The 57,671-nt window shown below is 67.4% G+C and carries 50 protein-coding genes (1 of these 50 running past the window's edge); 27 read left to right on the forward strand and 23 right to left on the reverse strand.

Features of this window, described 5'->3' with window-relative positions:
* Window positions 1-152: 152 nt before the first annotated feature.
* The 4 genes from QOC76_RS11125 to QOC76_RS11140 are packed head-to-tail and all read left to right on the forward strand — an operon-like array spanning window position 153 to window position 3,418.
* Window positions 153-1,460, forward strand: coding sequence for a class-III pyridoxal-phosphate-dependent aminotransferase (locus tag QOC76_RS11125; RefSeq protein WP_526356893.1), 1,308 nt, complete (start codon window positions 153-155; stop codon window positions 1,458-1,460).
* A complete protein-coding gene (locus QOC76_RS11130; RefSeq protein ID WP_526356894.1) occupies window positions 1,447-2,622 on the forward strand; it encodes an amidohydrolase family protein in 1,176 nt (391 codons plus the stop codon). The genes QOC76_RS11125 and QOC76_RS11130 overlap by 14 nt, the downstream gene beginning before the upstream one ends.
* Window positions 2,622-3,152, forward strand: a complete 531-nt coding sequence (locus QOC76_RS11135; protein ID WP_526356895.1) for a hypothetical protein — start codon at window positions 2,622-2,624, stop codon at window positions 3,150-3,152. Before QOC76_RS11130 ends, QOC76_RS11135 begins: the two co-directional genes overlap by 1 nt.
* Window positions 3,149-3,418, forward strand: coding sequence for an Orn/Lys/Arg family decarboxylase (locus QOC76_RS11140; RefSeq protein WP_526356896.1), 270 nt, complete (start codon window positions 3,149-3,151; stop codon window positions 3,416-3,418). The genes QOC76_RS11135 and QOC76_RS11140 overlap by 4 nt, the downstream gene beginning before the upstream one ends.
* An 8-nt stretch (window positions 3,419-3,426) precedes the next feature.
* On the opposite strand, the gene QOC76_RS11145 is transcribed toward QOC76_RS11140, so the two are convergent.
* Window positions 3,427-4,584 (reverse strand): glycoside hydrolase family 3 N-terminal domain-containing protein, encoded by a 1,158-nt coding sequence (locus tag QOC76_RS11145; protein WP_526356897.1) that lies wholly within the window; start codon window positions 4,582-4,584, stop codon window positions 3,427-3,429.
* A 60-nt stretch (window positions 4,585-4,644) separates the two neighbouring features.
* Between QOC76_RS11145 and QOC76_RS11150 the strand changes: the two genes are divergently transcribed.
* The 4 genes from QOC76_RS11150 to QOC76_RS11165 all read left to right on the forward strand — a co-directional run bounded on the left by QOC76_RS11150 (window position 4,645) and on the right by QOC76_RS11165 (window position 11,594).
* Window positions 4,645-4,818 carry a DUF2613 domain-containing protein gene (locus QOC76_RS11150; RefSeq protein ID WP_105348436.1) on the forward strand — a complete coding sequence of 58 codons (174 nt, stop codon included), beginning with the start codon at window positions 4,645-4,647 and terminating at the stop codon, window positions 4,816-4,818.
* Window positions 4,819-4,840: 22 nt separating this feature from the next.
* Window positions 4,841-9,097: an alpha-(1->3)-arabinofuranosyltransferase domain-containing protein gene (locus tag QOC76_RS11155; RefSeq protein ID WP_526356898.1), complete on the forward strand. Its 4,257-nt coding sequence runs from the start codon at window positions 4,841-4,843 to the stop codon at window positions 9,095-9,097.
* A gap of 63 nt (window positions 9,098-9,160) precedes the next feature.
* Entirely contained in the window at window positions 9,161-10,138 is a 978-nt protein-coding gene (locus tag QOC76_RS11160) for a phosphotriesterase family protein (protein ID WP_526356899.1), read from the forward strand.
* A gap of 1 nt (window position 10,139) precedes the next feature.
* Window positions 10,140-11,594: an AMP-binding protein gene (locus QOC76_RS11165; RefSeq protein WP_526356900.1), complete on the forward strand. Its 1,455-nt coding sequence runs from the start codon at window positions 10,140-10,142 to the stop codon at window positions 11,592-11,594.
* A 66-nt stretch (window positions 11,595-11,660) separates the two neighbouring features.
* On the opposite strand, the gene QOC76_RS11170 is transcribed toward QOC76_RS11165, so the two are convergent.
* A complete protein-coding gene (locus QOC76_RS11170) occupies window positions 11,661-12,764 on the reverse strand; it encodes an acyltransferase family protein (RefSeq protein WP_526356939.1) in 1,104 nt (367 codons plus the stop codon).
* A 203-nt stretch (window positions 12,765-12,967) separates the two neighbouring features.
* Here QOC76_RS11170 and pgfA point away from each other — a divergent pair, with 203 nt between their 5' ends.
* The 4 genes from pgfA to QOC76_RS11190 all read left to right on the forward strand — a co-directional run bounded on the left by pgfA (window position 12,968) and on the right by QOC76_RS11190 (window position 18,093).
* Entirely contained in the window at window positions 12,968-14,161 is a 1,194-nt protein-coding gene (pgfA, locus tag QOC76_RS11175; protein WP_526356940.1) for a cell envelope lipid trafficking protein PgfA, read from the forward strand.
* 65 nt (window positions 14,162-14,226) lie between these two features.
* Window positions 14,227-15,804: an MmpA family trehalose lipid delivery protein gene (locus QOC76_RS11180; protein WP_526356901.1), complete on the forward strand. Its 1,578-nt coding sequence runs from the start codon at window positions 14,227-14,229 to the stop codon at window positions 15,802-15,804.
* Window positions 15,805-15,849: 45 nt separating this feature from the next.
* Window positions 15,850-17,064, forward strand: coding sequence for a cytochrome P450 (locus QOC76_RS11185; RefSeq protein ID WP_526356902.1), 1,215 nt, complete (start codon window positions 15,850-15,852; stop codon window positions 17,062-17,064).
* Window positions 17,065-17,178: 114 nt separating this feature from the next.
* Window positions 17,179-18,093, forward strand: a complete 915-nt coding sequence (locus QOC76_RS11190; protein ID WP_526356903.1) for a type IV toxin-antitoxin system AbiEi family antitoxin — start codon at window positions 17,179-17,181, stop codon at window positions 18,091-18,093.
* A 9-nt stretch (window positions 18,094-18,102) separates the two neighbouring features.
* Here QOC76_RS11190 and QOC76_RS11195 read toward each other — a convergent pair whose 3' ends face one another.
* Entirely contained in the window at window positions 18,103-19,272 is a 1,170-nt protein-coding gene (locus QOC76_RS11195; RefSeq protein ID WP_526356904.1) for a glycosyltransferase family 4 protein, read from the reverse strand.
* Between the two features lie 34 nt (window positions 19,273-19,306).
* Here QOC76_RS11195 and QOC76_RS11200 point away from each other — a divergent pair, with 34 nt between their 5' ends.
* Window positions 19,307-20,080 carry a class I SAM-dependent methyltransferase gene (locus QOC76_RS11200; RefSeq protein WP_526356905.1) on the forward strand — a complete coding sequence of 258 codons (774 nt, stop codon included), beginning with the start codon at window positions 19,307-19,309 and terminating at the stop codon, window positions 20,078-20,080.
* Between the two features lie 68 nt (window positions 20,081-20,148).
* Window positions 20,149-21,621, forward strand: coding sequence for an aldehyde dehydrogenase (locus tag QOC76_RS11205; protein ID WP_526356906.1), 1,473 nt, complete (start codon window positions 20,149-20,151; stop codon window positions 21,619-21,621).
* 70 nt (window positions 21,622-21,691) lie between these two features.
* Here QOC76_RS11205 and QOC76_RS11210 read toward each other — a convergent pair whose 3' ends face one another.
* The 3 genes from QOC76_RS11210 to QOC76_RS11220 are packed head-to-tail and all read right to left on the reverse strand — an operon-like array spanning window position 21,692 to window position 24,826.
* Window positions 21,692-22,150: a MaoC family dehydratase gene (locus QOC76_RS11210; protein ID WP_526356907.1), complete on the reverse strand. Its 459-nt coding sequence runs from the start codon at window positions 22,148-22,150 to the stop codon at window positions 21,692-21,694.
* Window positions 22,150-23,985 (reverse strand): acyl-CoA dehydrogenase C-terminal domain-containing protein, encoded by a 1,836-nt coding sequence (locus QOC76_RS11215; protein WP_526356908.1) that lies wholly within the window; start codon window positions 23,983-23,985, stop codon window positions 22,150-22,152. Before QOC76_RS11215 ends, QOC76_RS11210 begins: the two co-directional genes overlap by 1 nt.
* Window positions 23,986-24,025: 40 nt before the next feature.
* Window positions 24,026-24,826, reverse strand: a complete 801-nt coding sequence (locus QOC76_RS11220) for an enoyl-CoA hydratase/isomerase family protein (RefSeq protein WP_526356909.1) — start codon at window positions 24,824-24,826, stop codon at window positions 24,026-24,028.
* 222 nt (window positions 24,827-25,048) lie between these two features.
* On the opposite strand from QOC76_RS11220, the gene QOC76_RS11225 reads away from it, so the two are divergent.
* Together QOC76_RS11225 and QOC76_RS11230 are read left to right on the forward strand one after the other, a co-directional pair.
* A complete protein-coding gene (locus tag QOC76_RS11225) occupies window positions 25,049-25,186 on the forward strand; it encodes a hypothetical protein (protein ID WP_526356910.1) in 138 nt (45 codons plus the stop codon).
* A complete protein-coding gene (locus QOC76_RS11230; protein ID WP_526356911.1) occupies window positions 25,183-25,824 on the forward strand; it encodes a TetR/AcrR family transcriptional regulator in 642 nt (213 codons plus the stop codon). Before QOC76_RS11225 ends, QOC76_RS11230 begins: the two co-directional genes overlap by 4 nt.
* Here QOC76_RS11230 and QOC76_RS11235 read toward each other — a convergent pair.
* The 3 genes from QOC76_RS11235 to QOC76_RS11245 all read right to left on the reverse strand — a co-directional run bounded on the left by QOC76_RS11235 (window position 25,821) and on the right by QOC76_RS11245 (window position 27,573).
* The gene (locus QOC76_RS11235; RefSeq protein WP_526356912.1) at window positions 25,821-26,342 is read right to left on the reverse strand and encodes a dihydrofolate reductase family protein; all 522 of its coding nucleotides are present in this window, start codon (window positions 26,340-26,342) and stop codon (window positions 25,821-25,823) included. The genes QOC76_RS11230 and QOC76_RS11235 overlap by 4 nt on opposite strands.
* Before the next feature lie 78 nt (window positions 26,343-26,420).
* Window positions 26,421-26,756 carry a DUF8129 domain-containing protein gene (locus QOC76_RS11240; RefSeq protein ID WP_526356913.1) on the reverse strand — a complete coding sequence of 112 codons (336 nt, stop codon included), beginning with the start codon at window positions 26,754-26,756 and terminating at the stop codon, window positions 26,421-26,423.
* A 37-nt stretch (window positions 26,757-26,793) separates the two neighbouring features.
* The gene (locus tag QOC76_RS11245) at window positions 26,794-27,573 is read right to left on the reverse strand and encodes an enoyl-CoA hydratase/isomerase family protein (RefSeq protein ID WP_526356914.1); all 780 of its coding nucleotides are present in this window, start codon (window positions 27,571-27,573) and stop codon (window positions 26,794-26,796) included.
* A gap of 90 nt (window positions 27,574-27,663) precedes the next feature.
* On the opposite strand from QOC76_RS11245, the gene QOC76_RS11250 reads away from it, so the two are divergent.
* The 3 genes from QOC76_RS11250 to QOC76_RS11260 are packed head-to-tail and all read left to right on the forward strand — an operon-like array spanning window position 27,664 to window position 31,344.
* Window positions 27,664-28,473, forward strand: a complete 810-nt coding sequence (locus QOC76_RS11250) for a lysophospholipid acyltransferase family protein (RefSeq protein WP_526356915.1) — start codon at window positions 27,664-27,666, stop codon at window positions 28,471-28,473.
* 5 nt (window positions 28,474-28,478) lie between these two features.
* On the forward strand, window positions 28,479-30,113 hold the full coding sequence (gene fadD12, locus QOC76_RS11255) for an acyl-CoA ligase FadD12 (RefSeq protein ID WP_526356916.1): 1,635 nt from the start codon (window positions 28,479-28,481) through the stop codon (window positions 30,111-30,113).
* Window positions 30,106-31,344 carry an alpha/beta hydrolase gene (locus tag QOC76_RS11260; protein WP_526356917.1) on the forward strand — a complete coding sequence of 413 codons (1,239 nt, stop codon included), beginning with the start codon at window positions 30,106-30,108 and terminating at the stop codon, window positions 31,342-31,344. Before fadD12 ends, QOC76_RS11260 begins: the two co-directional genes overlap by 8 nt.
* On the opposite strand, the gene QOC76_RS11265 is transcribed toward QOC76_RS11260, so the two are convergent.
* Together QOC76_RS11265 and QOC76_RS11270 are read right to left on the reverse strand one after the other, a co-directional pair.
* Entirely contained in the window at window positions 31,345-32,760 is a 1,416-nt protein-coding gene (locus tag QOC76_RS11265; protein ID WP_526356918.1) for a WS/DGAT/MGAT family O-acyltransferase, read from the reverse strand.
* A 25-nt stretch (window positions 32,761-32,785) separates the two neighbouring features.
* On the reverse strand, window positions 32,786-34,009 hold the full coding sequence (locus QOC76_RS11270; RefSeq protein WP_526356919.1) for an alpha/beta hydrolase: 1,224 nt from the start codon (window positions 34,007-34,009) through the stop codon (window positions 32,786-32,788).
* A 163-nt stretch (window positions 34,010-34,172) separates the two neighbouring features.
* On the opposite strand from QOC76_RS11270, the gene QOC76_RS11275 reads away from it, so the two are divergent.
* The gene (locus QOC76_RS11275; protein WP_526356920.1) at window positions 34,173-36,341 is read left to right on the forward strand and encodes an acyl-CoA dehydrogenase family protein; all 2,169 of its coding nucleotides are present in this window, start codon (window positions 34,173-34,175) and stop codon (window positions 36,339-36,341) included.
* Between the two features lie 120 nt (window positions 36,342-36,461).
* Here QOC76_RS11275 and QOC76_RS11280 read toward each other — a convergent pair whose 3' ends face one another.
* Together QOC76_RS11280 and QOC76_RS11285 are read right to left on the reverse strand one after the other, a co-directional pair.
* A complete protein-coding gene (locus QOC76_RS11280) occupies window positions 36,462-37,532 on the reverse strand; it encodes an aldo/keto reductase (RefSeq protein ID WP_526356921.1) in 1,071 nt (356 codons plus the stop codon).
* A gap of 13 nt (window positions 37,533-37,545) precedes the next feature.
* Window positions 37,546-37,992 (reverse strand): hypothetical protein, encoded by a 447-nt coding sequence (locus QOC76_RS11285; protein WP_526356941.1) that lies wholly within the window; start codon window positions 37,990-37,992, stop codon window positions 37,546-37,548.
* 183 nt (window positions 37,993-38,175) lie between these two features.
* On the opposite strand from QOC76_RS11285, the gene QOC76_RS11290 reads away from it, so the two are divergent.
* Window positions 38,176-38,982: an IclR family transcriptional regulator gene (locus tag QOC76_RS11290; RefSeq protein ID WP_526356922.1), complete on the forward strand. Its 807-nt coding sequence runs from the start codon at window positions 38,176-38,178 to the stop codon at window positions 38,980-38,982.
* On the opposite strand, the gene QOC76_RS11295 is transcribed toward QOC76_RS11290, so the two are convergent.
* From QOC76_RS11295 to QOC76_RS11330, 8 genes are all read right to left on the reverse strand, one after another.
* Window positions 38,964-40,013 (reverse strand): MFS transporter, encoded by a 1,050-nt coding sequence (locus QOC76_RS11295; RefSeq protein ID WP_526356923.1) that lies wholly within the window; start codon window positions 40,011-40,013, stop codon window positions 38,964-38,966. The two genes, QOC76_RS11290 and QOC76_RS11295, sit on opposite strands and share 19 nt — an antisense overlap.
* A 16-nt stretch (window positions 40,014-40,029) precedes the next feature.
* Window positions 40,030-40,422 carry a VOC family protein gene (locus tag QOC76_RS11300; protein ID WP_526356924.1) on the reverse strand — a complete coding sequence of 131 codons (393 nt, stop codon included), beginning with the start codon at window positions 40,420-40,422 and terminating at the stop codon, window positions 40,030-40,032.
* Window positions 40,423-40,583: 161 nt separating this feature from the next.
* Window positions 40,584-41,201, reverse strand: a complete 618-nt coding sequence (locus QOC76_RS11305; RefSeq protein WP_526356925.1) for an HdeD family acid-resistance protein — start codon at window positions 41,199-41,201, stop codon at window positions 40,584-40,586.
* Window positions 41,202-41,334: 133 nt separating this feature from the next.
* Window positions 41,335-42,255 carry a hotdog family protein gene (locus QOC76_RS11310; RefSeq protein WP_526356942.1) on the reverse strand — a complete coding sequence of 307 codons (921 nt, stop codon included), beginning with the start codon at window positions 42,253-42,255 and terminating at the stop codon, window positions 41,335-41,337.
* A gap of 77 nt (window positions 42,256-42,332) precedes the next feature.
* The gene (fadD4, locus tag QOC76_RS11315; RefSeq protein ID WP_526356926.1) at window positions 42,333-43,895 is read right to left on the reverse strand and encodes a fatty-acid--CoA ligase FadD4; all 1,563 of its coding nucleotides are present in this window, start codon (window positions 43,893-43,895) and stop codon (window positions 42,333-42,335) included.
* A 279-nt stretch (window positions 43,896-44,174) separates the two neighbouring features.
* Window positions 44,175-46,004: a phosphoenolpyruvate carboxykinase (GTP) gene (locus QOC76_RS11320; protein WP_526356927.1), complete on the reverse strand. Its 1,830-nt coding sequence runs from the start codon at window positions 46,002-46,004 to the stop codon at window positions 44,175-44,177.
* Window positions 46,005-46,170: 166 nt separating this feature from the next.
* Entirely contained in the window at window positions 46,171-47,622 is a 1,452-nt protein-coding gene (locus QOC76_RS11325; protein WP_526356928.1) for a hypothetical protein, read from the reverse strand.
* Window positions 47,619-48,647 (reverse strand): hypothetical protein, encoded by a 1,029-nt coding sequence (locus tag QOC76_RS11330; RefSeq protein WP_526356929.1) that lies wholly within the window; start codon window positions 48,645-48,647, stop codon window positions 47,619-47,621. Before QOC76_RS11330 ends, QOC76_RS11325 begins: the two co-directional genes overlap by 4 nt.
* Before the next feature lie 157 nt (window positions 48,648-48,804).
* On the opposite strand from QOC76_RS11330, the gene trmB reads away from it, so the two are divergent.
* Genes trmB through mmpL3 form a run of 3 tightly spaced genes read left to right on the forward strand, consistent with a single transcriptional unit; the run spans window position 48,805 to window position 53,278 of the window.
* Complete coding sequence (trmB, locus tag QOC76_RS11335) at window positions 48,805-49,617, forward strand: tRNA (guanosine(46)-N7)-methyltransferase TrmB (protein ID WP_526356930.1); 813 nt, start codon at window positions 48,805-48,807, stop codon at window positions 49,615-49,617.
* Between the two features lie 2 nt (window positions 49,618-49,619).
* On the forward strand, window positions 49,620-50,288 hold the full coding sequence (locus QOC76_RS11340) for an NYN domain-containing protein (protein WP_526356931.1): 669 nt from the start codon (window positions 49,620-49,622) through the stop codon (window positions 50,286-50,288).
* Window positions 50,289-50,338: 50 nt separating this feature from the next.
* Entirely contained in the window at window positions 50,339-53,278 is a 2,940-nt protein-coding gene (gene mmpL3, locus QOC76_RS11345) for a trehalose monomycolate exporter MmpL3 (protein ID WP_526356932.1), read from the forward strand.
* Here the strand turns inward: mmpL3 and QOC76_RS11350 are convergent.
* Complete coding sequence (locus tag QOC76_RS11350; RefSeq protein ID WP_526356933.1) at window positions 53,275-54,426, reverse strand: AI-2E family transporter; 1,152 nt, start codon at window positions 54,424-54,426, stop codon at window positions 53,275-53,277. The genes mmpL3 and QOC76_RS11350 overlap by 4 nt on opposite strands.
* Before the next feature lie 49 nt (window positions 54,427-54,475).
* Here QOC76_RS11350 and QOC76_RS11355 point away from each other — a divergent pair, with 49 nt between their 5' ends.
* Genes QOC76_RS11355 through QOC76_RS11365 form a run of 3 tightly spaced genes read left to right on the forward strand, consistent with a single transcriptional unit; the run spans window position 54,476 to window position 57,155 of the window.
* A complete protein-coding gene (locus tag QOC76_RS11355) occupies window positions 54,476-55,552 on the forward strand; it encodes a lysylphosphatidylglycerol synthase transmembrane domain-containing protein (protein ID WP_526356934.1) in 1,077 nt (358 codons plus the stop codon).
* 15 nt (window positions 55,553-55,567) lie between these two features.
* Window positions 55,568-56,800, forward strand: a complete 1,233-nt coding sequence (locus tag QOC76_RS11360; protein ID WP_526356943.1) for a M23 family metallopeptidase — start codon at window positions 55,568-55,570, stop codon at window positions 56,798-56,800.
* Window positions 56,787-57,155 (forward strand): DUF3054 family protein, encoded by a 369-nt coding sequence (locus QOC76_RS11365; protein WP_526356935.1) that lies wholly within the window; start codon window positions 56,787-56,789, stop codon window positions 57,153-57,155. Before QOC76_RS11360 ends, QOC76_RS11365 begins: the two co-directional genes overlap by 14 nt.
* Here the strand turns inward: QOC76_RS11365 and QOC76_RS11370 are convergent.
* Window positions 57,146-57,671: the final stretch of a HAMP domain-containing sensor histidine kinase gene (locus QOC76_RS11370; protein WP_526356936.1), read on the reverse strand. 821 nt of this gene lie beyond the right edge of the window; the window shows 526 of its 1,347 coding nt (coding positions 822-1,347); its start codon lies off the right edge, out of view; the stop codon is at window positions 57,146-57,148. The two genes, QOC76_RS11365 and QOC76_RS11370, sit on opposite strands and share 10 nt — an antisense overlap.

Raw genomic sequence — 57,671 nt, forward strand, 5'->3', positions numbered from 1 at the left:
CTGTGGTTCAACGTGAAGGACGCCGAAACATTATCCGCCGCACCGTTGCTCGGGCTCTATTGGTGCCTCGTCGGGTTGATCATCGCTATCGCGGCCTCCGGTATCGCCAAGCGTGTCGGCGAATCGCTATCGACCGAGTTGAACCTGAAGTCGTGAGCACGCTCTACGAACGGGACGAAGCGTCGGTCGCGGGCATCGAGAAGCTGCGCTTCTTCCCGCTCGAGGTGGTGTCCGGACACGGCTCGACGCTTGTCACTCCCGACGGCCGCGAACTGCTCGACCTTTCGGCCACCTGGACGGCCAGCGGACTCGGGCACGGCCATCCCGCGGTCGTCGAAGCGGTCAGCAGGGCAGTGCGCACGGCGCCTGGCGCAGGCGGGCTTTCGGCGGTGCATCCCGATTCCGTCGGCCTTGCCGAGGATCTGCTCGCGCTGGTGCCGGGAGGCGGTGAACGACGGGTCTATCTGGGCCACGCGGGATCTGACGCATGTGATGTCGCCCTGCGGGCCTGCAGGCACGCGACGGGCAAGCGCACGGTGGTCGCGTTCGAGCACAGTTATCACGGCGGTGTCGGCGTCGCGATGGGCGTCTCTGGCGTGCATGTCGACGCCGGGGCGACACCGGATGCCGATGTTGTCTTCCTCCCCTTCCCCAACCCTTTTCGGCCCACGAGCTGCGGCATCGATGCAGACGTCGCCGCGTGCCTTGACCTCGCTGAGAAGCACTTCGCGACCGGCGCCATCGCCTGCCTGATCGTCGAGCCGATCCTTTCCGACGGCGGGTTGGTGGTGCCGCCGGACGGGTTTCTGGCGCAACTGCACGACCGCTGCCGTGCCAACGGCGTGCCGATGATCTGCGACGAGGTCAAGATGGGCCTCGGCAGGCCGGGCACCATGCACGCCTTCGAGCACGACGGCGTGGTACCCGAGATCGTGACGTTCGGCAAGGTGCTCGGCGGCGGTCTGCCGCTGTCCGCGGCGGTCGGCCCCGCGGAGATTCTCGACGAGCCTCCCGCGGCAGCGCTGCTGACCACGGCAGGCAATCCGGTGTGCACGGCGGCGGGGCGGGCGGTGCTCGCCACCATCGTGGCCGAGGGATTGGCCGACAATGCGGCGAAAGTCGGTGCGGCGCTGCGGGACCAGTTGCGGGCGCTGACCGGGTCGCCGGGTGCCGACCGCATCGGCGAGGTGCGCGGCCGCGGCCTCGCGATCGGGCTCGAACTGGTCGATCCGCAGACCGGCGACCGTGATCCGAGGCTGGCCGCACACGTGGTCTACCGTGCATGGGAATTGGGCGCGGTCGTCTTCTACGTCGGCGGCAACGTCCTGGAGATCACCCCGCCGCTCGTGCTGACCGAGGAGGAGGCCGGACGGGCCGCGGCCATCCTGGGCGAGGCCATCGCGGACGCGGCCGCCGGAAAGGTCGACGCCGAGGAGGTCGCCCGTTATGCCGGATGGTGATGTCGCGGACGTCTTCGCAGGCGTCGAGGATCGAGTGCCCGAGGCGCTGGCCGATCACCTGCGCGGCATTGCGCTCATCGACCACCACGTGCACGGTGCGTTCAACAAACCCGTCGACCGGGCAGCCTTCGAGGCGTCGATCAACGAAGGTTCGACGGACCCCGTTCCCGACTTCATGACGATGTTCGACTCGCCGCTCGGTCTCGCGATCCGGCGCTGGTGCGCACCGGTTCTCGGGCTGCCACGACATGCAGCCGCCGACGACTACTGGGCGCGGCGCAGCGAGCTCGGCCCCGACGAGCTGACCGCCACGATGCTGGCCAGGGCGGGCGTCGCGCGCTGGGTCGTCGACACCGGGTTCAAGGGTGACATGCTCACCACCCTCGATCAGCTCACCGAGCTGTCCGGCAGACCTGCCTCGGAGATCCTGCGTCTGGAGCGGCTCACCGAGGATCTGCTCGAGACCGGCACCGATCCCGACGACTTTCCCGCCGCATTCCGTGCGGCGATGCAGGAGGCGGCGAACTCGCAGCACATCGTCGGTACCAAGACCATCGCCGCCTACCGCACCAACTTCGACATCGACTGGTCGCGGCCGACCGATATGACGGTCGTCGAACACGCCCGCTCACTGGCCTCGCAGGGCAACGGATTACGCGTCGACAGCCCGGTGCTGATCGCCTTCGGTGTGCATGAGGCGGCCGAGCACGGCTTGCCGATCCAGGTACACGTCGGGTTCGGCGACCGGGATCTGGACCTGAACCGCACCGATCCGCTGTTGCTGCTGCCGCTGTTGCGCGCCATGACGCCTGTGCCGGTGCTGCTGCTGCACTGCTACCCGTTCCACCGTCAGGCCGGCTATCTGGCGCAGGCGTTCGATCACGTGAATTTCGATGTGGGCCTTGCCATCAACTACCTCGGTAGCCGATCGACCGCACTGGTCGGCGAGGCGCTCGACACCGCCCCCTTCGCCAAGCAGCTGTACTCGTCGGATGCCTTCGGGCCGCCGGAGCTCCATCTGCTCGGCGCCGTGCTGTGGCGGCGCGCCATGGGCCTTGTGCTCGGCGAGTGGGTGCGCACGGGCGAGTGCGGTGAACAGGATGCGATCGCGATCGTCGACATGATCGGCGTGCACAACGCCGCACGCGTGTATTCGCTCTGATGCCCGACGCCGCACCGCTTTTCGATGCGCTGAGGCGGTTCGTCGAACGGGATCAGGCGCCGTTCTACAGTCCCGGTCACAAGGGTGGCCGCACGCTCGACCCATGGTTTCGGGAGAACATCGCGGCGGTCGACCTGAACAATCTGCCCGACACCGACACGCTGCACTGCCCGCAGGGTCCGATCCTGGCTGCCGAACGACTGATCGCCGACGCATGGGGGGTTCCGCAGAGCTTCATCCTGGTGCAGGGCTCGACCGGCGGGAACATCGCCGTCGCACTGGCGTCGCTACGGGCCGATCAGCCGGTGCTCGTCGCCCGCAACGCGCACAAGTCGGTGCTTGCCGGTCTGGTTGCGGTCGGCGGCTCAACCGGGTGCACGGTGTGCAACCCGAATTGGCGGGCGCCGGACACGTGCTGTGCATCACCACGATCGGCAACGTCGACGCCGACATGGACCGGCTGGTCGAGGGTTTCACCGAAGTCGCCGATCATTTCGGACGACGCGACGCAGGCACATCGGGCGGCTTGACCGCCGACCTGCTCGCGGTCCGTCCGGAGACGGTGCTGACGCCGCGCGAGGCGTTCTTCGCCGCCGACCAGGCGGTTCCGCTCCGACAGGCATCGGGACGCGTTGCGGCCGAGGCGATTACGCCCTACCCGCCGGGCATTCCCCTGGTGATGCCGGGCGAACGCCTCGACGACGACGTCATCGCGCTGCTGTCGGCGCTTCGCCATGCGGGCAGTCCGATCAGCGCATCGGATCCGACGCTGGAAGTGGTGCTCGCGGTCCGCTGAGCGCGACCTCAGCAGCGGGGGTTGGGCCCCTTCTGGCCGGCCAGCTTGAGCACCGAATCGTCGACCTTGGCCTGTGACAGTTCACCGGCATTCAGCGCCTTTTCCAGCCGGTCCAGCACCGCGGGCACCTCGTCGGTGGTGACCCACAGCGCGACGTCGGCACCGGCCTGCAGCGCACGCAGCGCCGCATCGGCGACGCCGTAGCGCTGATTGATGGCGCCCATGCTGGACAGGTCGTCGCTGAAGACCAGCCCGCCGAACCCGGGCCCGCCGTAGTCGCCCGAGCGCAGCAGTCCGTACGCAGCGGGGCTCAGGCTGGCGGGGTCGGTGCCTGTCAGGCCGGGCACCTGCATGTGGCCGACCATGACGGCGACCGGCGCCTGCGTGGTCAGGGTCCGGTACGGCACGAGGTCGAGGGTTTGAAGGTCGGCCAGCGGCGGGGTCACCACACCGCCCTCGTGGGAGTCGCCCGACGCGTGGCCGTGGCCGGGGAAGTGCTTCAGCACCGGCAGCACACCGGCGTCGCGCAGGCCTTGGGCATAGGCGCCCGCGAACTCGACGACCTGCGCGGGATCCGAACCGAACGAGCGATCGCCGATCACCTCGTCATCGGATTCCGTGGTGACGTCGACGACCGGCGCGAAGTCGATGGTGACGCCGAGGCCCCGCATCGCCTGGCCGCGCTGGAATGCGATGTCGTGGACCTCGGCAGGTGTTTTGGTCTGTGCGAGCAACCGCGGCGACGGCTGTTCGCCGATCATGTCGGCAAGCCGGGACACCCGGCCGCCTTCCTCGTCGGTGCTCACCGCCAACGGCAGCGGGCCCGCGGACGCGGCGATGTCGGCGAGCGGTGCGCCCATCATCGACAGGTCGGTCCAGCTGCCGATCATGATCCCGCCGACGTGCTGGTTGTCCACGACGGCCCGCGCGTCGTCGGCGCCGGTGACACCGACCATCAGCAGCTGAGCCAGCTTGTCGCGGGTCGACATCGACGCCAGCACGTCACCGCAGGCGGGCGGTACGGGCGCACCGGGCAGCGGCCGGCCCAACGACGTGTTCGACGGGCCACTAGAGGGCGAAGCGGCGGGCTTCTCGGTGGCGGGCGAGCAGGCCAGCAACAAGCCGGTCAGCGCCGCGAGCGCACCGAGTACACGGGGCAGGGCCATGGGGTCATGCTGTCATGGCGCTGCCGGAGCCGGATATCGGCCGCATGTAAGGTTGGCCGCATGGACCGGTTTCTGGTGCCCGCTGCGGCAAGCATCGTTGTCGGCCTATTACTGGGCGCGGCCGCCATCTTCGGGATCACGCTGATGGTGCAGCAGGACACCAAGCCGCCGGTGCAGGCTGGCGATCCGGCGTCGGCCGTGCTGAACCGTGTCGAGTACGGCGACCGCAGCTAGCTCCGTCCTCCGCCCTGCGGGCGTGGGCCCACCGCTCTCCCGCCGTTGGCTGTGGCCGGTCGCCGCGCTCTCGCTGCTCCTCACCTTCGCGCAGTCGCCGGGAAAGATCTCGCCGGACACCAAGCTCGACCTGACCGCCAACCCCCTGCGGTTCCTGACCCGCGCGCTCAACCTGTGGAACAGCGAACTGCCGTTCGGCCAGGCGCAGAACCAGGCCTACGGCTACCTCTTCCCGCACGGCGCCTTCTTCCTGCTCGGCGACGTGCTTGGGCTGCCGGGTTGGGTGACCCAGCGACTGTGGTGGGCGCTGCTGCTAACGGTCGGGTTCTGGGGACTGCTGCGACTGGCGGAGGCGCTCGGCATCGGGACACCGGGTTCGCGGGTCGTCGCCGCCGCGGCCTTCGCGCTGTCGCCGCGCGTGCTCACCACGATCGGGGCCATATCGTCGGAGACGCTGCCGATGATGCTGGCGCCATGGGTGCTGCTGCCGGTCATCGGCGCCCTGCGAGGAACAGGTTTTGCGCACGCGAGGAGCAGTACAGGTAGCGTGCGGGTGCTCGCGGCGCGCTCGGCGCTGGCTCTCGCACTCATGGGTGCGGTCAACGCGGTCGCCACGCTGACGGGCTGTCTGCCCGCGCTCATCTGGTGGGCCTGCCACCGGCCCAACCGGCTGTGGTTGCGGTTCACCGCCTGGTGGGCGGTGTGCGCGGTGCTGGCCGTCACGTGGTGGGTGGTGGCGCTGATCATGCTCGGCCGGGTCAGTCCGCCGTTCCTCGACTTCATCGAATCCTCCGGCGTCACAACGCAATGGACGTCGCTCACCGAGGTGCTGCGCGGCACCGACAGCTGGACTCCGTTCGTCGCGCCGACCGCCACCGCGGGCGCGACGCTTGTTACCGGGACGGTGGCGGTGCTGGCCACCACGATCGTCGCGGCAGCCGGCCTGGCCGGGCTGGCGATGCGCGCGATGCCCGCCCGCGGCAGGCTGGTGACGATACTGCTGACCGGCGTCGCGCTGCTGGCCGCCGGATATGCCGGTGGTCTTGGATCGCCTCTTGCACATGCGGTCCAGACGTTCCTCGATGCGGACGGCACCCCGCTTCGCAACGTGCACAAGCTGGAGCCGCTGATCCGGTTGCCGCTGGTGCTCGGCCTCGCGCATCTGCTCGGCCGCATCCCACTTCCTCTGAGCGTGCCGCGACGCGAATGGGTGCACGCCTTCGCCCACCCCGAGAACAACAAACGGGTCGCGGTCGGCATCGTGGTGCTGTTGGCGTTGGCGGCGGGAACATCGCTGGCGTGGACGGGCCGGCTCACTCCACCGGGTGCATTCGACGCGATCCCGCCGTACTGGCACGAGACGGCGGCCTGGCTCGACGAGCACAACACGGGGTCTCCGCCCGGGCGTGTGCTGGTGGCGCCTGGCGCGCCGTTCGCAACCCAGGTGTGGGGAAGCAGTCACGACGAGCCCCTCCAGGTGCTCGGCCACAGCCCGTGGGGCGTCCGCGACTCGATCCCCCTCACCCCGCCGCAGACGATTCGCGCGCTGGATTCGGTGCAGCGGCTCTTCGCCGCAGGGCGGCCATCCGCCGGGCTTGCGGATACCCTTGCCCGCCAAGGCATTTCCTACGTCGTCGTCCGCAACGACCTGGACCCCGAGACGTCTCGGTCGGCGCGGCCCGTGGTCGTGCACCGCGCGATCGACGGCTCGCCGGGACTATCGAAGGTGGCGGAGTTCGGCGATCAGGTCGGACCCGGCACGCTCGCCGGCTTCATCACCGACAGCGGGCTGCGGCCGAAGTATCCCGCCGTCGAGATCTACCGGGTGGACGCGGACGCGAGGAGCAGGGACGGCACCACGCGTGGCCCACCCGGCGCTCCCTATCTGACCGACACCGACGCGATGGCCCGCGTCGACGGCGGACCCGAGGCGCTGCTGCGGCTCGACGAACGCCGCAGGCTGCTCGGCCAACCGCCGCTCGGGCCGACGCTGCTGACCGCCGACGCGCAGCGCGCCGGGCTGCGCACTCCGGTCGTCACCGTCACCGACACCCCGCTGGCGCGTGAAACCGACTACGGTCGCGTCGACGACCACTCGTCGGCGATCCGCGCCGAGGGGGACGCCCGGCACACGTTCAACCGGGTGCTCGACTATCCCGCGGGCGACACCCGGACGGTGCACGGCGACTGGACCGGTGGCCGGATCACGGTGTCGAGTTCGGCGGCCGACTCCACCGCACTGCCCAGCGTCGCGCCCGCGACCGGACCGACCGCGGCCATCGACAGCGACACCTCGACCAGCTGGGTGTCCAACGCCCTGCAGTCCGCCGTCGGGCAGTGGTTGCAGGTCGACTTCGACCATCCGGTCACCAACGCCACCATCACCGTGACGCCGAGCGCGACGGCGGTGGGCGCGCAGGTCCGCCGCATCGAGATCTCCACCGTCAACGGAACCAGCACACTGCGCTTCGACGAGGCGGGTAAGCCGATCACCGCGGCGTTGCCCTACGGCGAGACGCCGTGGGTGCGCATCACCGCGGCGGGCACCGACGACGGGTCGCCCGGCGTGCAGTTCGGCATCACCGACTTCACCGTGACGCAGTACGACGCCTCCGGTTTCGCGCAGCCGATCGAACTGCGCCACACCGTGTCGGTGCCTGGGCCGCCACCGAATTCCGCTGTTGCACAATGGGACCTGGGTTCGGAGCTGCTCGGGCGCTCCGGCTGCGCGGACGGACCCGACGGTGTGCACTGTGCGGCGACGATGGCGCAGTCGCCCGAGGAGCCGGTGAACCTGAGTCGGACGTTGACGGTTCCCGCGCCGATATCGGTGACGCCGACGGTGTGGGTGCGGCCGCGGCAGGGCCCCAGCCTTGCCGACCTGATCGCCCAGCCGAAAACGGCGAGGGCCATGGGCGACTCCGACCCGATCGACGTGCTCGGCTCGGTCTACGCGGCCGCCGACGGCGATCCGCGCACGGCGTGGACCGCGCCGCAGCGGGTGGCGCAGTACCGCACACCGCCGAACCTGACGCTCAAGTTGCCGTCCGCCAGCGAGGTCAGCGCACTGCGGTTGACGCCGAGTTCGTCGACGCTGCCCGCGCATCCTCGGATGGTGGCGGTCGACATCGGTGACGGCCCGCAGGTGCGCCGGTTGGCAGACGACGGGGCGCAGACGGTGAAGCTGCGGCCGAAGGTCACCGACACGGTCAAGGTGTCGATCCTCGACTGGGATGACGTGATCGACCGCACCGCACTGGGTTTCGATCAGATCAAGCCGCCAGGGCTGGCCGAGGTCACCGCGCTCGACGCGCACGGTCAACCGATCGCCGCCGCCGACGCGGCCCGCAACAGAAAGCGGGCGGTGACGCTGCCGTGTGGCCGCGGGCCGATCATCGCCGTCGCGGGCCAGTTCGTGCAGACCACCATCGACACCACGGTCGGTGCGCTGCTCGACGGCGACCCGATTGCGGCCAAGCCGTGCCGGACCGCCCCCATCGCGCTGCCCGAAGGCCAGCAGGAACTGCTGATCAGCCCGGGCGCGGCGTTCGTCGTCGACGGAGTGCAGCTCGCCGGGCCGCTGGCCCGTGAATTGCCGAGCGCGCCAAGCAGTCCCGTGCAGACAGCGAGATGGAGCAATGACCGCCGCGAGGTGGACGTGCCGGCGGCGCAGGCATCCCGCGTACTGGTGGTTCCCGAGAGCATCAACCCGGGCTGGACCGCCCGCACCGCCGACGGCGCCACGCTCACCCCGGTGACCGTCAACGGTTGGCAGCAGGGCTGGGTGGTTCCCGCGGGTACGTCGGGCACCATCACATTGTCGTTCGGCTCCAATGCCGTCTATCGGGCAGGCATCGCGGGCGGGCTGGCGTTGCTGCCGATTCTTCTGCTGCTGGCGCTGGTGCCTGCGCGTCGCCCACCGCCGGCCGCCGACCCGGCGCGGCCGTGGCAACCCGGTGCGGTCGCGACGGGGTTGGCGATCGTCGCGCTAGGCGCCGTGATCGCAGGCGTCGCCGGTGTCGTGGTGATGGGAGCGGCGATCGGCCTCAACTACGTGCTGCGCAACCGGGCCCGGCTGCGTGACGCGCTCACCGTCGGCACGAGTGCCTGCGGGCTGATCCTGGCGGGCGCGGTGCTGTCGCAGGGCCCATGGCGATCGGTGGACGGCTACGCCGGGCATTCCGCAGGCGTCCAGTTGCTTGCGCTGATTTCCATAGCCGCGCTGGCCGTCTCTACATGGCCAACAGCTGAGGCTCCGCAAGATCAGCCCCGTAGCTGAGGCCGCCGGTGGCGGCGCGTGAAAGCCCTCGAACTGCTGCGGCTGCGGTCTAGCATCGGCGGAGTGCCGCAACTGGATACTGTCCGAGGAACCATCGACACCGCCGACCTCGGGGTGACATTGATGCACGAACACGTCTTCGTGCTGTCCCCCGAGATCAACGACAATCACCCCGACGTCTTGGGCGATGAGGACGCGCGGGAGGCCGACGCGATCAACCGCCTCAACGAACTCAAGTCTCGCGGAGTGGACAGCATCGTCGACCTGACGGTGATCGGGCTCGGCCGCTACATCCCCCGCATCGCGCGCATCGCCGCGGCCACCGACATCAACATCGTCGTCGCCACCGGCATCTACACCTACAGCGACGTCCCGATGTATTTCCACTTCCGCGGGCCCGGCACGCTGCTGGACGGCCCGGAGATCATGACCGACATGTTCGTCCGCGACATCACCGGCGGCATCGCGGACACCGGCATCAAGGCGGCAATCCTCAAGTGCGCCACCGACGAACCGGGCGTCACGCCTGGTGTGGAGCGGGTGCTGCGCGCGGTCGCGCAGGCGCACCGCCAGACCGGTGTGCCGATCTCGACGCACACCCATGCCGCCACCAGGCGCGGGTTGGAGCAGCAGCGCATCTTCGCCGAGGAGGGCGTCGACCTGAGCAGGGTGGTGATCGGGCACTCCGGCGACTCCACCGACATCGGCTATCTGGAAGAGCTGATCGCCAACGGGTCCTACATCGGCATGGACCGCTTCGGACTCGACACGTTCCTCAACACCGAGGAGCGGGTGCAAACCGTCGCAACGATGTGCGAGCGCGGCCACGCCGACAAGATGGTGTTGTCCCACGACGCAGCCTGTTTCAACGACTGGCTGCCGGAGGAACTCCTTCCCCTGGCGACGCCTAACTGGCACTACCTGCACATCTCCGATGACGTGCTGCCCGCGCTGAAGGAACGCGGGGTGACCGATGAGCAGATCACCACGATGCTCGTGGACAACCCGCGCACGATCTTCGCCGCGCAGGGCGGCTACTGACGTGGCAGTCCAGACGCCACCGATCGGCACCCAGGTTTCGCAACTGGCCGCCCAAGACCCCGATGCGCCCGCCGTCACCTGCTCGGGTCAGACGCTGACCCGGCGCCAACTCGACCTGTCGACGAACCGGCTGGCGCGCGCCTTCGCCGAGCGCGGCGTCGGCGTCGGCGACTACGTCACGATCGTGCTGCCCAACTCGATCCAGTGGGCGCAGTCTGTGCTGGCCGCCTGGAAGCTCGGCGCGACGCCCCAGCCGCTGTCGGCGCGGCTGCCCGACACCGAACTCGCGGCCCTGCTGGACCTGCGATCGCAGGCACTCATCGTCGGCCGGGACGATCCGCGCGGCCAGACGCCAAGCGTGCCGGTCGGATTCACACCGGATCCGGCGCTGTCTGATGCCGCGCTGCCCGAAGTGGTGTCGCCGGTGTGGAAGTCGATGGCCTCCGGCGGCAGCACTGGAAGGCCCAAGCTGATCGAGGCGGGCGGCGACAGCCGGTTTCCGCCGAAGGCCGGCGATCCGCTGGGCGCGCAGGACGGCGACGTCAACCTGTTGTCGGTTCCGCTGTCCCACAACACAGGCTTCACCACGTTCGCCGTCGGGTTGGTGCAGGGCCATCACATGGTGCTGATGCCGCGCTTCGAACCGCACGGGTTCCTTTCGCTCGTCACGCAACACCGGGTCACGTTCCTGGCGACGGTGCCGACGATCATGCAGCGTCTGCTGCCGGTGTACCGGGCCAACCCCGACGCCTACGACCTGTCGTCGATCCGCCGGTTCTGGCATCTGGCGGCGCCGTGCCCACCCGCGATCAAACAGGCGTGGATCGAGCTGGTCGGACCGGAGACCGTCTGGGAACTGTACGGCGGCACCGAACTTCAAGCGTTGACCTTCATCTCCGGTGACCAGTGGTTGACCCACCCCGGCTCGGTCGGCGTCGTCGTCGCGGGCGAGATGAAGGTGCTCGACGACGACGGCAACGAATGCCCGCCCGGCGTCAGCGGTGAGATCTACATGCGGCCGTCGCCCGGCAGTCCGCCGACCTACCGCTACATCGGGTCGAAGGCGAAGAGCCGCGACGGTTGGGACTCACTCGGCGACCTCGGCTACTTCGACGCCGACGGCTTCCTCTACCTCAACGACCGCCGCGTCGACATGTTCACCGTCGGCGGCCGCAACGTCTATCCCGCGGAGATCGAGTCCGCGCTGAGTGCACACCCGAATGTGTTGTCCTGCTTGGTCGTTGGAATTCCCGACGGCGACCTGGGGCAGGTACCCTATGCCATCGTCCAGGCGGACGGGCTCGACGAGGCCGCCGTCATCGCCTTCCTCGCCGAGCGCATCGCCGGCTACAAGCTGCCCCGCACGGTGGAATTCAGTGACACGCCGCTGCGCGACGACGCGGGCAAGGCACGCCGGTCGGCCGTCCGCGACGACGTCATCGCGCGGCTCAGCTGAGCCGCTCGATGGCGAAGGCGGTCAGGAAACTCCGAGATCAGCTACCTGTACCCGGTGGCCGTCCGCTCAACCAGTCCTCACGGCACTGTCGAGCAGCGGGGCCGGCGCGTCGGGAGTGCTGTGACGATACTCCCAGCGCCGCAACGCAACTCGGCACGGCGACTCGACAAGCGCGTAGCTGACCGCCGCGATCGCGAAGCCGAACACCACGGTCAGTACCAGCACGACCGGCATATGCCCGTTGAATGCGAATTCGCCGATGATCGGGAACACCATCCACAGCGCGGCCAGGTGCCAGATGAACAACCCGTAGGACCACCGGCCCAGCGTCACCATCGTGGTGTTGCCGAGGATCCGGTGCGAAGTGTCCGGTGCATCGAGCACCAGCGGCGCCAGCAGCGCACCCGAAACCACCGCGCCCATCGCGACCTTGACGATGAACTGGTGGGCGGTGCCCGGCGTCAGGCCCTCCGGCCCCGCCACCGGAGAGGCCGCGATCAGAAACGCGACGACCGCCGCGGCCGCCATCAGGACCCGTTTCCTGGCCAGCCGATGCGGCCAGCCGACCGGGGTCACCGTCAACTCGGCCAGCAGCATGCCCGCGACAAACCAGGACAGAAACGCGGGCGGCCAGTTCACCGCGCTGACGCCGACGGGGGTGTCGATCGGGATCAGCGCCCAGCCGAGGCTCAGCACGCCTGCGGCGGCGAGCACGGGGATGCGTGCGCGCACCGGCACCCGCCGCACCAGCAGCGCTAATACGGGCAGCGCGAGGTAGAAGCTCACCTCCACGGCAAGGCTCCACATCTGTGTCAGCCCCGCCGTCAGCGTCAACGGCACATAGATCTGGGTCAGCGTCAGGTTCGCCAGCCAGACCGTCAGGTCGGCCTTGGCGTCGGGCAGCAGGGTCAAAATGACGATGACCGCCACCAGGTACGCGGGCATGATGCGGACCAGGCGGGACCGCAGGTAGTGCCCGGTGCGCGGGATCGGGCGAAGGCCGCGGGCCGCGGCGGCGTGGCCGCGCCACAACAGGAAGCCCGACAACGCGAAAAACACCGCGACGGCCAGATCGAACCGGCCGAAAAGCCGCCCCGCCATCCCGCCGGTGTGCCCGGTCTGGAAGGCGACGTGGGTGATTACGACGCCGACAGCCGCGCAGGCCCGCATTCCCTCGACGGGGGGTAAGAATCCGCGGGTGCCGCCGACGGCTTCTGAACGTGCCACGTCGACCAGTGTGCAGGACGCCCGAACGGGTAAGCCGTCGTAGTAAATGATGGCCCTTAGTTTGTGCTGTTAGGGTCGCTAGCCATTGGGTCAGCCCAAACCGACGGAGCCGGATGGCCGGCGACATCAAGCCAGGGAGGAACGGTTTGAACCGCGCAGTGGCGTTGCGTATCGCGGCGTGCGGAATCATCGGGCTCGGAGCTGCCCTGTTGATCGCCGCGTTGCTGCTCACCACCTACACCAAGAGCAAGATCACCAAGATTCCGTTGGACCTGGACGCCACCCTGGTCAGCGACGGAACCGGAACGGCGTTCGACCCGGCGTCACTGGCCGCCCCGAAGTTCGAGATCGGCAAGAACGTGCCGATCACCCAGCAGCAGCAGATCAGCGTCGAGGCGCCGTCGAACGCCGACGTCGTCACCCTTCAGGTCGGCACGACTGTGCGGCGCACCGACAAGCAACAGGACAACGGCTTGTTGCTGGCCCTGGTCGACACCGTCACCCTCGACCGCAAGACTGCGATGGCCGTCTCCAGCGAGAGCAATCCCGGTGGCGCCGTGCAGAAGCCGCGCACGATCCAGGACGATCAACCGCCGACGAATATCGCGCTTCCGCACGAGGGGCTGGCCTACCGCTTCCCGTTCGACACCGAGAAGAAGACCTACCCGTACTTCGACCCGATCGCCCAGAAGGCCTTCGATGCGAATTACGACGGCGAGGAAGACGTCAACGGCCTGACCACCTACCGGTTCACGCAGAACGTCGGCTACGACGGCGACGGCAAGCTGGTCGAGCCGGTGAAGTACGCGTCGCTGTTCGACAACGACGAGGACAGTCAGGTGACCGCGCCCGCGGGGATGTGGGGCATCCCCGGCAACCCCGACGAGCCGGTCACCATGACGCGCTACTACGCCGCGCAGCGCACGTTCTGGGTGGATCCGGTGTCGGGCACCATCGTCAAGTCCAAGGAGCGCGCGAACCAGTACTACGCGCGCGAGGCGCTCAAGCCCGAGGTGACGTTCGTGGACTACACCGTCACCTCCACCGAGCAGACGGTCGAGTCCCAGGTCTCCACTGCCCGCGACGAGCGCGACCGGGTGGCGCTGTGGGGACGCATCCTGCCGATCACCTTCACCGCCATCGGACTGGTGTCGCTCGTCGGTGGTGCGCTGCTCGGATCGTTCAGCCTGCGCGCCGAGTCCGCGCTGATCGACCCCGGCCTTGACGAGGCCGATCACGGCTTCTTCGACACCCAGGGCATCAAGGTGCCCGGCGCCGAGGCGAAGACCGAGAAGCTGCAATTGCCCACCCAGCGGCCCAGACAGCCACCAGACCGGTAGGTCTGATCAACCGCTTTCTGACGAAGTTCTGGGCGCCGGCCTATGCGCTGGCGCTCGCTCTTGTGGTGACCGGCCCGCTGCTGAAACCCGGATATCTGCTATTGCGTGACGCCGTATCCAGCCCGCGGTCGTACCTATCCGATGCCGCACTTGGTCTTTCGGACGCCGCGCCGCGAGCCCTGCCGCAGGATTTCGCGGTGGCCTTGGCGTCGCATGTCGTCGACGGCGGCATCGCGGTCAAGGTGCTGCTGATCGCCGGGCTGTGGCTTGCGGGCTGGGGCAGCGCCCGGTTGGCCGCAGCGGTGCTGCCCGACGCAGGTGTGCCGGGGCAGCTCCTCGCGGCAACATTGGCGGTGTGGAATCCCTATGTCGCAGAACGGCTTCTGCAGGGGCACTGGAGCCTGCTGGTCGGCTACGGGTGTCTGCCGTGGGTGGCGGCGACGGTGCTGCGGATGCGAACGGGCGGCAGGGCGCTGTGGATTGAGGCCTGCGCGCTGGCCTTCTGGACAGCGCTGGCCGGGCTGACCCCGACGGGGCTGATGCTGGCCGTGACGGTGGCGCTGGTGTGTTCGCTGACCCCAGGCCCCGGCCGGCCCAGGTGGATGTGCGCGGTCATCGGGGTGGGTGCGGCGGTTCTCGCGGCGCTGCCATGGTTGACGGCCGCCGCGGTGTCCGGATCGCTGTCGTCGACACAGGCTGACGGTGTGCCCGCGTTCGCGGCTCGTGCCGAGCCGGGACTCGGCACGCTGGGCAGCCTCGCCGGCCTCGGTGGCATCTGGAACAGTGCGGCTGTACCCGAATCGCGGACAACGCTTTTCGCGGTGGTGGCCGTTGTCGTATTGCTCGGCATCGTCGCGGCCGGACTGCCGGTCGCCGTCCGCACCCCCGCCGCGGTTCCGCTGCTCGTGCTGGCCGCCGTCGCCGTCGTGGTGCCCGCCCTGATGGCGACGGAGCCGGGGCTGGCGGCCGTGGAGTCGATGGTCCGCGCATTGCCCGGTCTCGGCGTGGTGCGCGACGCCCAGAAGTGGGTGGCGTTGGCGGTGCCGGGCTACACGCTTTCGGCAGCGGGGTCGGTGATCATGCTGCGGCGGTGGCTGCCCGGCGTCGCGACGGCGGCGGTGTGCAGTCTGGCTCTGATCGCGACGTTGCCGGATCTGGCGTGGGGAGTCGGCGGCAAGGTCACCGCGGTGCGGTATCCGCCCGGTTGGGCGGCGGTCGCGGCGATGATCAACGCCGACCCGGATCCGGTGGCGGTGCTGCCTGCGGGCAGCAGCATGCGGCAGTTCCCGTGGGCAGGAGAAGCGCCGGTGCTCGACCCGCTTCCGCGGTGGGTCCGCGCCGACGTGCTGACGACCGGGGACCTGGCGGTCTCGGGGCGTCTGGTGGCCGGTGAGGGCGGCCGCGCCAGGGAGGTCGAGCGGTTGCTGACGACGGGCGCCGACCACGCCGCGCTGGCCCGGGCGGGCGTCGGCTGGCTGGTGGTCGAGTCCGGCGCTGACATCACCGCGACCCGGCTTGGCGGCGACCGTCCCGCCGCGTCACATCGCGGATTGATGCTGGTCACGCATGCCGGATGGCTGGCGATGCTGGTGGTGGGTGGCGCGGGCGCACTCGCCGGTCTGGCCCGGCGGCGGGTGGAGTAGCGCACTACGCTACCGGCCCTCCCCGGCGCGCAGAAGCATGATCACATGACTGTCCTGACCGTGTTCGAAGCCGATCTGCCGACCGTCGAGTACGAGGACGCGACGACGCCCGACGAAGCTCACCGCAACCTACGCAAGGCGCTCGAGCAAGGCCCGATCGCGATGGGTGCGCACGGCCCCGAGATCCTCAGTTACGAACTGGTCCGCGCGACCCTGCGCGATGCCCGGTTCCAGGTGCCGCGAGGCCTCGGCCTGGAGACGCAGGGCATCACCGACGGCCCGCTGTGGCAGCGAGCCAGCACGAGCCTGCTGGCCATGAACGGCGACGGCCACAACAGGCTGCGCCGGCTCGTGTCGAAGGCATTCACCCCGCGCTCGGTCTCGCGGCTGGACGACATCATCGTCGACGTCATCACGAGGCTGACCGTTCCGCTCGCCGCGAAGGGACGCTGCGAGGTCGTCGCCGACATCGCAAGGCCCTATCCGGTGCCGATCATCTCCGCACTGCTCGGCGCGCCCCGTGACGACTGGAAACTGTTCTCCGACTGGGCCGACGACTTCTTCAAGCTGTTCAGCTGGAACGTCGCCGAGTACGAAAGCGACATCCTCACGGCCTGGGGAGAACTCGACAACTACATCGACGGAATGGTCGCCACCCGACGCGAGTCGCTGACCGACGACCTGATCTCCGAGCTGATCCGCGCCGAGGACGACGGCGACCGGTTGACGATCGGCGAACTGCGGATGCTGGCGGCGGGCATCTTGATGGCGGGCACGGACACCACCCGCAACCAGGTGGCCGCCGCGCTCGACGTGTTCTGCGACTATCCCGAACAGTGGGAACTGCTGGCGCAGCGCCCCGAGCTGGCGATGAAGGCCGTCGAAGAGGTAATGCGGTTCAGCCCAGTGATTTTCGGCGCAATGCGGACGACAGTCGAGGACGTCGAACTCGACGGTGTGACAATTCCGATGGGCGCATTCGTCGTGTGCAACACGGCGGCGGCGAATCACGACGCGGACGTGTACGTCGACCCGGATCGTTTCGACATCACGCGCGCGGACCCGCCGCCCATGCAGACCTTCGGGGCAGGCGCGCACTACTGCCTCGGCGCGAACCTGGCGCGTCGCGAAATCGCGGAGGCCCTTGTCGTGATGTCGGGCAGGATGAAGAACCTGCGACGAGACGGTTTGGCGCGGTGGAAGCCGATGATCGGAATCAGCGGCCCGGCAACGCTTCCGGTCGCGTTCGACGCCGCCTAGCCCCCGCCCTCGTTTTTTTCCGCCCAAACCAACGATTGGGCGGAAAAGTGCGAGAAGATCGCGCCATTTCGTCGATCTCGGCGTGTGTCGGACCGTCGGGGGACGATGCGACCCATGGTGGAAGTATTCCTTGGCAGGGAAGCGCTTGGCGACGGCCTGCGTCGTCATGATCTGCGTAGTTGGTATCGGCCGATATTCCGCGGTGTTTACATCCCGAAAGCGTCGACGCCGTCATTACACGACAGGACGGTAGGAGCCTGGCTCGCCTCGGACCGAGCCGGCGTCATCGCCGGGGTCGCCGCGTCGGCGCTGCACGGCGCCGCATGGATCGACGACAGCCATCCGATTGAGATCCTGGTCGACGAACGACGCCGCCAGCCCGGTCTCGTCGTGCGGATGGATCGCGTCGCCGACGATGAGATCACTACCGTTGATGACCTCCCGGTGACGACTCCCGCGCGCACCGCGTTCGATACCGGTCGACACGAGAAGCGGTCAGTGGCACTCGGCCGTCTGGATGCTCTGATGCGCGCGGCGCCGTTCGCAGACAGAGACGTGGCGACACTGATGCAGCGATACGGTGCGGTCCGGGGCATACGCCAGCTGCGTGCGCTTCTTCCGCTGGTCGACGCCGGCGCCGCGTCGCTGAAGGAAAGTTGGTTGCGACTTCTTCTGATCGACAACGGATTTCCGGTTCCCGAAACGCAGATTCCGGTGCTCGACAACGATGAGCCATTCGCGTTTCTGGACATGGGATGGCGTGACCTTCTCTTGGCGGTCGAGTACGACGGCGACCAACATCGCACCGATCGTCCTCAATACGTCAAGGACGTCAGGCGCATCAAGAGGATCGAACGGCACGGCTGGGAGATCATCCGGGTGATCAATGAAGACCGTCCCCACGAGATTTTGGCGCAAGTGTACGAGGCATGGCTCCGCCGCGGAGGCGCCGAGATCGACGAAATGGCGGCAATCACTCGCACTTTCCCGCCCAATCGTTGGTTTGGGCGAAATGGGAATGCGGCTTAGGGGCTTGGGCTAGTCCGCTGCGGACACGACGCCGCTGACCCGCCTGCCTTTTGACATCGAGTTCAGCACCACGAGCATGGCGTCGGCGCTCTGACGCCAGGAGAACTCCGCACTGCGGATTTGTGCCTTGCCGCCGAGTTGATCGCGCAGCACCGGATCGGTCAGCAGCCGCTCGAGGGCGACGACCATGTCGCGATGGTCGTCGACGAGGATGCCGGTCACGCCGTCGACGATCGAGTCAGTGAGCCCGCCGGAGGACCGGTAGCCGATCGTCGGCACGCCGTGCTGGGCGGCCTCGGTGACGGCGAGGCCCCAACCCTCCTTGCGTGACGGCAGCACATGCACCCAGCACCGTTGCAGCACTTCGTGTTTGGTGATGTCATCGACATGACCGTGGAAGGTGACCGCATCGGCAACCCCGAGCAGCCGCGCGTGCTCGACGAGGCGATCGCGCCACCAGCCGCCGCCGACCATGTCGAGGTGCAGGCCGGGAATACGCGGCAGCAGTTCGGCGACGGCGTTCAGCGCGTCCTCGATCTGCTTGTGCGGCACCAGCCTGCTGAGCAGTGCGATGCGCGGATGCTCCGCGCGCGCAAGCGCGAGCGTCTCCGGCGGCGCCTCGTCGAGTCCGTTGCGGACCACCGCGATCTGACCGGCGTCGACGCCGAGGTCGGTCAGGTCGCGCGCCGACGGCAGGGACACCGTGACGTACTGGTTGCGTCGGTGCAGCCATGGTGACAGCCGTGACTCGACGAACCAGCCGAAGCTGCCCTTCCATCGACCGGCGACGGGCCACAGTTCGCGGTGGCAGTGGTGAACCAGGACGACGACACGGCGACCGTAGGCGAGGCGGGCAAGGAAGGGCAGACCGTTCTGGGTGTCGATCACCACGTCGGGGCGGACCCTGCGCAGGGGACCGAGGCCGATGCGGGCCAGCACCATCGCCAACCCCGCCCAGATGTAGATCGAATAGGCGCCACCGGCGCGGTTGATCCGGACCCCGTCGACGACCTCGTTGCGCGAGGCGCCGGCGTAGCGCGCCGTCCGCAGCGTCACGTCGACACCCGATGCGGCCAGCTGCGCACCGATGCGCTGCAGGTAGGCCTCGCTGCCGCCGCCCTGCGGGTGGCCGGTATCGCGCCAGCACAGAAGCAGCACGGATCTCACGGGGCCAGACATTCGTGCCAGCGTAACCGCTGCATAAGGTCTGCTTATGTCCGCCACCGAGCTCTTCGCCCAGCGGGCGACGCTGTCCCGGTCGGTGCGGCTGCTGTCGCAGTTCCGCTTCGAACAGTCCGACCCCGCCCGGTTCTACACCGCGCTCGCGGAGGACACCGTGGCGATGGTCGGCGACCTGTGGGCGGCGACGCATGGTGAGACGGCCGTCGGGCAGACCGTGCTCGACGTGGGTGGCGGCCCCGGCTACTTCGCGACGGCGTTCGAAGATGCGGGCTACGACTACATCGGCGTCGAACCCGACGCTGCCGAGATGCATGCCGGTCCCGCGGCCGGGGGCGCGGCCACCTACGTCCGCGCGTCGGGCATGGCGTTGCCGTTCGCGGACGCCAGCGTGGACATCTGCCTGTCGTCCAATGTGGCCGAGCATGTGCCGGAGCCGTGGCGGTTGGCCAGAGAGATGCTGCGGGTCACCAGGCCCGGCGGGCTCGCCGTGTTGTCGTACACGGTGTGGCTCGGCCCGTTCGGCGGCCATGAGATGGGCATGACCCACTACTTCGGTGGCGCCCGCGCGGCTGCGCGATATACCCGCAAGCACGGTCGTGCGGCGAAGAACAACTACGGCTCGTCACTGTTCGCGGTGTCCGCCGCAGACGGTCTCGTATTCGGCGGCAACTCCGGCGCGCTGGTCGCCGCATTCCCCCGCTACCACCCCAGATGGGCGTGGTGGATGACGAAGGTGCCGTTGCTGAGGGAGTTTCTGGTGAGCAATCTGGTGCTGGTCTTTAGGCCGTCAAAGTTTGACGACTGAAACATGTTCTCGTTTTCCGCGTCACGTGGGTAATGTGACGCCCATACACGCGCACGCGAGGAGCACGAATGACACAGAGCACGGCATTCAAGACCGAGTGGGACAAGCTGTTCATCGGCGGCACGTGGGCCGAACCCGCGACCGCCGACGTCATCGAGGTGCACTCGCCGGCCACCGGTGAACTCGTCGGCAAGGTCCCCCTCGCGAGCCAGGCGGACGTCGACGCCGCCTGCGCGGCCGCGCGCAAGGCTTTCGACGAGGGCCCGTGGCCGCAGATGTCGCCGCAGGAGCGGGCGGCCGTGCTCGGCGCCGCGGTCAAGCTGATGGAGGAGCGCGCCGACGAGCTGAAGTTCCTGCTGGCGGCGGAGACCGGTCAGCCGCCGACGATCGTCGACATGATGCAGTACGGCGCCGCGATGGCGGCGTTCCAGTACTACGCGGCGGCGGCCGACAAATTCACCTGGCGCGACTTCCGGCAGGGTGTCTACGGCGAGACCATGGTGTTGCGTGAGCCGATCGGCGTGGTGGCCGCCGTCACCGCATGGAACGTGCCGTTCTTCCTGGCCGCCAACAAGCTGGGCCCCGCGCTGATCGCGGGCTGCACCATCGTGGTGAAGCCGGCCGCCGAGACGCCGCTGTCGCTGTTCGCGATGGCAGAGATCTTCGCCGAGGCAGGGCTGCCCGAGGGTGTGCTCTCCGTCGTGCCAGGCGGCCCGGAGACCGGGCGCGCACTGACCGCCAATCCCGAGATCGACAAGTTCACCTTCACCGGGTCGAGTGCGGTGGGCAAGGAGATCGGCAAGCTCGCGGCCGAGAAGCTCAAGCCGTGCTCGCTGGAACTCGGCGGCAAGTCCGCGGCCATCATTCTCGAGGACGCCGACCTGGACTCGACGCTGCCGATGCTGGCGTTCTCAGGGTTCATGAACTCCGGTCAGGCGTGCGTAGCCCAGACCCGCATCCTGGCGCCGCGGTCGCGCTACGACGAGGTCGTCGAAAAGGTCAGCGCCGCAGCGGCCGGAATGCCGATCGGCCTGCCCGACGACCCCGGCGCGATGATCGGCCCGCTGATTTCCGAAAAGCAGCGCGAGCGCGTCGAGGGCTACATCCGCAAGGGCGTCGAGGAAGGCGCACGGCTGGTCACCGGTGGCGGTCGCCCCGAGGGCCTGGACGGCGGATGGTTCGTGCAGCCAACGGTTTTCGCCGATGTCGACAACTCGATGACGATCGCCCAGGAGGAGATCTTCGGGCCGGTGCTTGCGGTGATTCCCTACGACACCGAGGACGACGCGGTACGCATCGCCAACGACTCGCCATACGGCCTCGCGGGCAGCGTGTTCACCACCGACAACGAGAAGGCGATGAAGATCGCGTCGAAGATCCGCACCGGCACGTATGCGGTCAACATGTACGCGTTCGATCCCGGCGCGCCGTTCGGCGGCTACAAGAACTCCGGTATCGGTCGGGAGAACGGGCCGGAGGGGATCGAGCAGTACACGCAGGCGAAGAGCGTGCTGCTGCCGTTCGGGTACAAGCCGGAGTAGGTGCACACACCAGTTGGTGAGAGGAAGTGCTTCGCGGTCCCGGCTGCCGTCGTCGCCGTCGCCCCGCTGGTTAGAACAGCACCCGCACGATCGTCTCGGCCACCGCGGCCGGCTTGTTCGACCCGTCGAGTTCAATGGTGTTCTTCACCGTCAGGTTGACGGTGTTGTCGTCCACCTTGGTCGCATCGATGAGTTCGGAGCGCACCCGGATCCGCCCGCCCGACGGCACAGCTGCGATGAAACGCACCTTGTTCGAGCCGTAGTTGATCGCCATCTTCGCGTTCTCGACGCGGTAGTTGTCCTTCGTGAGCGCCGGGATCATCGACAGCGTCAGGTAGCCGTGCGCAATCGTCTGGCCGTAAGGACTCTCGGTTTTCGCGCGCTCGGCATCGATGTGAATCCACTGATGATCCCCGGTAGCATCCGCGAAGGCGTTGATACGGTCCTGGTCGACCTCCTGCCACTCGCCGACGCCGAGTTCCTCCCCCACCGTGGCGACGGCATCGTCGATCGACGTGAGCACCTTCATCAGAATGCTTCCTCTCGTAGGTCCATGATCGTCAGGTCCACGCCCTCGATGATTTTGCGTTCGGCGGTCAACCGCGGCAACACATTACGCGCGAAGAACTCCGCCGCCGCCACCTTCCCCCGATAAAACGACCGGTCCCGGTCCGACGTATCGCCATCCAGGGCGGTCAGTGCGATCTCGGCGTGCTCGAGCAACAGCCAGCCGATCAGTAGATCGCCGACCGCCAGAAGGTAGGCCACCGACTCGAGGCCGAGCCGATACAGCTCGCGCGCGTTCTCCTGCGCACCCAGCAGATATCCCGTCAACGTAGCGGTCATCGCCTGCGCGTCGGCAAGGGCCGTGGCCAGCAGCGCGCGGCCCTCGGTCAGCTCCGGCCTGGCGGTCTCGCGGTCAAGGAACTTCTGCATCTGCGCGACGACGTGCGCAAGTGCCACACCCTTGTCGCGCGCGATCTTGCGGAAGAAGAAGTCCTGCGCCTGGATCGCGGTGGTGCCCTCGTACAGCGAGTCGATCTTGGCATCGCGAATATACTGCTCGATCGGGTAGTCCTGCAGAAAGCCCGATCCGCCGAACGTCTGCAGCGACTCGGTCAGGCACTGGTAGGCCCGCTCGGAGCCGACACCCTTGACGATCGGCAGCAGCAGATCGTTGACCCGCTCGGCGAGCGCGGCATCGGCTCCCGACACGATTTCGGCCACTGCGGGATCCTGATGCGCGGCGGTGAACAGATAGAGCGCGCGCAACCCTTCGGCGTAGGCCTTCTGCGTCATCAGCGCCCGGCGCACATCGGGGTGGTGGATGATGGTGACCCGCGGCGCCGTCTTGTCGGTCATCTGCGTCATGTCGGCGCCCTGTATCCGCGTCTTCGCATACTCGAGGGCATTCAGGTAGCCCGTCGACAGCGTCGCAATAGCCTTTGTGCCGACCATCATTCGCGCGTATTCGATGATCTTGAACATCTGGGCGATGCCGTTGTGCGAGTCACCGACCAGCCAACCGACCGCGGGCACGCCGTGCTGGCCGAACGTCAGCTCGCACGTCGCCGACGCCTTCAGCCCCATCTTGTGTTCGAGCCCGGTGACGAAGACACCGTTGCGCTCGCCCGGTTCTCCGGTCTCGGCATCCGGCAAGAACTTCGGGACGACGAACAGGCTCAGGCCCTTGGTGCCGGGTCCGGCGCCCTCGGGCCTGGCCAGCACCATGTGCAGTTCGTTCTCGAACAGGTCGTCGGTGTCACCGTTGGTGATGAAGCGTTTGACCCCGTCGATGTGCCAGCTGCCGTCGGCCTGCTGAACAGCCTTCGTGCGGCCGGCGCCGACGTCCGAACCCGCGGCGGGCTCGGTCAGCACCATGGTGGCGGCCCAATAGCGTTGCATCGCAATCGATGCCAGCTTCCGCTGCTCGTCGTTCCCGATGTGGTAGAGGATGTTCGCGAGGATGGGCCCGGCCAGGTACATGAACGCTGCGGGCTGGGCGCCGAGCGGGAATTCGTTGACGGCCCAGGCCACCATCGCGGGCGCGGGCACGCCGCCGATGTCCTCGTGGAGGCCGATGCGGAACCACTCGCCCTGCTGCCAGGCGCGGAACGACTTCTTGAACGGCTCGGGGATGGTCACCACATGTGTCCCGGGATCAAACGTCGGCGGGTGCCGGTCGGTCTCGGCGAACGCTTCGGCGAGCGGTCCCTCGGCGAGCTTCGACGCTTCATGAAGCATCTGGCGCACGGACTCGCCGTCGAGGTCGCCGAACTCTCCGGTCGCCAACGCCTTCTCGAGTTCGAGCACCTCGTACAGGTTGAACTCGAGATCGCGCACATTGCTTTTGTAATGGCCCATGGCAAGCCCTTCTGAAGCGACTGAGCGAGCGTAACCCCTCCTAAGAGCCCTGGAACCGCGCTTCGCGTCGCTCGATGAAGGACTGCAGCCCCTCGGCGGCGTCCGCGGTGCCGAACAGTCGCGTCATCTCCGGGCGCAGCCGCTCGATGGCGGCATCGTCGCCTTGGGTGCGGGCCAGGTGCGCCGAGGCCAGCACCGCCCGGACACCGAGAGGGGCGGCGCGGTCGGCGATGGTGTGGGCAATGCTTCTGGCGGCCGACTGCGCCTCCGCGGCATTCGCGGCGACCTCCTGGAGCAGCCCGATCCGGAGGGCCTCCTCGGCGTCGAACTCGTCTCCGGTGAGCAGCCAGCGCATCGCGTTCCCCCATCCGGTCTGCTGCGGCAGCCGGATCGTGGCACCACCGAAGGGATAGATCCCGCGACGCACCTCCATCTGGGTGAATCGGGTGTCGGCGGCCGCCACCCGGATGTCGGCGGCGAGCAGCAATTCGATGCCCAGGGTCATGCACCAACCGTGCGCCGCGGCGACGACGGGCTTGGTCCAGGTCCCGTCCAATCGCCACGGGTCGCGGCCGTCATCGGGGAAGGGCAACTCGCCGCTGACAATGGCCGGGCCCACATCGACCAGGTCGAGGCCCGCCGTGAAGTGGTCGCCGTGCGCGAAGAGGACGCCGGCGCGCAGAGTCTCATCCGCCTCCAGCACGCCGTACGCGCGGGATAAGTCGGCGAGCATCGCGAGGTTGAACGAATTGCGCTTGTCTGGCCGGTTCAGGCCGATGACCAGCACGTGGCCATCGCGTTCCAGCGTGACGGTGTCGAGCGTCCGCTCCGGTGCTGCCATCAGCCGAGTGAACCGCGCGGATCGACATTATGCAATGGCCCATAATCTGGCCTAGGCGACGTCGCACGCCCGACCTGCGACTGGACACGTGTTCACCTGCTGTTTATCGCCATGGTTCGCGGAAACAGGCGGGTGGGAATTGATCTTGTCGTTGATCAGTTCTATGCTGGCTGTCTTAATTCGGAGTCGGCAACGGCGCCGCTCGTCCGTAGGAGGCACACGATGTGGGTCATCGAGATCAACTTCGCCGGCCATCAGTTCACACATCTCGTGCACGACCGTCGTCGACCGCTGTTCCGCTTCGCCACCCGCGGCATGGGATGGCGCCCGCCGCAACTTCGCAACCAGCACGCGGCATGACGGCGCGCCAGACCGTGCCGGCGACCAAGACGCGAACCAAGCGGGGTTCGACCCGAACCAACATGCTGATCAGTGCCGCCGAAGTTCTGCGCGAGCGCGGCGCGGCAGGCGTGACGATCGACGAGGTGCTCGCCCGTAGCGGCGCCCCCCGCGGTTCGGTGTACTACCACTTCCCCGAGGGCAGGAACCAGATCCTGACCGAAGCCCTGCGGTGGGCCGGCGACACGATCGCCGACAGCATCGACTCCGCCGCGGAACGCGGCGCCCTTCCGCTGGTGCGCGGCTTCAGCGAATTCTGGGAGCGCACCCTTCGGGAAAGCGACTTCGGTGCGGGCTGTCCGGTCGTCGCCGCTGCGATCGGCTGCTCGGAAGCCGAGCCGCAACTGACCGCCATCGCGAGCGACATATTCGGCCGCTGGCGAGACGCGCTCACCCGCGCGTTCATCGCCGACGACTTCGACGCCGCGGAGGCCGAGTCACTTGCGGTAACCTGCATCGCGTCGCTGGAGGGCGCCGTGGTGTTGTGCCGCTCTATCCGCAACGCCGAGCCATTGCGCCAGGTCGCATGCCAGATGGAATTCCTCATCAAGTCACGAGAATTCGTCCGTCGTAACGGACTGCCGACCGGCGACCGCTAGGCCTTCCGCCACCTGGCGCAGATGAAGTCGCCGTTCATGCCGGACTCCACCAACGTCCATTCCGTGTGTACGGGCATCAGTCGTCCGCCGCTGCCCAGCGTGCACGGCGCGTAGCTGACGATCATCTCGTCGATCAGGCCGGCGCGCGCGAACTGCGCGGCCACATCGCCGCCGCCGACCACCCAGATGTCCTGATAGCCCGCTGCCCGCAACAGCAGTGGCTGCAGTTCGGTCACGTCTCCCTGGAAGGCCCGCACCGGATCACCGGCCCGAATGATATTGGGCCGGTGGGTCATTACCCAAGTGGGCTGCTTGTACTGCCAGTCATCGGGGTCATTGGCCACGATCCACTCGTATGTCGTGGCACCCATCACCAGCGCGCCGACGGAATCGCTGAACGCGCGGTACCCGAACGGACCGTCGACATCGATGTCGCGGGATATCAACCACTCCAAGCTGTCTCGGTCGTCGACGATGTACCCGTCGATGCTCGACGCCGTGTAGTAGATGGTCGCCATGTCAGTTGCCTCTCATCGGGTCGAGCGGCATGTGCGCGGCCACCCTCGGCCATGTCACCAGACGCAACAGTTCGGCGGCTAGGGCTTGCCGCGCGACGGCGTCTGCGACGCGACGCCGTGCCGCAGCGGAGTGCCCGGCTCGGCGGCCGTCGCCTCCTGCACAGGCGAACCGGCGGGCGTCGGAGTCACCCCGGGAGCGTTCGACTGGTCGCCGCCTGACGGCTCGGCGCCGTCGTGCAGTTCCTTGAGCCGCGCGTGCAGGATTTCCAGCACCGGTATGCGATTGCCGTGTTCGGTCTCGTGGTCGAACAGCCGCCGCAACGGGCCTTCCTCCAGCGAGCGGACCCGGTGCCGCAGGTCGGGCAGGGAGAGTTGGTCGTAGTCCGGAATGGGCAGTTCGTCGCTGTGAGCCATGCCTACCGGTTGCCCACCGCTGCCCCGCGGAAAACGGTCAGCTGCCCGTCCACTTCGGCGGCCGCTTCTCGGCGAAGGCCACCGCGCCCTCCCTGGCGTCGTTGGACGTGAAGACCGGCGCCAGGATCTTGTTCTGCTTCGTCCACATCTCGTCGGGGCTCCAACCGCGCGCCTCGACGATGATGCGCTTGGTCGCGGCCACCGCGAGCGGCCCGTTGCTGCTGATCCGCTCGGCCAGCCCGATCGCCGCCTCCAGCGCAGAACCCGGCTCGGCCAACAGGTTCACCAGCCCGAGCTCGTGAGCGCGCTCCGCCGGGAGGTTCTCACCGGTCAGCGCCAGCTCCATCGCGACCGCGTACGGGATACGCTGCGGCAGCCGCAGCAACCCGCCGCCGCCGGCGACCAGGCCACGCTTGACCTCAGGGATGCCGAACGCCGAGTCCCTCGAAGCCACGATCAGGTCGGTGGCCAGCGCCAGCTCCGTCCCGCCGGCAAGGGCGTAGCCCTCGACCGCCGCGATGAGCGGCTTTGCGGGCGGGCGTTCGGTGAACCCCATCCCGCGGCCCTCGACGACGACGTTCTCGCCGCGCGCGAACGCCTTGAGGTCCATGCCGGCGCAGAACGAACCACCCGCGCCGGTGAGGATGCCCACCGAGAGGCCGTCCTCGCCGTCCAGCCGGTCCATTGCGTCGGCGAGCCCCCTGCTGACCGCGGCGTTCACCGCGTTGCGGGCCTTGGGGCGGTTGATGGTGATGATCAGGATGCGGTCGCGCTGTTCGACCAGCACGGGGCTTTCGCCGTTGGCTTCTTCGCTCACGTCGGTGATGCTAGCGACCAGAGTTTGGCGCGCTACGCCGACTGGGTACTATGAAAACTAGAACACGTTCTAATTCACCGAGGGAGCCCCATGGCCACCACCGATATCGAGCCGTCGGAACTCACCAAGTGGGATCCGGGCCTGACCGCGCGCGTGATGGGGTTGACCCGGCCATTCCTGAAGCGCTACTTCCGCTCGGAGGTGCGCGGGCTGGAGAACATGCCGGCCGGCGGCGCGCTGCTGGTGTCCAATCACTCCGGCGGCATGCTGCCGATGGACGTGCCGATCCTCTCGGCTCACTACTACGAGCAGCACGGCTACGACCGGCCGCTGTACACGCTGAGCCACGACCTGCTGATGATGGGCCCGACCGGTGAGTTCTTCCAGAAGATCGGTTACATCAGCGCCAACCACGAGAATGCCGACGAGGCGCTGCGGTCCGGCGGCCTCGTGGTCGTGTTTCCGGGCGGCGACTACGACGTGTACCGCCCGACGCTGTCGGAGAACAAGATCGACTTCGGCGGCCGCACCGGCTACATCAAGGCCGCGCTCAACGCCGGGGTGCCGATCGTGCCCACCATCGGGATCGGCGGCCAGGAGACGCAGCTGTACCTGTCCCGCGGTACCTGGCTGGCCAAGCGGCTCGGACCGATCGCCCGGCTGGCGCGCGCCAAGATCGTGCCGATCTCCTTCGGTTTCCCGTTCGGCCTGAGCCTGGTGGTCCCGCCGAACATCCCGCTGCCCACCAAGATCGTGATGCAGGTACTGCCGCCCATCGACATCGTCGCCGAGTTCGGTGAGAACCCCGACATCGACGAGGTCGACGCCCACGTCCGCCACGTCATGCAGCGGGCGCTGGACGAGCTGGCCACCGAACGCCGTCTGCCGATCCTGGGCTGACGCTGATGGCGCTCCTGGACAGACTCAACGACACGCTGGGCCTGGTCGCCACCATGCGGCGGGCGGGCATGATCGCGCCGCTCCGGCCCGACAAGTACGTGAAGATCGCCGCGGCGATGCGTCGCGAAAACATCTCGGCGGTATCGGGTTTCGCCTCCGCCGCGCAACGCTGCCCCGACCGGCCCGGCCTCGTCGACGAGCTCGGCACGCTGACCTGGCGCGAGATCGACGAGCGGTGTGACGCCTTCGCGGCCGCCCTGCAGGCGCTGCCCGGCGGGCAGCCGCGGGTCATCGGCATCATGTGCCGCAACCATCGCGGCTTCATCGAGGCGGTCGTCGCGGCCAACCGCATCGGCACCGACCTGCTGCTGCTGAACACCTCGTTCGCCGGGCCCGCCCTTGCCGAGGTGGTCGCTCGTGAAGGCGCCGATGCCGTCGTCTACGACGAGGAGTTCACCGAGATCGTCGGGCGTGCGCTCGCCGACGCGCCGGACGCCACCCGAATCGTGGCCTGGACCGACGACCCGTCCGCGCTCGGTGACACGCCGACCGTCGAGAAGATGATCGCCGCGCATGCCGGCCGGGAACCGAAGCGTGCCGCGCAGAAGCCGCGGACGATTCTGCTGACGTCGGGCACCACCGGTACGCCCAAGGGTGCCAAACTCACCGGCGGCGACCCCGGTGCGCTCAAGGCGATCCTGGACCGCACCCCCTGGCACACCGAGGAAGCCATCGTCATCGCAGCACCGATGTTCCACGCGTGGGGCTTCTCGCAGATGATCTTCGCCGCGACGATGGCGTGCACGATCCTCACCCGGCGCAAGTTCGATCCGGAGGCGACGTTGGAGTTGGTCGACCGCCACCGCGCGACCGGGCTCGCCGTGGTGCCGGTGATGTTCGACCGGATTATGGAACTGCCGGACGGGGTACGCAGCCGCTACAGCGGACGGTCGCTGCGGTTCGCCGCCGCATCGGGGTCGCGGATGCGGCCGGATGTGGTGACAGCCTTCATGGACCAGTTCGGTGACGTCATCTACAACAACTACAACGCAACGGAGGCCGGATTGATCGCGTCGGCCACGCCCGAAGACCTGCGGGCCGCTCCCGACACCGCGGGCAAGCCGGCTCCCGGCACGGAGATCCGGGTGCTGGACAAGGACTTCCGCGAGGTGCCGACCGGTGAGGTCGGCCAGATCTTCTGCCGCAGCGGCACGCTGTTCGACGGGTACACCACGGGCAAGACCAAGGATTTCCACGACGACTTCATGGCCTCGGGCGACATGGGCTACGTCGACGCCAACGGCAGGCTGTTCGTCGTCGGCCGCGACGACGAGATGATCGTCTCCGGCGGCGAGAACGTCTACCCCATCGAGGTTGAGAAGACCCTGGCGTCGCACGCCGACGTGGCCGAGGCCGCCGTCATCGGGGTGGACGACGAACAGTACGGCCAGCGGCTGGCAGCGTTCGTCGTCCTCAACGACGGCGCGGGCGCGACGCCGGACAGCCTGAAGCAGCTCGTGCGCGAGAGCCTGGCGAATTACAAAGTGCCGCGGCAGATCACGGTGCTCGACGAGCTCCCACGCAGCATCACCGGCAAGATCGTGCGCAAAGACCTCCACGCACTGGTCGACAATGGGTAGGCGCAGACCCCTGCTCCGCGCGGGCCTGGAACTGGCCAACGCCGCAAACGGAGTCCGCCCGTTCGGCCGTGACGGCTATCCCACCATCCCGGCGTTCTTCCTGGGCTGGCCGACGAGCGAGATGGCGCCCCTGTACATGGCGGGCTCGATGCTCGGCGCAGGCTTGCGATGGTTGCGTGGCGACTATAAGACCAGCGGCGGCCGGATCTCCTTGTTGCTCAAGGTAATCACCTGGGGTCTGCTGTATCTCATCCATCGCCGCAATGTGGCATCGGAGCCGTACTTCGACGGGCCGCTGCGAGAGACCCTCGGCGACGACTACGAAGCCGTCGCCGAGCAGTCGCAACCGATCGGGCGCCGACGCCTTACCCGTATATTCCCGAACGAATTACTGCGTCGCCGGTACGTGGAGAAGGCCGACGTCGTCCGCTACGGTCCGCACCCGCGCGTCAACTACGCCGACGTCTGGCGCCGACGTGACCTGCCGCGAGATGGCAAGGCGCCGGTGCTGCTTCAGGTGCCGGGCGGGGCGTGGTCGATAGGTATGCGTCGACCGCAGGCCTATCCCATGCTGAGCCATTTCGCCGAACGCGGGTGGGTCTGCGTGTCGATCGACTACCGAGTCAGTCCGGTGCACACGTGGCCGGACCACATCGTCGACGTCAAGCGCGCGCTGGCCTGGATCAAGGAGCACATCGCCGAGTACGGCGGCGACCCTGACTTCGTCGCGATCACCGGCGGCTCGGCCGGCGGCCATTTGTGCGCGCTGGCTGCCCTGACGCCCGACGACCCGCAGTATCAGCCCGGCTTCGAAGACGCCGATACGTCTGTCGCCGCGGCCGTTCCGATCTACGGGCGGTATGACTGGTTCACCACCAAGGGAGCCGGCCGCTGGGAGTTCGTGCTGATACTGCTGCAGAGACTGGTCGTCAAGAAGCGCTTGACGAAGCACCTGCAGATCTACCGGGATGCGTCGCCGATCACCCGGGTGCGCGCCGATGCCCCGCCGTTCTTCGTGCTGCACGGCGTTGACGACTCGCTGATTCCGGTGCCCGAGGCGCGCGCATTCGTGGCCGCGATGCGAGACGTCTCGAAGGAGGCCGTCGTTTACTCCGAGATCCCGCACGCACAGCACGCGTTCGACTTCTTCGGCTCGCCGCGCGGTTACTACACCGCGCACGCGGTCGAGAAGTTCCTATCGTGGGTGCACGCGCGGCGGGACGAGAAGTAGTTAGGGCGCCATCGCCTTCTCGATCACCGTCAGCTCCTCGGAAAGCCCTGCGGCGCGGCGGATTTCGACGAAGGCCTCGATCATTGCGCCGGTCAGCTCGTGCGGGTCTGACAGCGTGGCGCCGTCGGACAGCACGGAGATGTTCAGCTGGTCGACGTAGCTCCACACCGTGATGTTCAGCCCGCTGCCGGTCGTCAGTGGACCGACCGAGTAGATCTCGGTCACGAGTGCGCCGCCGACCCTGCCGGGCTCACGCGGTCCCGGCACGTTCGAGATCGGCAAGTTGAGCACCTTGTTTTGGCCGTCCTTCTCCGCGAGCCAGCGGAATAGCGCCTCCGCCGGAGCCGGCGGGAAATACGAGGCCCATCGGCTCACCAGCTCGGGCCCCATCAGATGGTGGGTCTCCTTGGCGTCGACCGCGGCGTCATGCACGGCCTGCACCCGCTCCAGCGGATCGTCGAGCTCGACTGGTACAACCATCATCACACCGCTGAAGTAGTTGCCCGAGACGCGATCTCGCGAAAAGTCGAAACTCACCGGGACGGAGGCCAGCAACGGATGGTCGGCCCGACCGTCGTACTTCAGGCACAGCCCGCGTAGCGCCCCGGCCGAGATCGCGAGCACCATGTCGTTGATCGTGACGCCGAGGTGCTTGGCCGTTTCCTTCACATCCGCCAGAGCCAGAGTCGCGGTTGCGAATTTGCGGTCCGCATCGACCTTGTGGTTCATGAAGGTCGGTGGCGGGGTGAACGGACGGGTGAGCTCGGCTGAGAACTTCTTGGAGCTCTTGCGCACGCGTGCCAGACCCTGGGCGGTGTACCGCATCACGCCAGGTAGCCTGCCGATGTGCCGCGCGTGGTCAGCGAACGCCGAGCGCACCAGCTCGCCCTTGCTTGGGGCGGGGTCATTTGCATAGTGCCGTTCCGGCGGCGGCCCCTCCCGGAGGTCCATTCCGCGCGCCAGCAGATTGGCCGACGCGACACCGTCGGCCAGCGCATGGTGAATCTTGCCCAGCACCGCGATGCGGCCGTTGGCCAGACCCTCGATGAAGTACATCTCCCACAGCGGCTTGCTGCGGTCCAGCGCGGTGCTGGCGATCCGACCGACCGCCTCGTCCAGCTGGCGGCGGCCGCCGGGGCTGTCGACACGGTACGGCCGGACGTGGTAGTCGAGGTCGACCTCGCAGTTCTCCCGCCACATCGGGTGGTGCAGCTTGAGCGGAATATCGACAAGCTGATAGCAGAACGGCTCGAGCTTGGGCAGGCGGCCGCGGATGACCTCACGGAACTCCTCGATGCCGAATTTTCGGCCCTTCAGATCGCCGATCTCGATGACCGCCAACTTGAGTGTGTGCATGTGCACGGTGGGCGTCTCGGAGTACAGAAGTACCGCGTCCCACCCGCTGAGCCTCTTCACCGCTGATACCTCCTACCGGAGGCGTCTATATAACCTCTTTGGCCTTCATCAGTGAACGGTTTCGGTGAATATGGTTGAGGAACAAGCCGATTGCCGTAGCCACCGAACCAGTGCGGGCGCCGTCGGTCATGTCGAACCCGTGGCCTGCACCCGGCAACTCGATGTAGCTCACCACCGAACGCGATACTGCGCGCAACCGCTCGACGAAGCTGCGCGCCTGAGCCACCGGGATGACCGAGTCGCCACTGCCGTGGATGACCAGGAACGGCGGGGCATCGGGATGGATCGCAGCGATCGGCGAGGCCTTCCGGAAGATCTCCGGGTGACGGTCGATCTTGCGCTTGACCACCACGCGCTCCAGGAAGTCGACGAAGCGGTCGCGCTCCGGGGTGGAACGGTCCTCCCAGTCGTAGCGGCCGTATATCCCGACGACGGCATCGACGGAGGTGTCAGAGCCCTCCGGGAGGTCAGCCTGCAACTCGGGATCGTTAGGCGTCAGACCGGCCAGCGCCGAGAGGTGGCCACCCGCCGAACAACCCGCTATCGCGACGAAATTACGGTCGCCGCCGAAGCGGTCGACGTTGGCGCGCGCCCACGCGATCGCGGTCTTCACGTCGGTGATGTGTGCGGGCCAGCGATGGTGCGGCGCCACCCGGTAGTTCACCGACAGACATACCCAGCCCAGCTGGGCGAGATGCGACATCAGCGCATAGCCCTGCAGTTGTCGTCCGCCATGGATCCATGCGCCGCCGGGCACGAAGATCATCACCGGTGCCGGCTCGACGGGCAATTCCCTGACGCGCCACACATCCAGCAACTGCGACGGGTGATCGCCGTAGCGAACCGAGGCGCGGTGCAGGCTGCGGCGGTGCTGCCGCATCTTCAACACCGGCGCGTACCGCTCCGGCACCGGCCAGTCGAAGGTCAGGTCGGCGGCGGACACGGTGCCCCGCAGCGCGGCATCGATCACGGCGTTGGTCGACTCGAGGTCTCGGTTGCGACTGTCCGTCTGGTCGGAGATATCCCGCGGCCGTGCGCTCTTTGAGAAGAGATCCGGTACGTGCTTGTATCCCCAGATGCCCATCGCGGTCGCAGCACCAAGGGGCTCAAGGCGTTTCCCGATAATGGGCAGTGACGCAGATGCGACACTCATCGCCAGCAGATAATCGGTGGGCCCTGCGCGGAAAAACCAGCGGGCGCGTTTCCGTAAAGCGGGCGCGGAGAACCGGCCGTCCGGCCTGACCGTCATTGCCAGAATGTACCCCGCAACGCGTCGGCGAAACGACAACTTTCGAGGGTTGTCTACTTATCGCACGTTGTAAGCCTAAATGTGATCCACATCACAAACACCGACCTGCCAGAATGCAGGTTAACTGCCTCTAGACACCCGTCAACGGCAAAGGACTTCCAACGTGAGCAAGTCAGCGCTAGCCATCACCGACGAACATCAAGACCTGGCCGACGCCGCGAACGGCCAATTGGCGAGACTGTCGGCCAGGGCCCGCGCACGCGCCACGCTCGAGGGTGGGTCGTCCCATCCCGACAACATATGGAAGGCGGCGGCAGAACTGGGCTGGCTGGGGCTCGCCGTCGCCGAGGAGCACGGCGGTTCCGGTTTCGGCCTGGCGGAGTTGGCGGTGGTGCTGGAGGCCCAAGGCCGGGAGTTGAGCCCCGGCCCGTTTCTGCCGACAGTGGCGGCCGCTGTCACGATCGACCGCTGTGCATCCGATTCACTTCGCGCCGAACTGCTTCCGGGCCTGACCGACGGGACGACGGTCGGGGCGCTCGGTCTGTCCGGCAGCGTGGTCGTCGGCTCGGATCTCGACGTCACCGGGGAGATCCCGTCGGTCCTCGGTGCGCCCGACGCCGACGTGCTCGTGCTTGTCGCCGGCGACGATGTGGTGGCCGTCGATGCCGCGGCCGACGGCGTCACGGTCAGTGCGCTGGAAGCCCTCGACACCTCCCGCAGTGTCGGCTCGGTCGCACTGCGCGGCGTCAACGTCACCGAGGACAGGGTGATGCGCGGCGCCGCGCGGCGGGCCCGCACGGTGTTTCGTATCCTGGCGTCGGCGGAGGCGGTCGGCGTGGCCTGGGCCACCCTGGAGATGGCGGTGGAGTACGCCAAGGTCCGTGAGCAGTTCGGCAGAACCATCGGCACCTTCCAAGCCGTGAAGCACCACGCCGCCAACATGCTCGTCGATGCGGAACAGACCACCGCAGCCGTCTGGGATGCGGCCCGCGCCGAGGATCTGGACAGCGCATGGTTCCCTGCCGCGGTGGCGGCGTCACACGCTATCAGGGCGCAGGTTTTCAACGCGCAGAACAACATTCAGTTGCATGGTGGCATCGGTTTCACCTGGGAACACGATGCCCATCTTTACCTTCGCCGCGCCCGCACCCTGGCGGCGCTGATCGGCGACGGCGCCGACCCATTGCTCGATGTCGTGGACGGCAGGCGCACCGGCCAGGCCCACGGCGCCTCGTTCACGCTGCCCGCCGAGGCTGACGACTACCGCCGTCAGGCCGCCGAGGCCGTGGAGCAGGTGCGGTCGCTGCCCGAGGACAAGCAGCGCGACTTCCTCGTCGACTCCGGATATCTGGTGCCGCACTGGCCAACTCCATGGGGTCGCGCGGCCGACGTGCTCGAGCAGTTGGTCATCGAGGAGGAGTTCGCCGACGTCGAGCGGGCGGATATGGGCATCACCGGTTGGGTGGCGCTGACCATCGCGCAGGCCGGCACCGACGACCAGCGGGAGCGCTGGGTCGAACCCGTGCTGCGCGGGCAGGTGATGTGGTGCCAGCTGTTCTCCGAACCGGGTGCGGGCTCCGACGCCGCGGCCGTGCGCACGGCCGCCAAGAAGGTCGACGGCGGCTGGAAGGTCACCGGGCAGAAGGTGTGGACCAGCCTTGCACAGCACTGTCAGTGGGGTCTGGCGACGGTCCGCACCGACCCCGACGCACCCAAGCATGCCGGTGTCACCATGATGGCGATCGACATGAAAGCGCCTGGCGTGACGGTCAATCCACTGCGCGGGATCACCGGTGACGCTCACTTCAACGAGGTGTTCTTCGACGACGTCTTCGTTCCGGACGAGGACGTGGTCGGCGATGTGAACAAGGGCTGGCTGGTGGCCAGGGCCACGCTGGGCAACGAGCGCATCTCTATCGGTGGAGGTTCCGGCGGTCAAGTCGGCTTCGATGCGGACGACCTTGTCAAGCTGCTCGACAGTGCGCCCGCCGACGTGGCCGCCCAGCATGTGCGGCGGGCCGGCGAGGTGATCGCCGAGTTGCACACGCTGCGCCTGCTGAACCTGCGCCGCGCCAGTCGTGCCATCGCGGGTGCCGAGCCCGGACCCGAGGGCAACGTCACCAAGCTGCTTGTGGCCGAATCCGGCCAGCACTTAACCGAATTGGGTATCGCGCTGGCAGGCTCGGCAGCCGTCGTCGGCGCCAACCAGAAGCTGATCCGCAGCTACCTGGGCGGCAGGGCGATGACGATCGCGGGCGGCACGTCGGAGATCACCCGCAACACCATCGCCGAGCGCATCCTCGGCCTCCCGCGCGACCCGCTGCTAAAATAGCTCTTCCCGTCTCCGCGAGTGTGCGTGTCTGCCCGCGACACGCCGCGTCAGAACCGCACTCCACGCACGGTCGGCGGACGCGAGCGTGCATGGAGTGAGGCATAGGGTCGCGTGTCGGCGTCAGCTGCGCGGGATCTGCGCCGGCGCGAGGACGTCGGCGTCGCCCCCGAGCGGAGCGGTGGCCTGCGAGGCTAGCTGCTCGTACGGCGCACCCATCTCGATGCGGCTGACGTGATCGAGCCGTCGGTACTGCTCGTCGCTCAGCCGGACGTCGAGAGAGACGAGATACGACTCGACTTGTTCGACGGTCCTCGGGCCGATGATGGGCACCACCCCGGTCGAGGACTCCCGCGCCCGTTCTAGCAGCCACGCGACCGCGACCTGCGCTGCGGGAACACCGATTTCGCCGGCCACCTCGAGCACCGCGTCGACCGTCGCACGCTTGACGGGCTCCTCCTCGCTGTGCAGGAGCCGGTCCCAATCGGTGAGCCTGCCCTCCGAACTGGCCCGGTATTTCCCGGACAACAACCCGCCGCCGAGCGGCGACCACAGCGCAGCACCAAGGCCGAGGGACTCCGCCATCGGAAGGTTCTCCCGATCGGCGCTCCGCTCGACGAGGCTGTACTCCAACTGGACGCCGGAGATCGGGATCGCTCCGCGCAGGTCCGCCAGTGTCGCGGCCCGCGCCGTCATCCACGCCGGAAAATTCGAGAGCCCTGCGTAGAGGATCTTGCCTGCCGTGGCAAGGTCGTCGAGCCCGCGCACGATCTCGTCGAGCGGAGTCACGAAATCGGGGAAGTGCACCCACAGCAGATCGATGTAGTCGGTGCCGAGGCGGCGCAGACTGCCTTCGACGGATCGGAACATCGCCCGGCGCCCGTTGCCGGTTTGCAGGACGCCCGTGCCGTCGGGGCCTCCGATCGCGAACTTCGTCGCGACCGTGAAGTCGTCGCGTCTGCCGTCGAGCAAGCGGCCCAAATTCTCCTCGGCTTCCCCGACCTGATAACTCGCGGCGGTATCGATGAACGTGCCGCCCGCGCCTGCGAACGTGTCGAAGATCCGTGGGACGTCCTCCGGCGTGGCGCCGTAGCCCCACCGGGTGCCGAAGGTGCCCGCGCCGAGCGCGAGGGCGGAGACCCGCAGACCGTTGTTGCGGCCGAAGGTGAAATGTCGCATGCGTCGGTCAACCACGCCGCCGCTGAGTTTATTCGGGGATACTCAGATTGAGCGGCGTCCGGATATCGGGGAGCTCAAGCAGGCGCCAGCACGTCGCCGCGATCTGGCTCGCGCGTGGCATGCCGAGAACCGGGGCGGCCAGCCCGACGAACTTGGCCTCGAGCTGTTCGTCGGTCATGGGGTTGTCTGGGGTGCCGAGATTGTGGTCGACGTGGCGTTCGAGCGTTCGGCCGTCGCGCGGCGTCACCACGACCCGTGCGGAGTCCTTGCGCTGCGCGGCATCGGTATGGACGTGGATCCGCTGTCGCAGCGCGGCCAGTGCGGGACCCGCGACGCGTTCGTCGGTGAACTGGTCGAGCAGCGCCGCTCCGTCGGCGAGCGCGACCGCGAGCACGTGGTAGATGCTGAGCTTGCCCTGCAGACCCGTGCGCGGGTCGGCCAGCCCGGTCGTCGCGGTGGTCGCGGCGGCACCGATGTGCCCGACCGCGCACGGCTGCTATACAGACCTCTTCGTGGATCCCAGTTCTTCAAAATGGAAATCTTCTCTGGCTATAGGAAAGCTAGGACCCAATGTGATCATGTGTCAAGCGTCACTTTCAAAGGTGATCTGGAGTGCGGAGTTGGCAAACACCTGGACAAATGACGGTAGGCTTCTTCTATGCAGAAGTCACGACCGGAGAGCGAAACCGGACCGGCCTATCCAATAGCGTCGGTCAACAACGCGCTTCTTCTGCTTCTGCTGTTCCGCGAACAGCCGAGGGTGCGGCTGACCGACGCCTGCAAATACCTGGGCGTCGCCCACTCGACGGCACATCGACTCCTCGCGATGCTGTCCCACCACGGCTTCGTGCAGCAGGAGCCGGTCACCCGCGCCTACATCGCAGGCCCCGCACTGGTGGAGGTGGGCCTTGCCGTCGTCGGTTCGCTGAACGTCCGGGAGCAGGCCCGCCCGATGATGGAGGCGCTCGCCGCCGAGACTGGTGAGACGGTCCACCTCGGCGTGCTGGAGGGCGACCAGGTCCGCTACGTCGACGCGGTGGAGTCGGAGCGGGCCCTTCGGGTCGTGGCCCGAACAGGGACCCTGGTGCCCGCGCACTGCACGTCGTTGGGCAAGGCGCTGCTGAGCCAGCTGACCGATCAACAGGTCGCCGAGCTGTACCCGACGTCGGCCGAGCCGTTCTCCGCCCGTACCGACAAGTCGATCACCACCCAGGCGAAATTGCTGAAGGAGGTCTCGCGCGCCAGGTCCCGTGGTTATGCGGTGAATGCGGGTGAGACGGAGGACGACGTGGGCTCGGTGGCAGTGGCGTTCCGGGACTTCGCCGGCCGACCGGCCGCCATCGCAGTGGCCGCGCCGACGAGTCGTCTTACCACGCCACGCATTTCGCATATCGGCGACCTGATGATCCAGACGATTGCCCGTGCGCCCGAATCCCCCATGATCGCTCAGGTTCCCGGGAATTGAGCACCACTGCGCGCGCTCAGCGCGCCCGCGCCCGCTGTCGTCAGCATGACCAACGCCCAGTAGCGCGAAGGCCGCCTCGACGCCGAACCACTGCGACGCCACGCCAGTCGCCGCGAGGATGAACGTCTGTCCGACGCGGTTGGTCGCGACGCCCATGCCAAGGCGGGGCCGCGGCTGGTGTCGTCCACCAGGGCGACGACCCAATCCATCGTGGTGGTTTGCGTCAGCCCGATGGCGAATCCGAGTACCGACATCGCAAGCATCATCGGCATCAGGTTGCGGCTCAGCCCGACGGAGGCGCCGAGCAACGGCACATAGACGAGGAGAAGGTCGTTGGCGCCCTTCGCCGAGAAGCTCGTCATCAACGCTGCGGGCATCCCCCTGCGGCGCAACAGGCCCCACACCCGTTCCGGCTTGCCGGTGCGCACGGTCGACTTCTGCATCGTGGTGCGCATCGAGATCGCGGCGACGGGCAGTCCACCGACGAACACCCAGGCCGCGACCTGGAGCGCCGACGACGTCGGCGACAGGCTGGGATCGTCACTGTGTCCGATGATGACGCCACCGAGAACCGGCCCGACGATTTGACCGAGCGCGGAAACCGTTGTCAGAGTATCGAATCGGCTGATGCGGGCGAGCGAACTCTGCGCTTGGGCCATGATGCTCTGGCCGCCGATCGTCGCCGACATGTGGCCGATGCCGAGCGCGGTGGTGGCGAGCGCGAACGCGGGGATGGCCTCGACGACGACGAGCGAGAAGGCTCCCACCGCGGCGACGACGAAGCCGAGCACGATCAATATCGCCGGGTGATGGCGCTCTGACCATCTGCCGAAGCTGACTCCGAGCAGCATCGGCGGTACCGCGAAGCACGCCGCCGTCAGGCCGAGGGTGGTCCCGTCGGCACCGAGCGCCAGCAGCCGGTAGGTCGATACCGGCCGCGCCAGTGTGACCGCCACCTGCAACAGGAAGATGCTGGCGACGGTGCCGACGAGCCAGAGCGGCGGAAGCGAACGTTCTTTGAGGTTGACCACGGCCCGGCCGTGGCGATCAGAACTTCCAGCCACGCTCCGGCGTGGCCACGTCGACCTCTACACCGTCAGGGTCACGGAACTTGAAGAACCGCGGCGGGTCTGCCTGCTCGGCGCCGTAGACCTCGATGCCGCGTTCCTTCAGTGCGGTGACCACCGCGCCGGTGTCCTCGATCGTCACACCGATGTGGTGGGGACCCATTGCCCCGTAGGTCCACTCGGAGCGTTGGATGTCCGGATTCGGTTGCAGCAGCGAGTAGTTGACCTCGCCGTCGCTGAGATCCAGCGCCTTTCCGGGGTAGTGGCCGGGGGTGCGGGCCTCTCCGAGGCGCTTGAAGCCCAGCACGTTCTCGGAGAACTCTGCCGTCTGCTCGAGGTCCTGAACGACGATTCCGAGGTGTCGGATGCGCACTACTTTCTCCCTCTTCGTCTGAAGCGTTGAGATCTTCCGTAAAGTAGAAACCGTTTCTGCAAATCAGACTGCAGGCTCGCAAGGGGGCGCGCGTCAATCGGCACGCACAGAAATCACCGCCGCCGAATGCAGTGCTCGGCGGCGGTGAGGTAAGAGAAGCGCTACGCGGCCCTTGGCATGCCCGCCTTCACCGGTATCTTGGCGCTGCTGTGTCGAGTTCTGAACGCCGACACGATCTCGAACAGACCGAGGGCAACAAGGAACGCACCCGTCACGATGGCGAGCGTGACAATCGACGTGAATGGCACCAGCAGCAGGATGATGCCGGCCAGGATGGACATGATTCCGAAGAAGATATCCCAGCCACGCGCGCTCCTTTCGGCACCGCTGATCGCCGCGACAGTGGTCGCGACTCCTCTGATGATGAAGCTGATCCCGATGTAGACGGCGAACAGCAGAATCGCGAACGCCTCGCCGAAGTACCGAAACGTCAGCACCGCAAGGATCACCGACACCGCGCCGCTGATGAAGAGCAGTGCCCGACCGCCACCCGATAAATCGGATGCCATCGCGATGAACAGTTGTGCGCCGCCGACGACCAGCAGATACAGGCCAAACAGGACAGTGGCGACAAGGACTGTTTTGCCCGGCCACACCAGCATCAGCGCACCGAGGATGATCGCGATCACCCCGGACCCGAGCAACACTTTCCACTTGTGCGGCACGAGTTTCGAGGGATCGACGACCGGTATTTCCGGCTGCCCTACCGCAGAAGTCACAAGAACCTCCCCTAGTTGAAGTGATTGTCTCCGACAGCAGTCTTCTCGGCTGACGCGGCCACCGCGTGCGCCCGTCAGCACCAAAATCGCACTTCCGACTCGTCCCGGGGGGATGACTGGCTCAGGTGTCGCCCTAGAACTGCAGCGCCGTGAAGCGCCAGTCCAGTACTTGCCTGTCGTCGGCGCCCTCACCTGCCGCATAAACCAGTGACCGCAGCTTGAGCACACCGCCGCGGCGGTCGGGCAGTGGCACAGCGCCGTCGACATGCAACTCGCTGTAGAGGGTGTCGCCCTCATGCACCGGACCGGTGTGGTCGCACGACTCCCAGCCGAGCACGGTCGCGATATTGGGTAGAAGGCGAGTGGCCTGGGCGAAGGCCAGCCCGATAGTGTGGCCGCCGTAGACCAGACGCTGGCCGCCTGCACGTGAATCATGGTGTGTCGCTGCGATGTTCAAGGTGAGCCGGGCCAGTTCCGGTGCGCTGGTGACGACATCGGCGGTGCTGTGCAGCACGGCGCCTGCGATGCCGGAGTCGAAGTGGGTGCCCGGCACCCTGGTGCGGAAGGCGTCGGCGTCCCAGTCGGCGGTCGGATCGGTCGCCAATGCGGGTTCGGCGCCGATGGACGACATGTCGTCGGCGTGCCCGGTGTCGGCGGCGCCGTCGCGAAGCGGCAACATGGCACAGCGGTGGAAGTCGAGAACCAGCCGGCCGATCTGGTCGATCGTGGTCATCCGCAGCGCCGCGAGACCGGTGGGCCGCCGGCCCGGCTTGGCCGCGTTCTGCTTGAGCGCGACGACTTCGGTGCGGGTGAACAGCGTGTCACCGATTACGGGGAACCGGTGAAAGGACAGGCCCCGGTAGAACAGGTTGGCTTTCACCCGTTGTGTGGCCAGCGTGGTCTGCCCGATGGCGACGTCGCATACCAATTGCGGGTGAGCGAGCGCGGTGGTCGCTCCGGTGACCGCGATCGCGAGATCGGCGTCGAGAGCCAGCCGCAACCGGTCGCCGATGATCGACTGGTGCACCGCCGCGGCACCGGCCGTCAGCGTCATCGACGGTGCCCAGTCGAAGGCCTGGCCGACTTCGAGGTCGTCGAAGTAGGGTCCGCCAGGTTCGTAACCGCGTATCGTCACAGCTTGCCTTGCGAGTACTTCGCTATCAGCTCCTGCTTGTACAGCTTGCCGGTGTCGGTGCGAGGCAGCTGCGGCTCGAACGAGATCGACCGCGGACACTTGTAGTGCGACAGGCGGTCCCGCAGCCAGCCGAGGAGCTCAGCGGCGAACTCGTCGGTGGCGTCGGTGGAGTGCACCGTCTGCACCACGCCCTTGACGCTCTGCCCCATCTCGTCGTCGGGGATGCCGAAGACCGCGGCGTCCATCACCTTTGGATGGGTGACCAACATGTTCTCGGCCTCCTGCGGGTAGATGTTCACCCCGCCCGAGATGATCATGTGATGCCGCCTGTCGGTGAGGTAGAGGTAACCGTCCTCGTCGAGATACCCGATGTCGCCGACGGTCTTCCAGCCATGCTTGTCGCGTGACTTCGCCGTCTTCTCCGGGTCGTTGAGGTACTCGAAGTCGAAGCCGCCCTCGAAGTAGATCTCTCCGGCCTGGCCCGCGGGCAACTCGTTGCCGTCTTCGTCGAGGATGTGCAGCGGGGTCATCATCGATCTGCCGACCGAACCGGGATGGGCCAGCCATTCGTCGGCGGTGATCAGTGTCGAGCCGATCGCCTCGGAGGAGGCGTAGTACTCGTCGACGATCGGTCCCCACCAGTCGATCAGCTGCTTCTTGATCTCGACCGGGCAGGGCGCCGCCGCATGCATGACTCGCTTGAGGCTGGACAGATCGTACGAATCGCGCACGTCCTCAGGCAGTTTCAGCATGCGAGTGAACATCACCGGGACGAACTGGCCGTGCGTGACGCGGTGTCGCTGGATGGCGTCGAGGCAGCCTTCGGCGTCGAATTTATCCATCACCACCGTCGTGATGCCCGCACCCTGAATCGTCATCGACCACACCGAGGGCGCGGTGTGATAGAGCGGCGCGGGGCTGAGGTAGATGGCCTCGGGGTCGAGCCAGAAGCTCACCAGGCCCGACATCATGCCCGGCGCCTCGGCCGGCGGCACGTGCTGGAGTTCGCGCTTGATGCCCTTGGGGCGGCCCGTGGTGCCCGATGAGTACTGCAGCAGGTCGCCTTCGATCTCGTCATCGATGGGCGTATCCGGTTCGTCGGCAACGCATTCGGGGTAGGGATGCCAGCCGGCCAGGTCGCTGGAGGCGGATGTCGCCGACCTTTCGGCTCCGTCGGCGATGAGCAGCAACTCGGGCAGCCCGTTGGGTAGCTCCGCCTCAAGGCTTTCGAGCGTCTTTCGTGTCCCAGCCGAGCCGACGATCGCCTTGGCGCTGCTGTTGTCGACGATGTAGGCCGCCTCGGCCGCGGTCAGGTGGGTGTTGATCGGAACGTAGTAGAGCCCGCTGCGCCGTGCCGCCCACATCACGGCGTGGTAGTGCTCGTTGTTCTCCATCACGATCGCTATGGCGTCGCCCTCGCGAAGTCCATGCTCACGGAAGAAGTGTGCGAGCCGGTTGGCGCGGGCCTCCAGCTCGCCGAACGTCACCGTCATACCCGACGGATGCATGACGACGGCGGGCTTGAGGGGGTGCGCTTCTGCGTGCTCGCGGATCTGCATGGCTGCGACTTTACGACGCCCGAACTTGACAGGTGTCAAGAGGGCAGAAAACGCAGGTGGTCGCCACTGCGGACTTACGATGACAGGTCGGCGAGCGGGGGTGCATCTATGAGCGTGGTCGCGCCGTCGGGCGTGGTGACATCGGACATCGGCGAGCGCGCGCGGAGTGCCACATTTCCGCGGCGTGTCGTGTGCAAACACGCACGCTCGCGGTGCAAGGGTGCCCCAGCTCGCGGTGCAAGGTGCCCCCAGCTTGCGGTGCAAGGGGCTTGGGCCGGGCTAGTCGGCTTCGGCCAGGCGGTGCTTCAGTGCGTCGAACTCGTCCTTGATGCCGGTCGGCAGCTTCTCGCCGACGAACTCAAACCACTCCTCGATCAGCGGGAGTTCCTGGCGCCACTCGGCAGCGTTGACCGCCAGCGCCTCGTTGACGTCGGCGGCGTCGACATCAAGGCCAGACAGGTCCAGATCATCGGCGGTCGGCACGATGCCGATCGGCGTCGTCTTCCCGCCGGCCGTCTGTTCGATGCGGTCGACGATCCACTTCATCACGCGGCTGTTCTCGCCGAAGCCGGGCCACAGGAAACGGCCGTCGTCGCCGCGACGGAACCAGTTGACGAAGAAGATCTTCGGCATCTTCGACTCGTCGGCGTTCTTGCCGATGTCGATCCAGTGCGCGAAGTAGTCGCCGACGTTGTAGCCGAGGAACGGCAGCATCGCCATCGGATCACGCCGGACAGTGCCGACTTTGCCTTCGGCGGCAGCAGTCTGTTCCGAACCCAGCGTGGCGCCGATGAACACACCGTGCTGCCAGTCGCGAGCCTGAGTCACGAGCGGCACCGTGGTCTTGCGGCGGCCACCGAACAGGATCGCCGAGATGGGCACGCCCTGCGGGTCGTCCCACTCCGGGGCAAGCGTGGGGCACTGCGACATCGGTGTGCAGTAGCGCGAATTCGGATGGGCGGCCTTGCTTTCCGTCTCCCGCAGGTTCCAGTCGTTGCCCTTCCAGTCGATGAGGTGGTCGGGCTCGCCTTCCAGGCCTTCCCACCACACATCGTTGTCGTCGGTCAACGCGACATTGGTGAAGACGGTGTTACCGGCCTCGATGGTCTTCATCGCGTTCGGGTTCGACGACCAGTTGGTCCCCGGCGCGACACCGAAGAAGCCGAATTCGGGGTTGACCGCATACAGCCGGCCGTCCTTGCCGAACCGCATCCAGGCGATGTCGTCACCGACCGTCTCGGCACGCCAACCCGGGATGGTCGGCTGCAGCATCGCGAGGTTGGTCTTGCCGCAGGCCGACGGGAACGCCGCGACGACGTAGTACGACTTGTTCTCGGGCGAAATCAGCTTGAGGATCAGCATGTGCTCGGCGAGCCAGCCCTCGTCGTGGGCCATCGCCGAGGCGATACGAAGCGAGTAACACTTCTTGCCCAGCAGCGCGTTGCCGCCGTAGCCCGAGCCGTAGCTCCAGATCTCACGGGTCTCGGGGAAGTGGCTGATGTACTTGGTGTCGTTGCAGGGCCACGGCACGTCCTTCTGGCCTGGCTCCAGCGGGGCGCCGATCGAGTGCAACGCCTTCACGAAGAAGCCGTCGTCGCCCATCTTCTCCAGTGCGGCCTTGCCCATCCGGGTCATCGTCCGCATCGACACGACCACGTACTCCGAGTCGGTGATCTCGACGCCGAGCTTGGGATCCTCGGCGCCGAGCGGGCCCATGCAGAACGGCACCACATACATGGTGCGGCCGCGCATACAGCCGCGGTACAGATCGGTCATGATGCCGCGCATCTCGGCGGGGTCCATCCAATTGTTGGTGGGACCGGCGTCGATTTCGCGTTCCGAACAGATGAAGGTGCGCGATTCCACCCGCGCCACATCAGATGGGTCAGACAGCGCCAGGTACGAATTGGGCTTCTTCGTCTCGTCCAGCTTCTTGAAGGTGCCTGCCGCCTCCAGCTGCTCGCACAGCTGGGCGTTCTCCTCGTCTGAGCCGTCGGCGAACACCACCCGATCGGGCTGCGTGAGCTCCGCGACCTCCTGGACCCAGCCAAGAAGTCCTGCGTGTTTCGTCGGTGCGGTGTCCAGACCGGGAATGGTCGCTGAGGTCATCAAAATCTCCTGCGTAACGGTTTCCGCCAGGACGCGGTCGAAAGCGTCACTGGTGCTTATCACCCTCTTATAGAGGTTAACGCGGGTGACATACCCGTGGTTAACCGGATCTATGTCCGATCACTCACAGGAACGATTCAGAAAGCCCAGCTCGATCGCTATCGAGTCAGTCCTGCGGTCCGCCCGCCAACTGCGAGCGCACCGTCTCCAGAGCCTTCTGCAGTGGCGGCAGCCGCCGGTCCCGCAGCGCGGCGGCCCGTGCGGTCGCGATCGCGTGCTCTCGCAGTTCGGCATCGATCTCGTCGACCTGACCCGCGGCCGCCCCGGCGTCGGCTTCGTCGCGGTGGGCCACCTCGGCGGTCAGCGTGGCTTCGGCGGCAAGTACCCGGGTGGCGACCCGCTCCTCGACCGCGGACTGAACCGTGCCGGTCACCTCGGTGATCCAGCGGTCCAGCACCGACCGGTCGCTGAGCACTCCCCGCATGCCGACCACCCACACCGTCAGCAGCAGACCGACCACGCCGCCGGCCACCAGCCCGGCGATCGTCAGGCCGGGCGCAACGCCGGCGAACAGCCTGCTGATGCCCAGCGCGACGCCGAGGCCGAAGCCGGCACCGAGCACCATCATCAGCCGTGTTTCCAGGCGGCGGGACTTCAGCGGCGGCGGGGATACCGCGGGCGGCGTCGGTGGCGGGGGCGGCTCCGGCGCGGTCAGTTCGAGTTCGGTCGCGACGTCGCTGAGGTGCCGGGTGATACCGGCTTCGACCTCGCTGACCACCTCGCTGACGCGGGTGCCGACGTAGGCCTCGAACTCCGGCAACCGGCGACGGGTCATCGCCGACGCGTCCTCCTGCAGCTCCGAACGCACAGACGTGCAGCGGTTGCGGGCGAAGTACGCCAGTTGCACACGGGCCTGTTGGATCTGGCTGCGCAACGCGATGGTGCGCTCCGATTTGGACACCCTGCGATTGCGCAGCACCTCGTCCCGTCGCTCCCGAAGAGCCGTCACCCGTGCCTGCCGGTCGCCGCCCGCGCCGTCCTTGTCGTGACGCCAGATGACGGTCTGCAACCGGGACTCCCACGCCCGCAACCTGTTTCGCCTTTTCACGTCCGCATCGTCGAGAGGTGACCGCAACAGCTCGACGATCTCCTCCACGTTCGGTTCGCCGAGATCGGGCGCCGCCGCCACACCCACCCACGGCACATCCCGATATCGCTCCGCATGCGCGGCGAGCCGGGACCGATCCTCGGCCAGCACGTCGCGCCAGTCGCGGTGTACATCGATCTTTGACACCGCACTGATCACCAGATCTGTGTGCTGAGCGGCGAGATCGACTAGGGCACAGTCGGATTCGGTGATCGGAGCTACCGCGGAGACGACGAACACAACCGCAGCGGGCGCGTCGGCCGACCTGATCTCCTCGGATTCGACGAACTCGACGTCGGGCAGCCGATCCCGCAATGCGGTGATCAAACCGGTCGCACCCGCCAACCACGGCCCGGTGACGAGCACGACGTCGCGGTGTTCCACACCCGGTGAGCTCAGCCCGGGATCCACCCCTGCCACCAGTGCATCCACCGCACCGATCGGATCGCCCGCCTGGTCGACGTCGGTCACCGCGGCCCCGTACGTCGCAGCAGCCGCAGCGAGCCGCGACAGATGTCGGCTCCGCAGTCGCGGTGAATGGGGTTGACAGGGCCACGGCTGTAGCGGTGCCAGTGCAGCGCGCGCCGGAGATGCGCCGATGGCTGGTCGTCGGCGTCGACCGTCAGGCCCTCCGCCTGCACCAGCTCGACGGCGGCGGCCATCGCGGCGAGGACGGCGTCGTCGCCGGACAGGAACTTCGTTACGGCCGGCGTGCCGCGCGCCGCCATCGTGCGCAGTTCGACCAGCGCCGAGCGCACCCGCCGATAGCGCACCTCCGCGCCCGTCGCGGCGATCCGTGCCACCACAGGGTCGATGCGGCTGAGCCGGCGCAGCACGACGGGTAGCGCCGCGCCATCCGTGCCCTGCCGCAGCGCCAACACGCAATGCGCGATGCCGAAGAGGTCGAGGGTGTCCAGCAGTCGCGCCCGCACGCCGCGGGCCAGGCTGTGCCCGGCTGACAGAAATTTGTCGGTCGAGGTCAGGTCGGCCGGCTCGGCCGTCAACGTGTGCAGCGCGGCGACGAGTTCGTCGTCCATTGCCGCGACAGCCAGCAGTCCGACCATCGACACGGTCGGCACGCCGGTCAGCGCCCGGATCTCGGCGGCCCGCCGGTCGGCCACCGCGATCGGTCCCCCGGCACCGAAACCGGCCAGATCCGCCTTGTTGAGCACCAGCAGCGTCGGACGCCCGCGCAGCATCGCGTGGTCCTCCGGCTTGAGCGCCTCGGCGACGACCAGCACGTCCACGTCTGCCGTGGCGTCGTCTGCGACGGTGATCCCCGCACCTACGAGCGCGATTTCCACGGTCCCCCGACCCACGCCGTCACGCCCGCGAACCGCAACCCTGAGCGGGCCTTGAACCTCGTCGATGAGCGCGATTATCCGCGGATCACCGGTTTGTTCAGCGAACCGTGCCAGTTCGTTGGTGAAAATCTGGTGGCCTTCCCTGACTGCCGTCTCGCGCACGTGTCTGCCCCCCACCGCAAATGGTGGCATCTCCGTGGGTACACCGCGAGCGGATCTTTCGGGCAGCGGCGCGCACCGAGATCGACGAAATGGCGATCGCTTCTCGCACTTTCTCGCCCGAACGTGAGTTTGGGCGTAATGAGAATAGGCAACTGTTGGGTATCAATCTGCGCCTCGATGCGGGCCGATGGGTGATGATGCGGGACCATGGACAGATGCATGCGCGCTGGGGTACCGGCACGCCATCGTCTCAGAGGTGGCGATGACCCGACCCGCTTCGCATCTCCATCCCCGGGTCACCGCCTACCGGTCGCGGCGATCCTCCGTTTCCTCCGGCCAACAGCAGACGTGGGACCGGCTCTGGCCCGAGCTCGGTACGCAGGCGCGGACGCCTGAAGGCCCGGCCGGACGGCTCGACACCCAGACGTGGTTCGGCAGGTCCGCACCCGTGGTGCTGGAGATCGGCAGCGGCACCGGCACGTCGACGCTGGCTATGGCCACCGCCGAGCCGGATGTCGATGTCATCGCAGTCGAGGTGTACCGGCGCGGGCTGGCCCAGTTGCTCAGCGCGATCGACCGGGAAGGCATCGCCAACATTCGGCTGGTCCGGGGTGACGGTATCGACGTGTTGCAGCACATGTTCGGCCCCGAGTCGCTCACCGGCGTGCGGGTGTTCTTCCCTGACCCGTGGCCCAAAGCACGCCATCACAAGCGCCGGCTTCTGCAACCCGACACGATCGCCCTGATCGCCGACCGGCTGCGCCCGGGCGGTGTCCTGCACGCTGCCACCGACCACCCGGGTTACGCCGAGCAGATCGCCGAATGCGGCGACGCGGAGCCCCGGCTTCGGCGCGTTTCCGCGCACGTGAGGAGCGAAAATGGTTCCGCGGACGCGCAGGATGCCCTTCCCATCTCGGTGACCCGACCTCTCACCAAGTACGAGACGAAGGCGCAGGACGCCGGCAGCGCGGTCGCCGAACTGGTCTGGGAGAAACGCTAGACATGAGCATCGCCGAAGAAGTCGTGGAGGCGCCGCAGCTGACGCCCAGCACCTCGCGCGTCCTGCTGGTCTGGGACGCGCCCAACCTCGACATGGGCCTCGGCTCCATCCTCGGCGGCCGTCCGACCGCCGCACACCGGCCCCGCTTCGACGCTCTGGGCCGTTGGCTGCTCAGCCGCACCGCCGAGCTGGCCGCAGGCCAAGACGGCGCGTCCGTAGAGCCGGAGGCCACCGTCTTCACCAACATCGCCTCAGGTAGTGCCGACGTTGTCAGGCCATGGGTCGAAGCACTGCGTAACGTGGGTTTCGCGGTCTTCGCCAAACCCAAGATCGACGAGGACAGCGACGTCGACGTCGACATGCTCAACCACATCGCCCTGCGCCGCAGCGAGGGGCTGGCCGGGCTGCTGGTGGCGTCGGCCGACGGACAAGCGTTCCGTCAGCCGCTGGAGGACATCGCCCGTGCAGGTATCCCTGTTCAGGTGCTCGGATTTCGCGAACATGCGAGCTGGGCGCTAGCCTCGGATACTTTGGAGTTTGTCGACCTGGAGGACATCCCCGGTGTCTTCCGGGAGCCACTGCCGCGAATCGGCCTAGATTCGCTGCCCGAGCAGGGGGCTTGGCTGCAGCCATTCCGGCCGCTGTCCTCGCTACTGACGTCGCGTGTGTGAACAATTGAACTGCGCGCGGCGCATAGAGATCTTGTGAGTTAGGAGTTTAGGTGTTCGCCTGGTGGGGCCGAACGGTCTACCGCTACCGATACATCGTTATCGGTGTGATGGTCGCACTGTGCCTTGGCGGCGGCGTCTACGGGATCAGCCTCGGCCAGCACGTCACGCAGAGCGGCTTCTACGACGAAGGCAGTCAGTCTGTGCACGCCTCCGTCGTCTCCGACAAGGCGTACGGCCGTGACACCTCCGGACACATCATCGGGATCTACACCGCGCCCAAGGGCAAGACCGTCGACGATCCGGCCTTCCAGAAGAAGGTTCTGGACAACCTCGCGCAGGTCGAGAAGGACCACCCCGATCAGATTCTCCGGTCGATCGGCTACTTCAAGAGCCCCGAAGTGCTCAAGAACATGGCCGACGCCGACAAACAGCACGCCTTCATGTCGATTCAGCTCAAGGGCGACAACGACGACGTGATCCTGAGCAACTACAACAAGAACGTCGGCGAGGACGGCAAGACCGTCAAGGAAGCGCTCAACATCCCCGGCGTGGAAGTCCAGCAGGCCGGCCTGCAGCCGCTGGCCAGTGAGTTGACCGGAACCATCGGCGAAGATCAGCAGCGCGGCGAACTGCTCGGTGTGCCGTTGGTCATGGTCGTGCTGTTCTTCGTGTTCGGCGGCGTGATTGCGGCCAGCCTGCCGATGATCGTGGGCGGCCTGACCATCGCCGGGTCACTGGGCATCATCCGTCTGCTGGCCGAGTTCATCCCCGTGCACTTCTTCGCGCAACCGGTGGTGACGCTGGTCGGGCTCGGCATCGCGATCGACTTCGGCCTTTACATCGTCAGCCGGTTCCGGGAGGAGATCGCCGAGGGCTACGACACCGAGGCCGCCCTTCGTCGAACCATGATGACGTCGGGTCGCACGGTGACGTTCTCCGCGGTGATCATCGTCGCGTCGGCTGTGCCGCTGCTGCTTTTCCCGCAGACCTTCCTGAAGTCGATCACCTACGCGATCATCGCCACGGTCGTGCTTTCTGCGCTCCTGTCGCTCACCGTGCTGGCCGGGGCGCTGGCCATCGTGGGACCCAATATCGACGCCCTGGGCGTGCGGACGCTGCTGCGGGTGCCGTTCCTGCGGAACTGGGCGTTCTCCCGGCGGATCATCGACTGGTTTGCCGAGAAGACCCAGAAGACCAAGACGCGTGAAGAGGTCGAGAAGGGCTTCTGGGGCAAGCTGGTCAACCGAGTCATGAAGCGGCCCGTCGCCTTCGCCGCGCCGATCATCATCGTGATGATCCTGCTGATCATCCCGCTGGGCCAGCTGGCCCTCGGCGGCATCAGCGAGAAGTACCTGCCGCCGGACAACGGCGTGCGCCAGGCGCAGGAGCAGTTCGACAAGACCTTCCCCGGGTTCCGCACCGAGCCGCTGACGTTGGTGATGGAAAGCACCAACGGCCAACCCGTCAGCGACGCCCAGATCGCCGAGGTGCGCAACAAGGCGATGCAGATCCCGGGCTTCATCGACGCCAACAACGACCCGTCGAAGATGTGGCAGGAACGGCCCTACCTCGACGGTGCGTCCAAGGACCCCTCTGTTCGGGTGATCCAGAACGGTCTGGAGAACCGTAACGACGCCGCCAAGAAGATCGAGGAGCTGCGCGCGATTCCGCCGCCGCACGGCATCACCGTGTCGGTCGGTGGCACGCCTGCGCTGGAGCAGGACAGTATCCACAGCCTGTTCGCCAAGCTGCCGATGATGGTGGCGCTGCTCATCGTCACGACCACCGTTTTGATGTTCCTGGCATTCGGCTCGGTGGTGCTGCCGATCAAGGCGGCGGTGATGAGCGCCCTCACGCTGGGCTCCACGATGGGCGTGCTGACGTGGATGTTCGTCGACGGGCACGGCTCCGGCCTGATGAACTACACACCGCAGCCGCTGATGGCGCCGATGATCGGCATGATCATCGCCATCATCTGGGGTCTGTCGACCGACTATGAGGTGTTCCTGGTCTCCCGCATGGTCGAGGCACGCGAGCGCGGCATGTCCACCGCCGAGGCCATCCGTATCGGCACCGCCACCACCGGCAGGCTGATCACCGGCGCCGCCCTGATCCTGGCCGTCGTCGCGGGCGCGTTCGCGTTCTCCGACCTGGTGATGATGAAGTACCTCGCGTTCGGCCTGCTGATCGCGCTGCTGCTGGACGCCACCGTGATCCGCATGTTCCTGGTGCCCGCGGTGATGAAGCTGCTCGGCGATGACTGCTGGTGGGCGCCGAAGTGGATGAAGCGGCTGCAGGAGCGGCTCGGCCTCGGCGAGACCGAGTTGCCCGACGAGCGCAAGCGCCCCACGGTCCGCGACAAGGAGGAGGCGCTTGTCGGCGCCGGCGCTCCGGTGCCGCCGCGGCCGCAACCGCCCCACGACCCGTCCCATCCGGCAGCCGAGGGCTCCTCACGTCCGGGCGCCGCGACCACGCGCATTCAGACGGCGCCGGGCCGCAGCGCGGGACCGTCGGTCGCGGGTACCACGCGGATGCGGACACCACACACGGCGCCTGCAGACGAGCCGCAGACCACCCGGATGCCCGCCGCAGGCACCGGGAAGCCCCGCAACCCGGTGAACAACACCAACCCGGCGCCTCAACGCAAGCGTGCGGCACCGCCGCCACCGGTGCGGGAGGACCGCGAGATCGAATCGTGGCTCGGCGAGTTGCGCGGTAACGGGCCCGCCGGATCGCGGCCCGCACCCAGCCCGCGTCCCCAGCCGGGTGCCGAACCGACCACCGCGATCCCGGCGCAGCGTCCGCGCCGCAGCAGGCACGCCAGTACGGATGCCGAGCCGACGACCGCGATTCCCGCGCAGCCGCAACAGGATCCGGAGACGACCGAGAAGCTGCCCGCGCAGGAGGCCGAAGAAGAGGGCAGGCGCCGCGGCACCAATGGCGGCGTCAGCGCGGCTGAGCTGCTCCGGCGGGAAGGTCGCGGGCGCTAGTCGCTCTTCACCGTTTCGATGTCGTCGGCCTTGGCCTCGATGACCTTGCCCCCGTCATCCGCCTCCTGGGCTTCCATCTCGGCCTTGGGTGCCGTGGCGAGCAGCACCCGGATGGCGCTGTTCAGGAAGGCCACCGTCGGCACCGCCAGCAGTGCGCCGACGATGCCGGCCAGCACTGCACCCGCGGCGATGGCCAACACCACGGCCAACGGGTGAACCGACACCGCGCGGCCCATCACCAGCGGCTGCAACACGTGGCCTTCCAGCTGCTGAACAGCGATGATGAGGCCGAGGGTGATCAACGCGTAGATGAAGCCCTTGGCGAGCAATGCGACGACGACGGCGAGGAATCCGGCGACGACCGCACCGACCAGAGGGATGAAGGCACCGAGGAAGACCAGCGACGCCAATGGCAGGGCCAGCGGCACACCCATGATGGCCAGGCCGGTGCCGATGCCGAGGGCGTCGACCAGCGCGACGAGGAACGTCGCTCGCACGTAGCCGATCAGCGATTGGAATCCGGCGCGGCCCGCATCGCGCACCCGGTCCTGGACGTTTTCCGGGAAGATCCTCGTGACGAACTGCCAGATATTGCGCCCGCCGTGTAGGAAGAAGATCAGGGTGAACAGCACAAGCAGTGCGCCCGTGATGATTTCGGTCACGGTGGCCGCGGTCGACAGCGCGCCGCTGGTGAGCTTCGTCTGGTTGTTGCGCAGTGCTTCGATGGCCGAGTTGCCCGCGTTGGTGATCTGGTCCTTGCTCAGATGCGCGGGCCCCTCGATCAGCCACGTTCGCGTGCTCTGGATGGACTGGGTGACCTGTTCGACCAGGCCCGGCAGGCCGGTGACGAACTGGCTGACGACGAATGTCAGCATGCCGCCGACAATGGCGACTCCTGTCAGCAGCACGAGCGCGACCGCGCCGCCCCGGGGAGAGCCGCGGCGATCGAGAAAATCGACCGCCGGGATCATCAGCGCGGTCAGCATCAGCGCCAACGCGACCGGCACCACGATGACCTCGAGCCGCGTGATCACCCAGATGACTGCTACCGCGAACGCAATGATCACAAGAAGGCGCCACGCCCATGCTGCACCCTTGTGGATCAGAGGCGGGACCGCGTCGTCGTACCCAGATCCGATAGAGGCCATGCCGGTAGCGTAACGGCCGGTCGGAGGCCGCCACCGCTACTCTTTATGCGTGTCCCACGACGCGCCGGCGAATAATGCGCGCAGCCAAGAGGGAACCACGCGCGGCAAGTACGGGTGGCTGCGCTGGGTGATCATCGGCACCGCGGTTGCGGTGTTGACGGTCGAGATCGTGCTGGTGTGGGATCAGCTGGCGAAAGCCTTCCACAGCCTTTATGCGGCCAAATGGCTCTGGGTGCTCGCCGCGGTGGCCGCGGCGATGGCGTCCATGCACAGCTTCGCGCAGATCCAGCGCACGTTGCTGAAGTCGGCGGGCGTCGAGGTGCAACAGTGGCGGTCGGAAGCCGCCTTCTACGCGGGCAACGCGCTGTCCACCACCATGCCGGGCGGTCCGGTGCTCTCCGCCACGTTCATCTACCGCCAGCAGCGGAGGTGGGGAGCCTCGCCGGTGGTGGCGTCCTGGCAGTTGGTGATGTCGGGTGTGCTGCAAGTCGTCGGCCTCGCCCTGCTGGGTTTGGGCGGCGCGTTCCTGTTGGGGGCCTCCAAAAACCCTCTGTCGCTTATCTTTACGCTCGGCGGATTCATCGCCTTGCTGCTGCTTGCACAGGCAGTCGCATCGCGCCCCGATCTGATCGACGGTATCGCGGTCAGACTCCTGACGTGGTTCAACCAGCTGCGCGGCAAGCCGGTCGACACCGGCGTGGACATGTGGCGAGAGCACCTTCACCAACTCGAGTCGGTCAGCCTCAGCCGACGCGACCTCACCGTCGCGTTCAGCTGGTCGCTGTTCAACTGGGTCGCCGACGTGGCGTGTCTGGCATTCGCCGCCTACGCCGCAGGCGGCAGGCCGTCGCTGGCCGGGCTGACGGTTGCGTACGCCGCCGCGCGGGCGGTCGGCTCGATCCCACTGATGCCGGGGGGGCTGCTGGTGGTCGAGGCGGTGCTGGTGCCCGGCCTGGTGTCGAGCGGCATGACGCTGGCCGCCGCGATCTCTGCAATGCTGATCTATCGGCTGATCAGCTGGATCTTCATTGCGGCGATCGGCTGGGTTGTGTTCTTCTTCGTCTTCCGCACCGAAAAGGACGTCGACCCCGACGTAGGCCTCGACGAGGCCGAACCCGACGCTTAGGAGCACAGCTTGCCGATCGGAACACGCACCGCTGCCGCGGTCCTCGGGGCGATCACACTGACCATCGGCGGGTGTTCCTCGTCGGCGAGCCGTACCGGTGAGGTGACGCAGCCCCCGTCCGCCGCGCCGGGCGCCACCCGTGCCGATGTGCCGGTGGCTGTGACGCCGGTGCTGGCGAGCGTGGTGGCGGCGCCGGTGCCTGCGCCGGCCACCGACGGCAAGACCCACCTCGCCTACGAACTGATGCTGACGAACACGCTCGGCCAGGAGGTGACGCTGACGTCGGTGGCCGTCCGCGCAGCCGACCGGACACTGCTGACCTTGTCAGGCGACAAACTCGGCTATTGGACCCGTGCGCTCGGAACGCAAACGCCGACAGCGAAGTTGGGGCCAGGACAGGCGGGCGTCGTCTGGCTCGACGTCGCGCTCGACGACTCCGCCGCGGTCCCCACCGAGCTGGTGCACACCGTCGGCATCACGATCCCGAAGCCCTCGCCCCCGCTGATACCGGCCACCATGGAGGAGCAGGTCGCACCGGTGACGGTGCAGACGCGCAAGCCCGTGATGATCGCGCCGCCGCTGGACGGCCCGAACTGGTTGGACGGCAACAGTTGTTGCGATATGACCGCGCATCGCAACGCCCTCAATCCGCTCAGCGGCGGGCTGTGGGCCGCCGAGCGGTTCGCCATCGACTACATCCAGCTGAAGCCCGACGGGACGATGTCCACCGGCGACCTCACCAAGGTCGAAAGCTATCCCTACTTCGGCGCCGACATCCATGCGGTCGCCGACGGTCCCGTCGTCGGAGCGCTCGAAGGCCTGCCCGAGCAGATTCCGACGAAGAGCCCGACCGATCTCAAGCTCGAGGACTACGGCGGCAACCACATCGTGCAGGACATCGGCGACGGCAACTACGCGTTCTACGCGCACCTGAAGACCGGCAGCCTGAAGGTCAAGGTCGGCGACCAACTGAGCACCGGACAGGTCATCGCGTCACTGGGCAACACCGGCAATTCGGATGCGCCACATCTACATTTCCACGTGATGAGCACGCCGGACCCGCTGCGGTCCGACGGGTTGCCGTTCGTAATCAAGTCGTTTCGTCTCGACAACCGCGTCGGCTCCCAGGACGCCCTTGATGCGCTGTTGCGCGGCAAACCCGCACCGATGCAGCCCGGGTTCACCGCCCGCGACGAATCCGACGTCAGCCCCCTGGTGCTCGACGTGATGACCTATGAAACGCAGTAGCGCACTCGCCGCGCTCGCCGACGTCGCCGGTGTGCTGGTGTTCTGCACGGCCGGACGCCGCAGCCACGCCGAGGGCTTGACCGTCGCAGGTGTGGCCGAGACCGCGTGGCCGTTCCTGGTGGGCACCGCGGTCGGTTGGCTGCTCAGCCGCGGCTGGCGCCGTCCGACAGCGGTCGTTCCGACCGGATTGGCCGTGTGGGTGTGCACGGTCGCGATCGGAATGCTGTTGCGCAAGGCTACTTCCGCGGGCGTCGCGGGGAGCTTCGTCGTGGTGGCGTCCGCGGCGACGGCGGTGGTTCTGCTCGGCTGGCGCCTGGTTGTCGCAGCCCTACGGCGCAGGCCGCATCATTCCTGACCGTTCGAATGCCATTGCGGCTCGGTGGAAGCCGACACCGTCAAGGTGGCACGCAAGCCGCCGAGTGGACTGTCGGACAGCACGATGCTGCCGCCGTGCAGTGCCGCCTGCTGAGCCACCAGGGCAAGGCCGAGTCCCGAACCTCCGGGCGCGGCGGTGGATCCGCGTGCGAAGCGGCCGAGCACGATGTGATGTTCCTCGGCCGGCAGACCGCCACCGTTGTCGTCGACCGTGATCGTTATCGAGTGATCAATCCGGTGACCTGTCAGCAGCACCCTGGACGCCGATCCGTGTGCCACGGCGTTGCGCACCAGGTTGTCGACTGCAAGGCGCAGGCCGCTCGGCCAGCCCCAGATGCTGCCGAGATGCTCGTCGGCCTCGACGACGACCTGCACCGCCCCACCCGGGCGCATGTTCTCCCGCGCCACCCGGTCGAGCAGGTCGGTCACGTCGATGACTTCGCGGTCCTCCGCCTGCGCCAGCTCACCCGACGCGAGCTGACCGAGCGCCGTGATG

The organism is Mycobacterium sp., from assembly GCF_032159565.1.
In the GTDB taxonomy this organism is placed as follows: Bacteria; Actinomycetota; Actinomycetes; order Mycobacteriales; family Mycobacteriaceae; genus Mycobacterium.

Bases quoted from the DNA above. Each gene is read 5' to 3' on its own strand.
- QOC76_RS11150 (WP_105348436.1), top strand. From the start codon at position 4,645: ATGGACCGGTTTCTGGTGCCCGCTGCGGCAAGCATCGTTGTCGGCCTA.
- QOC76_RS11320 (WP_526356927.1), bottom strand. From the start codon at position 46,004: ATGACCTCAGCGACCATTCCCGGTCTGGACACCGCACCGACGAAACAC.
- QOC76_RS11330 (WP_526356929.1), bottom strand. From the start codon at position 48,647: ATGCCACCATTTGCGGTGGGGGGCAGACACGTGCGCGAGACGGCAGTC.
- QOC76_RS11145 (WP_526356897.1), bottom strand. From the start codon at position 4,584: ATGGCCCTGCCCCGTGTACTCGGTGCGCTCGCGGCGCTGACCGGCTTG.
- QOC76_RS11230 (WP_526356911.1), top strand. From the start codon at position 25,183: ATGACGGCGCGCCAGACCGTGCCGGCGACCAAGACGCGAACCAAGCGG.
- QOC76_RS11290 (WP_526356922.1), top strand. From the start codon at position 38,176: ATGCAGAAGTCACGACCGGAGAGCGAAACCGGACCGGCCTATCCAATA.
- fadD12 (WP_526356916.1), top strand. From the start codon at position 28,479: ATGGCGCTCCTGGACAGACTCAACGACACGCTGGGCCTGGTCGCCACC.
- QOC76_RS11340 (WP_526356931.1), top strand. From the start codon at position 49,620: ATGAGCATCGCCGAAGAAGTCGTGGAGGCGCCGCAGCTGACGCCCAGC.
- QOC76_RS11350 (WP_526356933.1), bottom strand. From the start codon at position 54,426: ATGGCCTCTATCGGATCTGGGTACGACGACGCGGTCCCGCCTCTGATC.
- QOC76_RS11225 (WP_526356910.1), top strand. From the start codon at position 25,049: ATGTGGGTCATCGAGATCAACTTCGCCGGCCATCAGTTCACACATCTC.
- QOC76_RS11310 (WP_526356942.1), bottom strand. From the start codon at position 42,255: ATGACGCTGACGGCCGGTGCCGCGGCGGTGCACCAGTCGATCATCGGC.
- QOC76_RS11170 (WP_526356939.1), bottom strand. From the start codon at position 12,764: ATGCGGGCCTGCGCGGCTGTCGGCGTCGTAATCACCCACGTCGCCTTC.
- QOC76_RS11205 (WP_526356906.1), top strand. From the start codon at position 20,149: ATGACACAGAGCACGGCATTCAAGACCGAGTGGGACAAGCTGTTCATC.
- QOC76_RS11130 (WP_526356894.1), top strand. From the start codon at position 1,447: ATGCCGGATGGTGATGTCGCGGACGTCTTCGCAGGCGTCGAGGATCGA.
- fadD4 (WP_526356926.1), bottom strand. From the start codon at position 43,895: ATGCAGATCCGCGAGCACGCAGAAGCGCACCCCCTCAAGCCCGCCGTC.
- QOC76_RS11235 (WP_526356912.1), bottom strand. From the start codon at position 26,342: ATGGCGACCATCTACTACACGGCGTCGAGCATCGACGGGTACATCGTC.
- QOC76_RS11365 (WP_526356935.1), top strand. From the start codon at position 56,787: ATGAAACGCAGTAGCGCACTCGCCGCGCTCGCCGACGTCGCCGGTGTG.
- QOC76_RS11215 (WP_526356908.1), bottom strand. From the start codon at position 23,985: ATGGGCCATTACAAAAGCAATGTGCGCGATCTCGAGTTCAACCTGTAC.
- QOC76_RS11240 (WP_526356913.1), bottom strand. From the start codon at position 26,756: ATGGCTCACAGCGACGAACTGCCCATTCCGGACTACGACCAACTCTCC.
- QOC76_RS11210 (WP_526356907.1), bottom strand. From the start codon at position 22,150: ATGAAGGTGCTCACGTCGATCGACGATGCCGTCGCCACGGTGGGGGAG.
- QOC76_RS11270 (WP_526356919.1), bottom strand. From the start codon at position 34,009: ATGACGGTCAGGCCGGACGGCCGGTTCTCCGCGCCCGCTTTACGGAAA.
- QOC76_RS11200 (WP_526356905.1), top strand. From the start codon at position 19,307: ATGTCCGCCACCGAGCTCTTCGCCCAGCGGGCGACGCTGTCCCGGTCG.
- QOC76_RS11190 (WP_526356903.1), top strand. From the start codon at position 17,179: ATGGTGGAAGTATTCCTTGGCAGGGAAGCGCTTGGCGACGGCCTGCGT.
- QOC76_RS11220 (WP_526356909.1), bottom strand. From the start codon at position 24,826: ATGGCAGCACCGGAGCGGACGCTCGACACCGTCACGCTGGAACGCGAT.
- QOC76_RS11185 (WP_526356902.1), top strand. From the start codon at position 15,850: ATGACTGTCCTGACCGTGTTCGAAGCCGATCTGCCGACCGTCGAGTAC.
- QOC76_RS11195 (WP_526356904.1), bottom strand. From the start codon at position 19,272: ATGTCTGGCCCCGTGAGATCCGTGCTGCTTCTGTGCTGGCGCGATACC.
- trmB (WP_526356930.1), top strand. From the start codon at position 48,805: ATGGGTGATGATGCGGGACCATGGACAGATGCATGCGCGCTGGGGTAC.
- QOC76_RS11135 (WP_526356895.1), top strand. From the start codon at position 2,622: ATGCCCGACGCCGCACCGCTTTTCGATGCGCTGAGGCGGTTCGTCGAA.
- QOC76_RS11260 (WP_526356917.1), top strand. From the start codon at position 30,106: ATGGGTAGGCGCAGACCCCTGCTCCGCGCGGGCCTGGAACTGGCCAAC.
- QOC76_RS11250 (WP_526356915.1), top strand. From the start codon at position 27,664: ATGGCCACCACCGATATCGAGCCGTCGGAACTCACCAAGTGGGATCCG.